The organism is Aequoribacter fuscus, from assembly GCF_009910365.1.
GTDB lineage: Bacteria > Pseudomonadota > Gammaproteobacteria > Pseudomonadales > Halieaceae > Aequoribacter > Aequoribacter fuscus.
Map to the genome: position 1 here is coordinate 2,648,568 of NZ_CP036423.1, position 57,398 is coordinate 2,705,965.

Below are 57,398 nucleotides of genomic sequence, written 5' to 3' on the forward strand. Positions count from 1 at the left end.
TTGGGTTGCGCCCACCATTAAAGGCGCACCACAGTTTGTGGTCGATAAGATCGCAGACAGCATGGCAGAAGTCGACATTCAGGCGAGCAATGTGCCGGGTTACCCTTTTGCGCCCTACCTCGCAGGAAGTAAGATTGTCAGATCTTACCCGTTCGCCCCGCTGCCGGGCGTTGCCGCGATGGTCGCCCTGTACACCCAGAACGATGTCGCCCATATTGGCATACAGCTAGACAAAGCCGCAGTCGAAGACAGCGATCGGTTTGAACGCTGTCTGAAAGCCGCTTTCGAAGAAGTGATCGAGCTGGGTGCTTGACTAGGCAGGCACGTCCATCTGATTCTCGACTTTGATGCCCTGACCAATCATTTCATCGTAAGCGCTCGAGTGAATCATACGGTACTCGGCAACCTGCGCCCGAGACAAAACACGTTTTAGCGCCTCAGCCGAGGGCCTACGGATCGATGTGCCTTTCTCGGTCAAGAGAAACGTTTGACCGTCGATCTCAAGACGCGCGGTATACAGCGATGGCATTAGCGACAGGATCAGCACTTTATCAATGACCGTCGCTTCGTTAATGTCATCCAGCGCGAGTTTAAGCACTTCAGTCATGACCACGATCCCGTTGTTTGGCGCTCGCTTCTGGTAACGTGCGCCACGGTGTACCTTGGCAGCGCTCTCTGTAAGGGCAGCTGGCGACACAGCCTCGGCAGGGTAAGGTTGCGGTAGTGTCGGCTTGATTGGTTTCACTCACGATCTGATTTCTCCTCTAACACTGAGGCCAAGGCACGCTCGACCAAAAATCTCGCTTGATTAATGTACGCATGCACGCAAGCGTGTGTGGCCGCGTCAGACCACCCTTCTACAGCACACTCGCTAGAATAGCGTTCAAAGTTGGACAACGACTCGATCAACTCCGCCAAATGGTGGGTACAACCGCAAGCCAGTAACGAGTCGATTTGCTTGAGCTCAGTGAGCCTTGCAGTATCAAACAGTCTCGGTTTAAGAAGCGCTAGTTCACCGGCATCGCTATTGCCTTGGTCCAGTTCAACAGCCTGACGAAGTCCCGCCATGTGAACACCGAATCGCTCTTGATCTAGGGGCACTTTCAAGCAAGCAACACCGCGCTCTGCCAACTGTTCGATCCAGTGTGGGTTGGCAAACTCGTAAGCCACTAGCGTTAAGGGCGCGCCAATCTGACGCCGCGCCTGCTCGATCAAATCAACCTGGGTCCGGCTGAGTTGACCCACCGACACAATCAGGATACGAGCCGGCAAGGCGCCGAGATCACCTGACGCGACAGCAGACTCAAGTTCCTCACGCATCAAACGCACATCCAAGCCCGACACCATATTAGGATGCTTGTCCAACCAATCGCAAAAGGCGGATCCAAGACACAGGGTTTTAATCCTAATTTTCGTCGTTACACCCTGACCCGCGCCCGCTTGGTCTAGCAGAGCGGCCAAGGTCTTGCGTTCCATATTGGCAATTTCGCCAATACGGTAGCCTCTATCAACGAGGCTGGCGACAATTTGCAAATGCTCAAGATCGGTCTGCGTATACATTCTTCGCCCCGACTGTGACTTGTAGCTCGCGCCTAAACCGTAGCGGCGATCCCATATACGCAAGGTACCTGGCTTTATGCGCGTCAATCGTGCGACCGTGCCAATACCGTACAGTGGCCTCGCCTCTAGCTCGAATGCTCCCATAGATTACTCGCCTGTTTCAGTTTTGTTTCACTAATAGTTATACAAATCGAGTCGTTTAGCAAATCCAAGCGCCGTACATTGCGTAAAATGTACAGGAATAGCTGGTAGGAGAATCCTATGGTGATGTTTGCAGGTGATATCGACGAGAATGTCGATTTCTTTTTTGGAGAAGCGGAGCGTTTCCCTTTGTTAAACGCAGAGCAGGAGCAGACGATTGACCAGCAAAAATGGGACTTTGCTCATCAGGCGCTGCTGCAACTGTTAAAGGACCCCGACGGTAAGGACTTCGTCACCGAAGTGTGCTGCGCGATGTTGGAGCAACCCGCGAACATTGAACAGTTCGCGCAGCGCAATCACTACTTCACACTAAAACGGGACCTGAAGGCGATAGCTAACAGCAAATCTTGGTTAACGCCGACTCAGGCCTTGATACAAGCCGTGCAAACCGGTGCCCCAGAAACAGAGGTTCTGCAGCGCATTGAAGCCAGCCAGTGGCCCGCCACGTTTATGGTTGGCTTAGCGATTGTGGCCGAGCGCGCGTGCGGCCGCAACCGCAAAGATACCCTAGCCGACGCCTTAGCGATATGGAACCCAAGCTGGCAGACCTGGTCATTCGAACGCAAAGAAGCTTTGCGACGAGGACTCATGGGCCCCGTCCAGGGATACCTCGCTGCGCGAGACAAGCTGGTTATGCACAACGTGCGGCTGGTGTACAAACTGGCCCGAGAGAACCAAAACCGCGGCATCGCGGTCCGTGACCTGGTGCAAGAAGGCATTATCGGCTTGGTGCGCGCAGCCGAAAAGTTCGACTACCGACTCGGGTTCAGATTTTCTACCTACGCCTACAATTGGACGAATCAGCACATACAGCGCGTCTGTGAGGGCAATGGGAGTTTGGTCACCTACCCAACCCATGTCACACAAGAAGTAAACGCACTGTATCGGGTTCGCAACGAGTGGATGGATCGACGAGGCGAGGAACCTTCGCTCGCTGAGCTAGCAGAACACAGCGGATTCACCCTAGAGCGAGTTCGCGAGCTGACGCAACTCACCAACCTGACAGTGTCGATCCAAAGTGACGACGACGAAGACACCAACGCATTACCCGAATCGGCTTTGGTGGATGAAGCCGCCAATCCCGCATTGGAACAGGCGCAATCACGCAGCCTAAAGCGTTTACTGGAACAACAGCTCAAGCAATTAGATCGCCGCGAGCAGATGATCGTAACCGCTCGCTGGGGTTTAGACGGCCGACCCTCTCGAACCCTGGCACAGCTGGCCGACCAACTTGAGGTAAGCCGAGAGCTGGTGCGACAACTTGAAAAGTCAGCGTTGCGCAAACTTCAAGTCGACACGGAGCTCAATAAAGCATTCAAAGTATTGTCAGCGTGAACCAAGCTGAGATACGTTGCGTATTACACTGAAAATCGAGGGATATTCCGTGAAAAAATTGTTACTTAGCTTGACGATCTTAGGACTGAGCAGCTCAGCGCTAGCAAGTTGCCCAGATTATATGAACCACGACCTACGCAAACTCCATTCGAAAGAAACGGTGAACCTGTGCGAAACCCATGCAGGCAAGCCCATGTTAATCGTGAACACCGCCAGTCACTGCGGCTTTACGGGACAGTTCGAAGGATTAGAAGCGTTGTACAAGCAGTACAAAGACCGAGGATTTGAGGTCGTAGGCTTCGCGTCCGACAGCTTTAAACAAGAAGACGACAGCGAAGAAAAAGCCGCTGAAGTTTGCTTTGTTAACTACGGGGTGACGTTCACTATGATGGCACCTACGCCAGTGCGTGGCGATGATGTTAACCCCGTGTTCAAGTATCTGAACGAGAAAACGTCCAACCCAAGCTGGAACTTCAACAAATACTTGGTTAATGCCGAGGGTGAAGTTCTGGAGAAGTGGGGCAGCATGACTCGCCCTGACGACAAAGATCTCATCGCAGCGATCGAGGCGGTGCTTTAAAGGGCGTTTCATTGGCAGTTGGTGACATACGCGTGACCAACTGCCAAATCATATATCGCTTATTTAGGCTCGGGAAGATTTGCCATATAGCGCATCACATGAAAAATGACGTTCTGCTCTAAACTTCCACTCAATAAGTGCGCGCCAGGGCCACTGGCATAAATCCCAACATCGTCTCCACCGTGTGTTTCTGAATTTAGCGGCACCAAGGCTTCTTGATGATAACCTGGTGACGTCGTGTCCACCTCGGCATGCAAGTGGCGACCCGCCTTAACCTCGGACGCGTAACGCACGTCGGCGTTGGTTTCATCGCCAAAGTCGGCATACCCTCTTCCGTTGGCATAGCTTAAGGTCGTGTAGGGCGCGCCATCGGTCGCTAAGGCCACCTCTTGCTCACCAATGGGCACAACCTTCCCGAGAATTGGGTTGCCGCGACGAGGATAGCCCGCGATCGTCATCGTGTGGCTGTGATCTGCCGTCACAATAATCAAGGTATCATCGTCAGAAGTGAGCTCTTTTGCTACCGCAACGGCGTCAGAAAGCGCCACCGCGTCGCTCAAAGCACCTGCGGCGCTTCCCGCGTGGTGAGCATGGTCAATTCGCCCCGCCTCTATCATTAAGAAGTAGCCGTTTTGATTATCCAGCAACTCGATCGCTTTGCGCGTCATGTCCGCCAGACTGGGTTCTTGGTTTTGCTTGGCGACTCGATTCGCTTCGTAGCTCATGTGCGACGCACTGAACAACCCTAACGCCGGCAATTGCGACGCAGTAAGCTCAGACAATTCATCTTTAGTACTTACGAAGGATGCTGTTGGACTTAAGGCCTGCCACTCAGTGATTAAGTTACGGCCATCGCCACGCTTACCCGTAAATGGTGACTCTTGTGCATCTTTGGGTAAAAAACTACCTGCACCACCGCCTAAGACCAACTCTGGGCCATCGATCGAAGAGCCCGTTTCTGCCGAAGCCCGCGACGCATAGCTAATTAACTGGGAAGCGATATCTTCACAGCCGTTGTCTTTTGCCTCCTCACTGAGCTCAGCGTCATTCTCCCAATCGCGGTTCACGGTGTTCGCATACAACGCAGCCGGTGTCGCGTGGGTTATTCGCGCCGTCGACACAATACCCGTGTGCTTACCTGCAAGCTCAGCTAAGGTGAGTATCGACCTGAGATTATTGCCTTGCTGTGACGCGCAGTTACCGGTAATAACATCAGGACCCACGCTCAAGACGCCCGCACGGGTTTTTATCCCTGTGACCATCGCTGTCATGGTACCCGCGGAGTCTGGGGTTTGGGCGTCGGTGTTATAGGTGCGAGACAAGCCAACAAAGGGAAACTGGTCGAACGATAAATTATGCTCCTCGCCGCTACCGCCCAAAAGCTGCCCTTCGTAGATTCGTGCTGCGGTGACTGTCGGAATACTCATGCCGTCGCCCACGAATAAAATGACATTTTTCGCGGCACCCGGGGTTTGAACGATCGCTCGTTTCAAGTTCGCCTGCAACTTAGCAGCGCCCGCTTCATACCCAGTAGGTGAGACAGCACTCACACTCTGAACCTGCGCCTGGGCAAGGGGCTTCTGCAACCCAGATTCGCTCGCACAGGCGCTGACCAACAAGCTCGTTCCAACGACACCCAGCCACTGCTTTTTCATGATTTCTCCAAAACCGACTCACTCAAAAGAACGTATCATAACCTATTCGTATAACAAGCGTGTTACGCTTAGCGCATCGATTTGATTAGGAGTTTTTCCGTGCGAGCCTACCTACTTTCCGCCGGCTTACTCATCGCTATTTTTGGCAGCGTTGGGACCTATCTTTACAACAAATTTTCGGCCTTAGCCGAAATGGACTTCAGTCCCGCGCCCGTTACGGTCAACGCTGAACTTGCCCAAGCAGAAACAATTCATCGCAAAATCCTAACGGTTGGCACCATCATCGCGGACCAAGAAAGCGTATTAAAGGCCGAAGTCTCAGGTCGCGTGTCTGATTTGTTTTTCAAAGGTGGCCAAACCGTCGATGACAAACAGATCCTAATGCAGCTCGACGACAGCATCGAACAAGCAGAACTGCGCCGCTACCAAGCGGAGCTGGCTCTTGCCGAGACTTTGTTGAATCGCGACCGCGAATTGGCAAAAGAGAACGCGATATCGCAGACTCAACTCGATACTCGGGCTGCCCAGTTCCAGGCAGCGAGTGCGCGCGTTGAGGAAACGCTTGCGCGTATTCGACAAAAGCGATTGCTGGCGCCGTTTACAGGTTTGGTCGGGGTCCCCATGGTGAATGTCGGCGACTATGTCAACGCTGGTGAGTCCCTGGTGACCATCACCACCATACAGAATCTTGAGGCCGAATTTAATTTGCCCGCAACGCAAGCACGCGATGTCCAAGTAGGCTTGAGAGTGCGCATTGAGACAGCAAACCAAGAGCTTTTAGCGGAGGGGCAAATTTCGGAGGCTGACCCTAGGCTTGACCCAATCGATCGCACCCGACGCTTCAGAGCACAACTCAATAGCACCGACTTGTTCCCCGGCGAGTTCGTCCGTATTGCGGTGCTACTTGAAGAGCAGACCGAGGCTGTTACTGTACCCGAAACAGCCGTTACCTACGCGTTGCGCGGCGATGTTGTGTATGTCGTCGAGCAAGCCGACACCGGGCCCATTGCGTCAATGCGCATGGTAACGACCGGCGAGCACAGGGGGCAGCGGGTTGAAATTCGCTCTGGGATCAATGTAGGCGATCAAGTCATCACAGCCGGACAACACAAGCTGTATTCTGGTGCTAGCGTGACCGTCAGCGAGGACAGCCCACTGTGAGTTTTACTGACGTATTTATCCGCCGCCCGGTACTCGCCGTTGTTATTAGCGCCTTACTGCTGGTTGCGGGCCTACAGTCTTTTAACCGCTTGGAGTTACGCCAGTTCCCCGAGGTTGAAAAATCGCTCATTATTGTGCAGACCGCCTATCCTGGCGCGAGTGCCGATACGGTACAGGCTTATGTCACAGACGCTTTGCAGCGGCGGATAGCTGGCGCGCGTGGAATAGATTATCTCACTGCCAGCAGCGCACCCGGCATGTCGACCATACAAGTGCACGTGCGCTTAAATGAAGACACCAGCATGGTGCAAAATGAAGTCATCGCGAAAATAAGCGAGGCCAAATACGAGCTACCTCGCGAAATCGAAGACCCAGTGGTGACCACCAGCCAGGGCGATGACGCCATGATGTACATTGCTTTCACCAGCGAGCAGTTAAACACCAAACAAATTACAGACTACCTGCACCGTGCGATTCAACCCGAGCTGGCAACGATCGAGGGTGTGGGTCAAGCACAAGTCTTGTCAGGAACAGTATTTGCCATGCGTATTTGGCTGCAACCCGAGAAACTTGCAGCCTATAACATCACAGCTGCCGAGGTAAATCGCGCCTTGCAGCGTAACAATGTTCGCGCAGCACCCGGTGGTGTCGAGAGCGCGTGGACTCGAACCGCTGTTGATGTTGAAACCGATATTGAAGACCCTGAGCTCTTTGGTGAAATCATTGTTCGACAAAACGGTGACCAACGCGTCCGCCTGAAAGATCTAGCTCGTGTAGAGCTTGGTAGCGAGCGCTACAACGTCACCGTGTACTCCGAAGGAAATACCGGGGTATTTCTATCCATCACCAGCGCCCCCGGAGCCAACCCGCTCGCTGTAGCTCAGCGCGTTAAGCAAAAACTCGCTGACCTAGCAGCAGAAATGCCTGCCGATTTAGTTGCCGATGCTGACTCGGATGCCTCGATCTATATCGAAAAAGCCATTGAAGAAGTGGGCATGACCCTCATAGAGGCCACATTCATTGTGATTGGCGTCATCCTGTTGTTTTTGGGTTCTTGGCGCGTGGTCATTATCCCTCTGGTTGCAATTCCTCTGAGCCTAGTAGGCGTTCTCTTTGGCCTCTGGGTCGTCGACTTTTCGGTGAACCTTTTGACCCTACTGGCCATGGTCATCGCCATTGGGTTGGTGGTTGATGATGCGATTGTGGTGGTTGAGAATATTCACCGACACATCGAAGAGGGCAAAACGCCCTATGAAGCCGCTTTGATCGGCGCTCGCGAGGTTGCGCTCCCAGTCGTTGCCATGACCTTAACCTTGGCCGCGGTGTACGCCCCCATTGCTTTTGTGGGCGGCCTCACGGGCACCCTGTTTAGTGAATTTGCTTTAACGCTTGCGGGCGCAGTCGTGGTGTCGGGTTTGATTGCCTTAACGCTGAGCCCGATGATGTGCTCTAAGATTTTGCGCCCCCTAAAAGAACAGGGCAAAGCCGCCGACTGGGTAGACGCACAGTTCCATCGCCTCGATAGGATTTACCGTCGCGGCGTAGACGCCTGTTTAGCCAACCGGGGCGCCGTTTGGCTATTCGCGGGCGTGATTTTTTTAAGCCTACCCATGAGCTTTTTATTAGCTCAGCGCGAGCTTGCACCTGAAGAAGACAACGCCAGTATCTTCGTGTTCGCAAGTCCGCCAGACTACGCCAATATCGATTATGTTAACGCATACACACAGCAAATGATTGATTTGTGGCGCACCATTCCCGAAATCCGTACAGCGTGGCAGGTGAATCAGCAGGATCAAATTTTTGGCGGCTTAGAGCTTAAATTGTGGGATGAGCGCGAACGACATCAGTCAGAGATCATTGCCGAGGCCCAACAAAAGTACTCGACCGTCGCCGGCTTAGAAATTTATACCTTTGCCTGGGCGGCGCTACCCGGCGTTGACTCTGGTTTGCCAGTCAACTTTGTCGTGGCGTCAACCGATGACTACGCACAACTTGAACAGGTCGCTGAGGAATTGCTTGCCAAGGCGCGCGAGTCGGGCAAGTTTATCTTTGTGAACAAATCGCTGCGTCACTCTCGTCCCGAACTTAAGGTACATATCGACCGCGAACAAGCGGCGGCTTTGGGTGTCGAAATGCCTGAAATCGCTGAAACTCTGCAAACGCTTTTGGGCGATGGTGAAGTGAGTCGTTTTGCGATTGAGGGACGGACCTATCGAGTCATTCCTCAAGCAGCCGATGATTTTCGCCTAAGCGGGTCCAATTTGTCGCAGTACTATGTGCGCAGTCTATCCGGCCAAATGATCCCCCTTTCATCTGTGATTTCTGTAAGCACCATCGTTCAACCCAACGTCCGCTCGCAGTATCAGCAGCTCAACAGCATTACGATTCAAGGCATGATGATGCCGCCCAACACGCTCGGCGATGGACTGCAGTTTCTGGAGCAAGAGCTTAAGAACATCGCGCCAAAAGGCTATCGGGCCGGCTACGAAGGCGAATCCCGCCGTTACGTGCAAGAAGGCAATAGCTTTTTATTCTTATTCGGCGCCTCTTTAATACTGATTTATCTCGTTTTATCGGCACAATTTAATAGCTTTAGAGACCCGCTAGTCGTGCTTGTCAGCGTCCCTTTAAGCTTATTTGGCGCGCTATTACCACTGGCCTTGGGCTGGGAAACCTTGAATATTTATACTCAGGTCGGCTTGCTCACACTGGTCGGCTTAATCGCCAAACACGGTATTCTGATCGTGGATTTTGCCAACCGCTTAGAGCAAGAAGGTAAAGATCGCTTCGAAGCGGTGGCAGAGGCTGCCACCATGCGTCTACGCCCAATTTTGATGACAACCTTTGCCACCGTGCTGGGCGTTTTGCCTCTCCTACTCGCCAACGGTGCCGGCGCGGCAAGCCGATTTGCGATGGGACTGATGATAGCCGCGGGCATGTGCGTGGGCACCCTCTTTACCTTATTTGTGCTGCCGACCTTCTACCCGCGTTTAGGTCGGGCACAAAGTAGTCAATAACGCTAATCCAGCACCCGCAAGGCGGCGTATACACACCAAATTCCAGGAGCTTTGGCTGATGGTACACGCTGCCCTTGCAATAAAGAACACAGATCAGTTACCCAGTTTTATTGTCGACGTCACGCGCATTGAAGGCGTTGTGACCTACAAGACACTCGATTCAACGGCCGGGTTTGTTCGCTACCAAAACGATGGTGGAATCGAGTACATCTTCGTGAGGGGGCTGTATCGCCGGCAAGGTATCGCCAAACGACTCCTGCAAGAAGTTGAACAGCTCACAAGCTGCAAGCCTTACCCCCTACCCCCGATATCGCCTTTAGGTGCCAAGTTATTTGGCACCTAGTCCGCCTAAGCGAAAGGATGGCGCAATACGATGGTCTCGACTCGATCCGGACCGGTGGATATCACGTCGATCGGCGCACCTACCGTAGACTCGATCCGCTCGATGTAATGACGAGCGGCGGACGGCAGCTCTTCTAAAGTTTTTACGCCGATGGTAGATTCCGTCCATCCCGGCACCTCTTCGTAGACGGGCACCACGTTTGCGTAATCCTCGGCATCGACGGGCGCAGCCATGGCATTGCCATTGGCATCTTCGTAAGCGACACAAATTCGGATCGTTTCTAAACCATCGAGCACATCGAGCTTGGTTAGGCACAAGCCCGATACCGAGTTGATATTGACGGCTTGGCGCAAGGCCACAGCATCAAACCAACCGCAGCGCCGGGGGCGCCCTGTTGTAGCGCCAAATTCGTGGCCGCGTTCGGCCAAACGCGCGCCCGTGGCATCGAACAGCTCCGTCGGGAACGGACCACCACCGACCCGAGTGGTGTACGCTTTGGTAATTCCCAGCACATAATCCAAGTAAAGGGGACCAAAACCGGATCCCGTTGCCGTGCCACCGGCCGTCGTATTCGAACTGGTCACAAAGGGGTAGGTACCGTGATCGATATCGAGCAGTGAACCCTGCGCACCCTCGAATAATATTTTAGCGCCGGCTGCACGATAGGCTTGCAACGCAGCGGTAACGTCCGTCGTCATAGGCAGCAATTCTTCACCCATGGCCATGGCTTCATCGAAGCAAGACAGCACATCAACTGCCTCGGCTTGGTAATACTGGGTTAACACAAAGTTATGATAATCCAGTACTTCACGCAGACGTTCCTCAAAGCGTTTAGGGCTGTTCAAATCTCCCAAACGCAGGCCGCGACGAGCGACTTTATCCTCGTAGGCAGGACCTATACCACGCCCGGTGGTACCAATTTTGGCGTCTCCGCGTTTTAACTCCCGCGCTTTGTCTAACGACACGTGGTAAGGCAAGATCAGCGGGCATGCAGCCGATAACTTCAAGCGATCTCGCACTGGCACACCGGTCGCTTCCAACTTGCGCATTTCGGTCAACAAAGCATCGGGCGCCAGCACAACACCGTTTCCGATCAAACACTGTACGTGGTCACGCAGAATACCCGATGGAATCAAATGCAGTACGGTTTTCTCACCATTAATGACCAGTGTGTGGCCAGCATTGTGGCCACCCTGAAATCGCACTACGACCTCAGCCTGATCGGTCAACAGATCGACAATTTTTCCCTTACCTTCGTCACCCCATTGAGTGCCAAGTACCACTACGTGTTTGTTCATACGTTTGTTTTACCTATTGGACGCACGGTCCAGACATCATCGATCAACACAATTTCGCGATCGCAGCGCTCATCGTGCTCGTTCAGTAAAGCCCGAATAACAATCTGCCCACTTGCGCGCAAATCGTTTATCAGAGACTCGAGTTTTGTATCCATAATTGCCGGCACACTGATGGCGCCTTGTGAATTTGCTTTGTAACGACCTTGAGCTAATAGCGTCTTTAAATCGACCGCAAACCCCGTGGCGGCGCGCGCGCGCCCATAAATTTGCCCAACCGAATCGTAGCGACCGCCGTTGGCCAGAGCTTGCCCTGCGCCCTTGGCGTACGCAGCAAATACGAGCCCCGTGTGATAATTCAACCCGCGCAATTCCGCCAAATCCACATACCAATCAATGTCGTGAGCCACCGCAGACAAGGCCTTGATGACCGTTTCGATTTGATCAATCGCTTGACTCACAGCGGGCACGCTACTACCGAACGTTTGTCGTGCTCGATCTAGGGTGTCGATATCACCGTGCATGTTCATTAGGGCGGTTAGCCATTCTCGTGTTTGCGCTGGCTTATCCTGCAGGGCGACCGCTAAATCTGGCGCTGACTTTCGCTGCAGCGCATCAAAAATATCCGTATCGTCCTGGTCGATGTCAGCCGCGGCAAAGACCGCTTGGTAGACACCCACGTGACCAATATCTAAGGTCAAGGCACCCACGCCCGACGTTCTCAAGGTTTCGATCAACAATCGAATAATTTCGATATCGGCTTGCTCGCTACTGTCGCCGTAAAGTTCCGCTCCGACCTGAATAGGGCAGCGCGATGCCATGAGAGACTTGGGGCGGGTATGCAAGGTCGTGCCGGCATAACACAAACGCGAGACGCCGCGCTTTAAGTACGAGTGGGCATCAATGCGCGCAACCTGAGGCGTAATATCCGCGCGAATACCCAACGTTCTGCCGGTCAGCTGGTCGGTAAGCTTGAACGTCAACAAATCGAGATCAGCACCCAAACCCGTCAGCAAGGACTCGCTGTATTCGATTAAGGGCGGAAACACGAGCTCGTAGCCCCAGTGTTTGTAAAGATCAAGCAGCTCGCGACGCAGTGCCTCTAAGGCGCTGGCCTGTTCGGGCAACACTTCTTCAACCGCTTGCGGTAACTGCCAGTACTTCACTCAGATTCGATCTCAGTTTGCTTGCATGCCCAACTAAAAAATGGACGTCGTGAACAACAAAAAACCGCGGCAGCGAGAACCCCGTGAGGGCACCACTTACCACGGCTGGTATAGTTTACCAGTTTCTGCGCGGGTTACCACCATTTACAGCCCACAAAAGGGGCGCTGTTACGCCCCTTTAATGGTTAGACTCGCTCTACTGCTGACCCTCTGGATTCTTCAGATATTTGAAGAAGTCGCTGTCAGGCTTGAGCAGCAAAATATCACCGGAACCCTGAAATGAGTCCTGGTAAGCTCGCAGGCTTCGAGTAAAGGAGTAAAACTCCTGATCGCTACCAAAAGCCTCGGCGTAGATACGCGTCGCCTCGGCGTCTCCGGTACCGCGAATGGTTTCCGCATCACGATAAGCTTCGGACAGTATGACCGTCACCTCACGATCAGCTGCCGCGCGAATACCTTCGGCGAGCTCCTGACCCTGTGAACGGTGCTCACGGGCTTCTTTTTCACGCTCAGCATTCATACGGCGGTACACAGAGTCGGAAACATCGGGTGGCAAGTCGATCTTTTTGACCCGCACATCCACAACTTCGACGCCAAGCTCCGCTGCGGCCACTTTGTTGAGATCCAGCGTAATGTTGCGCATCAGCTGGTCGCGTTCACCCGATACCACTTCTTGAATGGTACGAATACCGACCTCGTTCCTGAGACCGTCGTTGATACGCTGGGCCAGCAGACCCATCGCGCGCTGCACTTCGCCGTTAGTCGCGGTATAAAACCGCGCTGTGTCAATCACGCGAAATTTAGCGAACGAATCAACGACCAGAGCCTTTTTCTCTTGCGTTAAAAAACGCTCCGCCTGAGCATCAACCGTCAAGACTCGACCATCGAATTTACGCACGTTGTTTACAAACGGGAATTTGACGTGAAGCCCCGGTTGAATATCGGGGTTAACCACTTCACCAAATCGCAGCAGCACACCTTTTTCCGTTTCTTTAATCACGTACAAGGTGTTGTTGAGTATCATCAAAACGAGCGCAGTAAGTACGCTCCAAACCAACGATTTCGTTGACATCTTAACGGCCTCCTCGGTTAGTAGTCGTGCGGCTGCTTGACGCATCTCGACGGAGCTGCTCCGTCACCGCATCGGTAATTTGTCGGAGCGTACGCGAGTCGACAGCCCCAGAGCCATTCACAGCGCTACTCGCCCCGGTTCGCTCCATCAGTTTATCGAGCGGCAGGTACATCATGTTATTACCGCCCTCTACGTCGACCATCACTTTACTCGACTGGCCATAAACCGAGGTGATAGCGTCCAAGTACAAACGTTCGCGCGTGACCTCGGGTGCCTTGCGATACTCAGCCAATAGCTTGGTGAATCGATTGGCCTCACCTTCTGCATTTGCGACCACCTGCTCTAGGTAAGCGTTAGCCTCTTCGATTTGGCGCTGCGCCTGACCACGCGCTTCTGGGATAATACCGTTAGCGTAGGCTTGCGCTTCGTTTTTCACCCGCTCTTCGTCCTCGCGTGCTTTAATGACATCGTCAAAAGCCGCTTGAACCTGCGAGGGCGGCTGAGCATTGTCGACCGTGACCTTAGATACTTGAATACCGGTTTGGTAGTTGTCCAAGAGATTTTGCACGCGCTGCTGTACCTCGAGCGCGATCGCTGCACGACCTTCGGTCAACACCAAATCCATTTTGTTGTCACCCACCACGTGGCGCAGGGCGCTCTGCGTCGCGTGCTGCAATGAAACCTCAGGATCGCGCACCTTAAGAACGAAATGCTCCGGGTTGTTAATCACGTACTGCACCGACATATTCACATCAACAATGTTTTCGTCTTTGGTCAGCATCACCTCACGAAAGCTTTGCGCACGCACCTTGGTGACGTTCAGCTTTATTACTTCGTCAATGAGCGGTGGGTTCCACTGCAAACCCGGCGTCACTGTACTGTGGTACTCACCAAAGCGCAGCACGACCGCACGCTCCTGCTCGTCGATCTGGTAAAAACCCATAACACCCCAGATAACAAGAGCAGCGGCAGCGACGACACCAAAAAATGCTGATGACGCTCCTTTGCTTGGACCACCTGAGCGACCGCCTGAGCCGCCCCCAAAAATAGCGTTGATTTTGTCTTGGACTTTTTTCAGGGCTTCGTCTAAATCTGGTGGCCCCTGATTGCCGCCACTACCCCATGGATCATTGGGCCGATTGTTACCGCCGCCCGGCTCGTTCCACGCCATAACGTACTCCCGTAGTTAGTTCAGTGTTAGTTTAGCAAACTTTTACGCAAAAACCCGTTTACGCACTTTGAATCAGCTCGACCGATCCCGTTTCTTTGGCAATTAAACGATTCCAGTCTGAGCGCGGTAATCGGACGTTTAGCTGCGAGCACCCACGTTCATCGGTTGCTTCTTGCATGACCGCATTCATTCGATACAGCGATGCGCGCAAACGGCCTTGCTCGGGCTTAAGTGAAATCGTTGCGTTGAGCATATCGTCGCCCAGACGCTCGGCAACTGCCTCAAGCAAAAGGTCCAATCCCGCGCCTGTCTTGGCACTCAACCAGACTCGCTCTGGCACCCCATCCGCGTCGCGTTCTATTCGAGGCTCTTGTTCAAGCAAATCCAACTTATTGTAGACATAAAGCCTTGGAATTTTATCGGCGCCTATTTCAGCCAGTACATCAAGGACTTGATGCAAGTTGTCATCGCGCTGATCACTGGCCGCATCAACCACAATGCAAAGAAGTTCCGCGTTTAAGGTTTCTTCTAATGTCGCGTTAAAGGCATCGACCAACTTGTGGGGCAAGTGCGCAATAAAACCCACAGTATCGGCCAAAATAACCTGACCGATCGCGTCCAGCTCAAGCTGTCGAAGCGTAGGGTCTAACGTTGCGAACAACTGGTCAGCGGCATACACATCGGCATCGGTGAGGTGATTAAACAGCGTGCTTTTGCCGGCGTTGGTGTAACCCACCAGAGACACTGTCGGAATCTCAGCGCGCTTGCGAGAGCGGCGCCCCTGATCACGCTGTCGCTGCACTTTGTCGAGTCGCGCCAGAATGGATTTAATGCGGGCACGCAATAAACGTCGGTCCGTTTCTAACTGGGTCTCACCGGGACCACGCAGACCGATGCCGCCTTTTTGACGCTCTAAGTGAGTCCAACCTCGGACAAGACGAGTACTCATGTGCTGCAGCTGCGCGAGCTCGACCTGAAGCTTGCCTTCGTGCGTTCGTGCGCGCTGCGCAAAAATATCAAGAATAAGTCCGGTGCGGTCCAGCACACGGCATTGCAACACCCGCTCAAGGTTACGTTCCTGAGACGGGGTCAGCGCGTGGTTGAACATCACGATCTCGGCCTCGTGGCGCTCCTTGATTTGGCGAATTTCTTCTAGCTTACCGCTACCCACGAAGGTACCGGCGTGCGGCGTAGCTCGTGAGCCAAATACGAATTCAACAGGATCACCACCCGCAGATAAGACAAGCTCCTCGAATTCCCTTGGGTCTTCGCGGTTAACTTCGCTGTCTAGGTGCAAGTGGACGAGCACAGCGCGCTCGCCCGACTCTGGACGCTCAAAGAACACTGGTTGTCAGCACTCCTGGGGTATTCCCATACGCCTCAGCCAAGACTAATCTTCGGCTTCTTCCTCGCCAGGATTCGCCATGGGCATGCGCACCATGCGACCGGGAACAACGGTAGATATTGCATGCTTATACACCATTTGCGACACAGTGTTTTTAAGCAATACAACGAATTGATCAAACGATTCGATTTGACCCTGCAGCTTAATGCCGTTAACCAGATAAATAGAGACTGGGACGCGCTCTTTTCTTAGCAGGTTCAAGTAAGGGTCTTGTAGCGTATGCCCTTTTGACATATTTTTCTCCTTGGTGAGCCAAAACGGCTCGTCATAAAATGTTCCCACATGGGGATATTAGGCTCTGCCCGAACCAAGTCAAATTACCACTTCGTAATACATACGCAGGTAACTCTGACTTGGTTCGAACGCCATCGCGAGGTTGTGGACCTGTCGCTTAGTTTACTCTATTGGGGCAATTTCAGACAATTCAAGATCAGATCTGATGGTTTTTTTGCACCCATTGTCACTTCAGACTCAAAATGCTCAACCAAGTTCCCGTGCGCATCAGTGTAAATCCAAAAAAGATTGGGCCACTTGCGCAACCAGGTGAGTTGTCGCTTTGCCAGCTGTCGAGTTGCCGCAACACCCCGATCAATACACGCTTGCAAGTCAAATTCACCGCCCAAGTACTGCCACACTTGGCGATAACCGACGGCGCGAATCGCAGGCAAATCGGCGTGCAAATCGCCACGCGCTCGCAAAGCTTTAACTTCTTCAATAAAGCCCTGGTCTAACATCAGCTCAAATCGGCGCTCGATACGCTCATGAAGCACAGCACGATCAAACGGTGCAAGCGCAAACTGACTCACACAATACTGCTGAGTTGGCGCAACGCGCTCTTGGCTTTGCTGCTGCCACTGCGACAAAGGGGTTCCACTTAATCGGTACACTTCTAGAGCACGCGTGATACGGCTGGAATGATTCGGGTGAATATTGGCCGCAGTGATGGGATCGACAGCCTCGAGCTGGGCATGTAAGGCAGGCCATCCCAGCAAGTCCGCCTCCGTTTCGATCGCTGCACGCATATTTGGCTCACTCTCTGGCATGGGCGACAGGCCCTCTAGAAAAGCCTTAAAGTACAGCATGGTGCCACCCACAAGAATGGGAGTACGCCCTCGGGCAATGATATCGGCTACCGCTCTATCCGCGTCTCTGACAAAATCGGCGACATTGTAAGGTTCCGATGGGTCGCGAATATCGATGAGGTGATGCGGATAATCGGGTTTTGCCGAGCCTATATCCAAACCTCGATAGACCAGGGCAGAATCCACACTGATGAGCTCGCCGTTTACAGCCTCGACTAGATCTATCGCCAGATCGGTCTTACCGGACGCGGTCGGGCCCATGAGGCAAATCACCGAAGGCTGGGTCACTAACGACCCCGCAAGAACAGTTTATCGAGCTCGGTCAAGCTTAACTGCGTCCAGGTTGGGCGCCCATGGTTGCACTGCCCGGCACGCTCAGTTGCCTCAATGTCGCGCAGCAAGGCGTTCATCTCTGGTATCGTCAAACTCCGATTAGCTCGCACGGATCCATGGCAGGCCATGGTTGACAGAATCGCCTCGCGCTCGGCAGCAATGCGGTCAGATTGACCGTACTCCGCCAAATCCGACAGCACATCGCGTACCAGTTGCTCCATGTCGGCGGATCGCAGCAAGGTAGGAACCGAGCGAATTAACAAAGACTCTTCACTCGCGGGCTCTAACTGCAAACCCAAACCCACAAACACAGCTTCGTGTTCGCGAGCCAACTCAACCTCTTTTTGGCTAACCGCGATCGCTTGTGGCACCAACAGGGGCTGTGAGCGCACCCCCTCAGAAGCATCGGCTTCTTTAAGACGCTCGTAGGTAATGCGCTCATGAGCAGCGTGCATATCGACCAACACCAAACCCTGAGCGTTCTCCGACAAGATGTAAATACCCTGTAGCTGGGCCAAGGCATAACCGAGTGGCGGGGCCTCCTCCTCAGACGACTGCTCGGGCAAGGGCACTGGGTGCAGGCGCCCGTAACTGCTCATCTGTGACTGCACCGCCAATGGACTTGGCCTATTCGATGAACCAACATCTGGCCGATGCGACATTCCGCCCCAACTCAAGGCGCCTTGACTCACCTCACCCGTGTGGGTATCCAAGTGACCGCCCTCCGCCAGAGGCTGAAAGCGCTCGGAGCTTACCAACTGATCGGCCGGACGCACATCTGCCAAGGCCCGATGCAAGGTCGAAAACAAAAAGTTATGCACTTCTCTGCTGTCTCTAAAGCGCACCTCGTGCTTGGTTGGATGCACATTGACATCCACCAAGGCTGGGTTAATAGTCAAGTACAATACAAAGGCGGGATGGCGGCCGTGATACAGCACGTCGCGGTAAGCCTGTTTAATGGCATGAGCCACCAGCTTGTCGCGAATGACACGGCCGTTCACAAAAAAATACTGCAGATCGGCCTGCGATCGTGAAAAGGTCGGCAAGCCGACCCAGCCACTCAAACCCAAGCCACTGCGCTCACTGTCAATGTGCACTACCTGGTCGATAAAAGCGGGACCGCAAATGGTCGCCACACGCCTTTGCTGCGCCGCGGTGGAGTCAGCGACCGGTAAATTCAACACCACACGACCGTTATGCGACAGACTAAACGCCACATCAAACCGCGCCAGTGCCAATCGTTTGACAACCTCTTCTAGATGGTTAAATTCGGTTTTTTCGGTGCGCAAAAACTTGCGGCGCGCGGGAGTGTTAAAAAATAGGTCCCGCACATCGACCGTGGTCCCTTGCGGATGCGGCGTCGGTCGCACTGCGACCACTTGATCGCGGCCTTCCGACTCAGCCAGCACACCAGCGCTTGCGTCCGACGATGCATTCGTACTCAGTGCCAGCCTCGAAACCGAGGCAATACTGGCCAGCGCCTCGCCACGAAAACCCAGGCTCGATACCGCCTCTAGGTCATCCAACGATACGATTTTAGAGGTCGCGTGGCGAGCCAAGGCTAACGGCAGGTCATCGCTCTCGATACCTTGCCCGTTGTCGCGGACACGAATACGCTTAACACCGCCACCCTCGACCTCAATATCAATGCGCGTCGCCCCCGCATCTAAACTGTTTTCTACCACCTCTTTTACGACCGAGGCCGGTCGCTCAACCACCTCACCGGCCGCTATTTGGTTGGCCAATTGGGGACTTAAACTGTGAATGCGGGCCATAGCTTAACTTCTCGGAATAACGAGCGTTTGGCCAACCAAAATTCGCGACCCGTTAATATTGTTGTGTGAGCGCAATGACTCCACCGACACCTTAAATTTTTGCGCAATACCCGACAGGGTATCACCGCGCGCGATCGTGTAGGTTTGCTGGCCCTGCTCCTTGGACCAGGCCACATACGTGCCAGGCGGTGGCTGAGCGTAAAAGTGGTCACTCACTCCCGCAAATATGGCATTCGCCATTTTACGGCGATAAGCACTGTTGTTTAACCGTCGCGCCTCAGTTGGGTTCGAAATAAACCCCGTTTCGACCAGTATCGATGGAATATCGGGTGACTTAAGTACGGCAAACGCCGCTTGCTCGACGTGGTCTTTATGCAAGCGCGCCACATTACCCATTTCGGCCAGAACGCTGGAACCCATTTGCAAACTGCGATCTAAGGTCGAAGTCATCGATAAGTCGGTCAGCACACTGGCAAGCACATCGTCTTTATCCGACAAGGTCACACCACCGACCAAGTCAGCGGCGTTCTCGCGTTGCGCCAAATAACGCGCCGCAGTACTCGAGGCACCGCGCAAAGACAACGCATAAACCGACGCGCCATTCGCCTGAGGGTTCGTAAATGCATCGGCATGAATCGAAATAAACACATCGGCTTGCGCGTCTCGCGCCAACTTTCGTCGCCCCGACAAGGACACGTAATAATCACCGGTCCGAATCATGACCGGCTGGTAACCTTTGGCATCCTCAAATAATTGACGCAGTTCAGCCGCAATAGCTAAGACAACCTTTTTTTCTTGAATTTTACCGGGGCCAATCGCGCCCGGGTCTTCCCCCCCGTGACCGGCATCGATAGCGACGATAATGTCGCGCTTCTCAGAGTTATCGACCTTTCTCGCAACCACTTTTGGTGGCGCCGCGGGATCGACCAAATCAATAACTAATCGATCTTTTTTGGTATCTGTTGCCTTCAAGGCAAAACTGCGCGGCTTGACTTGGCTTTTTAAATCTAAAACCACACGAATATCACGATCGTTACGAACCGCCGTCCTCACGCCCTTGATTGGCGTGCCGTCAAGCTCGAGGTCAGGTGTCGATCCCCACTCAGCCTTTTTAATGTCGATGACCAGCCGATCCGGATTCTTAAGTTCGAGCAGAGTGTGATCTGCAGGCTCCGACAAATCAAACACCAAGCGCGTATGATCGGGCGCTCGCCACAAACGTAGCTCCTCGATTTTTGCCGACAGCGCGCTCTCCGATAAAAGCAAACACAGCACGACAAGACCAAGACGCCAACGCAGAACCATTACGACAGGCACTCCATGACCGCCCACCCTTTGCTAGAGCATGCTGTGACAGCAATCGTTCGACCTAACATTGCGTGCTCAAGGGTAATGACGATATCGGCCTTGGGCAGCAGATCAGCCGCCCGCTCAGGCCACTCAACCAGGCAAATGCTGTGTTCATTAAAGTAAGTTTCTACTCCCAAGTAATGCAGTTCATCGGGGTCAGCAATACGATACAGATCAAAATGATACACCGGTGGCTGAATGTGCTCGTAAGGCTCAACCAAGGTATAGGTCGGGCTTTTGACCGCGCCCTTGTGCCCTAAAAACTGAATAATGGCGCGGCTCAGCGTCGTTTTACCGGCACCCAGTTCACCGCGTAATTCAATCATGAGGCCGGGCTTCAAGCAGGCAGCCAATGCTTGACCAAAATCTAGCAAGGCTTCTTCGCTCTGAAGTTCTCGAACCAGATTAACCACCCAAGCGCTCCTGTAAATAAGGCATTAACTGAGTCGCTCTCAACCCGCGCAAACCGAATTTAGCGGCAGCCAGATCGGCCGCATCACCATGCAAACAAACACCGAGCTCGGTCGCAAACACCGCATCGGGGATCTGTGCCAGCAACGCACCCAGGACCCCACTTAACACATCGCCCATACCGCCAGACGCCATGCCAGCATTACCGAAGTCACTCAAGCCGACACCTCGGTGAGAACTCACCAGACTACCAGCACCTTTGAGCACGACGACACCATCAATAAGTGCCTGTAACGCGCGGCTCGCAGCCAATCTGTCACTCTGTACCTGCGCAGTTGTCTGCCCCAGCATTCTGGCGGCCTCGCCGGGGTGCGGAGTTACCACCACCGGCGCCGTTCGCGCTGCCAAGCGTCCCAGCCATTGCTTTGTCACCAAAATATTCAGCGCATCAGCATCCACCACTAAGGGTTGATCGCGCTCTAACACCACTTGCAATAACTGCTCGGACCAAGGGCTTTGACCTAGACCCGGCCCAATCACTACGACCGACATCCCAGCAAGCAAGTTATCCAACTCGTGACGGTTCGCGACGGCGTGAACCATGACCTCTGGAGTTCGAGCCAACACGGCCGAGACATGCTCCGCGCGTGTTGCCACAGACACCAAGCCCGCGCCACAACTCAAGGCCGCCTCCGCGGCCATTGCTACAGCGCCACCAAAACCGTAATCCCCCCCAACCACTAACACATGCCCATAAAGACCCTTGTGGGAATTCGCTTGGCGGGGTGCCAAGTTTGCCAGCAACGCAGGAAGATTAAGGCGCTCAGCAACCGGCGAATGCGCCGCAAAGACTGGGTCGGGAACCTCTAAATCCGAGTAGTGCAAAAAGCCGGCGCAATCGGGCCCATTACCGGTAAACAATCCGAATTTCAAAGCAATAAAGGTCACCGTGATATCGGCTTTGACCGCCTCGCCGAGTTCGCGGCCGGTATCGCTACACAAACCCGATGGCACATCCACGGCAACAACAGGCGCCGCGCTCGCATTCATCCAAGCAATCGCGCGCAAAGCGTCGCCCTGCACGTCGCGATTCAAGCCCGTGCCCAAGAGGGCATCGACAATAAGCCAGTCCTGGTCGAACGGTGTATCGGGCAGATCGACAAATTCTATGCCGACTTCAAGGCACAAGGCATAAGCCCTGGCCGCATCGCCTGTGAGCGCCTCGGGCGACCTGCTGAGGCACACCTGCACTTCTCGCCCGCGATTTTTGGCCAGCCATGCCACGAGCAGCCCATCGCCACCGTTGTTCCCACCACCACAAACCACAAACAGGGGAAGGTTCGGCTCAAACGATTCGGATACAAGCTCATACACAACGCGAGCAGCGCGCGACATCAACGTAAAACCGCTGACCCCGCTAGCGATCGCACTGGCATCAATGGCGCGCGTTTGCGCCGCCAAATACAAGGCCGACTCGCGCGCAAAATAACTTGAGGGGGCTTTCGACATGCAAAAAAAAACTTTATCCGTTACTCTGCCAGCATTATAGGCATGCCTTAAGCATAAACCCAATCCCGTGACCGACCTCAATTTACATTCGCTTAGCGAACAACTCCAAACCTGGGCTCACGACTTGGGCTTTGCCGCCATGGGTATTAGCGACATCGACCTCAAGGAACACCCCAATTACCTGCAGCGCTGGCTCGATAAGGGCTATCACGGCACCATGAACTTTATGGCCGCACACGGCGAGAAGCGCTGGCGTCCAGAGTTGCTCGAACCGGGCACTCTGCGCGTCATATCCCTCCGCATGGATTACCTACCCGAGAACACCCATGCTCTTGACGTATTGGAAGAGCCCAATAAAGGCTACATCGCCCGCTACACCTTGGGTCGCGATTATCACAAACTGGTGCGCAAACGCTTAGCGACACTGGCCAAACGCCTGCAGGATGCCGCGGGTGGACACCATCGAGCCTTCGTAGACAGCGCGCCGGTATTGGAGCGTGCGATTGCTGAACAGGCGGGACTGGGTTGGATTGGCAAAAACACCATGCTCATCAACGACAAGGCCGGCTCGTGGTTCTTTCTAGGCGAAATCTACACCGACCTGCCGCTACCGGTATCGGCCCCAAAAACCGAGAAGCACTGCGGGTCGTGCACTGCCTGCTTAGACATTTGCCCAACACAAGCCTTTGTCGGCCCCTTTGAGTTAGACGCTCGTAAATGCATTTCGTATCTAACCATCGAGCACAAAGGCAGTATTGATACCGCGCTTCGCTCGAAAATCGGCAACCGAATTTTTGGCTGCGACGATTGCCAACTGTTTTGCCCATGGAATAAATTCGCCAAACCCACCCAAGAGTCGGACTTTAAGCCACGCCACAGCTTAGACAATATCGATTTGGTCGAGCTATTTTTGTGGGATGAGCACACCTACCTCGATCGCACCGAGGGCTCAGCACTGCGACGCATCGGCTATGAACGCTGGTTGCGCAACATCGCAGTGGCTTTGGGCAATGCCCCTAGCACCATTCCCGTTATTGAGGCACTGAAATTACGTTTGTCGTTTCCCAGCGAGTTAGTGCAGGAGCATGTTGTTTGGGCGCTGGAGCAACATAACGTTGATGTGTAATCGCGAGTCACACAGAGCACTGTAACCGGGCCTAGCCCTACAGGTTCCCTCTCGAGCCTGCGGTCGACTGGCTCGCACACGCCGTTGTCTCGAACACCACAATGCCAGCAACACCCGCATCGCTGTGACGACCATCAGCGAAATATCGCTCCCATTGGCACTCAAAGAAACCTCTAGCGCTCTCCCTCACTTAGTGGGTGCGTGATATTTGATGCTACGTAGAAGTTTCCGTGGTTCCGTGGTTCCGTGGTTCCGTGGTTCCGTGGTTCCGTGGTTCACCTACAGTTGCATAAGCATAGACACAAACAGTATTTCACAGACGCCGTGCCTATTCGTATCCTGCACCGCATCACATCATGTGGGACCTTGCCATGATCTTAAGCCAACAAGAAATCGAGGAAGCCAATCATCGTTTGCGCAACGCAGCGCCAACAGACGTGATTCGCTGGGCCGTTGGCTTGGGCAGCTCCACCATTGCGTCTACCAGCTTTGGCGTTAATGCGGGCGCACTGCTGCATATGATCGCGCAGACCACGCCCAAATTGCCGATCGTGTGGGTCGACTCCGGCTATAACGTCGCCGATACCTATCGAGTGGCTGATACCTTAACGCAACAATTACGCTTGAACCTGCACGTGTACAGCCCAGCGATGACCGCAGAGCGCCGCAATGCGATTCGCGGCGGCATACCGACCCTAGACGAGGCGGAACGCCATGCAGCGTTTACGCGCGAAGTCAAACTCGAGCCTTTCGAGCGAGCACTTGCAGAGCACAAGCCCAAAGTGTGGATTAGCGGAATCCGACGCGAAGAGACCGATCACCGCAAGTCATTGGATATCGTTTCTGTGGATGCGCGAGGCATCCTAAAAATCGCGCCCGTGTTTTATTGGACCGAACAGCAAATACACCACTACATGAGAGAACACGCCATTCCCTCATGCAAACACTATTTTGATCCAACGAAAGTCTTGAACGGCCGCGAGTGCGGACTGCACACCGCCGCTTAGCCTTAGCCCATTATCGCGCCGACAGTGATCCCTAGGGCGATAGTGAACAAGAAAAAGCCCGCGACCATTTTAAACAGCGATTTCATGTCTTTCGCGTCTTGCGTTTGATCGTCTTGGGTCATGTGATTAGCCATAAGATTTCCCTTTTTATTGATTTTAATTCCATGCACATGGCGTAAAATGCCCCATCATTGATTTTACTGCTTTGACCTAAATCAAAGCCGCAGTGAGGAGCCATGTTTACCGCTCAAGATGACCTTAAGCTCGCTCTTCGGGGCCTGCTTGATCAAGAATACGATGTCACCGCCAACAGTGCCAACTTTGGCTCGTTGCTGTATCACAGTCTGCCCGATCTAAACTGGGTCGGTTTTTATTGGTTGCAAGACAACGAGCTTGTCCTGGGTGCCTTTCAAGGCAAACCCGCCTGCGTGCGCATTCCCCTTGGACGCGGCGTCTGTGGAACCGCTGCGGCAACCCAAGAACCCCAAATCGTGGCGGATGTGCACGCATTCCCGGGCCATATTGCCTGCGATGCCGACTCTCGATCTGAGCTCGTGTTACCCGTGATCGTCAACAACAGCTTACTGGGCGTGCTTGATCTAGACAGCCCCATTGCAAACCGCTTTGACAGCCAAACCGTAACATTGGTATCGGATTTATTATCGATTTGGTGTGCGCACCAGTACGCGAATATTTAAGGATTAAACCATGAGTTCTTCAACTTCACCTCAAGCCGTTAAGTCACTTCTTGCAGCAGACGACCAGGTAGGGACTATCGTCCGAGTTCAGGGTTGGCTGCGCAGCAAGCGCGATTCCAAAGCGGGCATCTCCTTTTTAGCGATTCACGATGGCTCGTGCTTCGACACCATCCAGGCCGTCGTACCTGCCGAGCTCGACAACTACGAATCTGAGGTTAAAAAGTTATCCACTGGATGCGCGGTGGACGTCTGCGGCACTTTGGTGCAGTCCGAAGGCAAAGGCCAAGCGCTGGAAATACAGGCAACGCAGGTCATCGTTGTTGGCGACGTAGACGATCCCGAAGGCTACCCCATTGCCAAAAAACGCCACACCTTCGAATACCTGCGCACCCAAGCGCATTTGCGCCCCCGCACCAATACCTTTGGCGCCATCACTCGGGTACGCACCACGCTCGCCAACGCGATTCATCAGTTTTTCTTTGATCATGGGTTTCACTGGATCAACACGCCCATTATTACGGGCAGCGACTGCGAAGGCGCAGGCGAGTTGTTCCGCGTAAGCACCTTGGATATGGTCAACACCCCTAAGAATGCGCAGGGTCAGGTCGACTACAAACAGGACTTTTTCGAGCAAGAAGCCTTTTTAACCGTGTCAGGGCAGCTCGAGGTCGAGTCGTACTGCTTAGCCATGTCCAAAGTCTATACCTTTGGTCCGACGTTCAGAGCCGAGAACTCTAACACCAGCCGCCACCTAGCCGAGTTTTGGATGATCGAACCCGAAGTGGCTTTTGCTAACTTAGCCGACAACGCCGACCTAGCCGAAGCACTGTTAAAGCACGTATTCACTCGCGTGATGAACGAACGCGAAGACGACATGGCCTTCTTTAACCAGCGCATCGACACCACGGTGCTCGAGCGACTGACCAATGTTATCGAGCAACCCTTCGAGCGCATCGATTACACCGACGCCATAAACATATTGGAAAACTGCGGCCAGAAATTCGAGTTCCCCGTCAGCTGGGGCATTGATATGGCGTCCGAGCACGAACGCTATCTAGCGGAAAAACACGTAGGGCGCCCCGTCGTTGTGATGAACTATCCCAAAGATATTAAAGCCTTTTATATGCGTTTGAACGATGACGAAAAAACCGTGGCAGCGATGGATGTCTTAGCACCCGGCATTGGCGAAATCATCGGCGGTAGCCAGCGCGAAGAGCGCCTCGATGTGCTGGACTCGCGCATGGACGAGACGATGCGAGAACACTTGTGGTGGTACCGAGATTTACGCCGCTACGGCACGGTGCCACACGCTGGCTTCGGGTTGGGTTTTGAGCGTTTGCTGAACTACATTACCGGCATGGAGAACGTGCGCGACGCCATCCCCTTCCCTCGAACACCCGGCAACGCGCACTTCTAAGAGCGGCCTAAACCCTGCGGGTCACCAGCGCCCTGATTGGTGACCTCGCTACAACTGACCAACCGCAAAAGCCAGGGCTTGAGCGTTGACCTCTGCGGCGCGTTCAACCGACCTCGCTTCCGAGTAGCACCGCAGTTCGGGCGCATTACCTGACTGGCGAAAATGCACGATCACGTTATCTTCAAAGGTCAGGCGACAACCATCCGTCAAGTCCGTTGCGATCAGCTCACCCAAGCTCAAAGTCTCTGCCAACTCAAACGGTAGTCTTGCCATTAAGTCGATAAAGGCTTGCCCGCGCTCGGGCACCACCCCCTTCACGCGATCGCTCGCCGTAAAAATAGCGGGCAATTGAGCATCCAAGTCGGCAACCGAGCAGGCTTTTTCACGGCACTCGCGCATCACCGCCAGCAGCGGCAACACCGCATCACGCGTTGCCAGAGGCGCCAAGTCCTTGCCATCGATTTTGATGGCAGATGCCGTTAAAAATCCGCCGTTTGCCTCATAACCCACCACCGACTGATAGCCTGATGTAAGCGCTTGCATACCCTCAATCACATAGGGTGATCCAATTTTTGTCCTTTCGACTCGATCAAAAGCACCGCTTTCACTGACCACAGAATTTGAGCTCACCGGTGTTACCACAGCATCCGCACCGAGAGCTTTGGCACACAAAACGCCCAGACGATCACCTCGCAACCACTGCCCCTTCGCGTCACCTATCAAGGGGCGGTCGGCATCACCATCGGTAGAGAATAAGACATCGAAGTCGTATTCACTGGCCCAGACTTTGGCGCGCTCATGATCTTCGCGACTGACCGCCTCGGTATCAATCGGCACAAATTGGTCGGTGCGCCCCAAAGCCAGAACGCTGGCACCCAAACGCTGAAAAAGGTCAGCAAACAAATCGCGTCCGACACTGGAGTGTTGATAGATCGCGACTGTGCGGCCGTCTAAACACCCAGCATAACAATCTACGTAGCGCTGACAGTAAGCGTCGTACGCGGCCGTATTCGCGAGTGGCAACTCAGTGCTCAACCTCGCTGGCAAAGTGACGGGGGCATGATTAATGGCTTGCTCATCCGCTTTGGTGATTTCGCCACTCGCCGTATAAAACTTTATTCCGTTACGATCGAAGGGAATATGCGAGCCCGTGACCACGATGGCAGGAAAGCCCGAAACACCCGCGTAATAAGCGATCGCAGGCGTTGGCAAGGCACCTACGTAATCGACATCGACACCTAAATCTTCAGCCGCTTTCGCGCAGGCGCTAGCAATGCTCGGGCTTGAATCACGCAAGTCATGCCCCAGCACCACAGTGCTCGGTTTATCCACCACAGCCGTCAAAAACGCGTAAGCAAACCCGTAAACCACCTCATCTGTTAAATCGCTGACTAACCCGCGCACACCGCTGGTACCGAACTTAACGTCTTTAGACTGGGTTAACTGTAAAGTTGTTTGTGTCACGCAGAACTCCGCACGAGTTTACATTTGAATGGTATCGCCAATCATTGAGCGCTCGACCACAATGCGCGAGGCACGGCCCAGCAACTCAATGAATAAATAAGCGCGCTCTTCGTCTTTACTCATGTCAAACACCCCAGCCAGACCCGCAAAGGGCCCTTGCAAGATCTCGACTTTATCGCCTTTTTTGTGGGGCCAATCCGATTCGTTTTTAGCGCCTAGGGTTGGGTCCTGCTGCACCTGAAGAAACTCGACGACCTCATCGGGAACAGGGATGATATCTTGACCAAAACGCACCAAGTTAAAGATGCCCACGGTCGACCTTACCGGTGCTAAGTCATCGGTGCCATAGTCGACATCAATAAACAGATATCGGGGGAACAAAGGCGACACGACCAATTGCCACTTACCTCGAACGCGCTTGCGCTGTTGCAGCTTAGGCAAAAACACGCGATAGCCTTGGCGCGAAAGATTAAGCTCAGCGGCATCTTCTTGCTTGGGTTTTGTTTGCACCACTAACCAGGTCACGCGATTAGGCCTTGTCTTAGAAAACGACGCTATTGTACGCGATTTACACGACATCGGACATTTTGAAAATGTCCGTTTTGTAATCTCGTGCACATCACAGCACAAACCGTCGGACAACCTCGATACGAGGGAGAGCGCTAGAGGTTTCTTTGAGTGGCAATGGGAGCGATATTTCGCTGATTGCATTCCCGGTAATGCAGGTGTTGCCAGCACGCTGGTGTTCACAGCAACAGCGCGTGAAAGCCAGTCGACCGCAGGCTCGAGAAGGAACCTGTAGGGCTAGGCCCGGTTACAGTGCTCCGACCAACAGCCCAACAGCAGAGCTACCCCCAAATGGAGGAAGCGCCAACGTCGCACACTCATGGACATGCTGATACTCTGTGCCACTTCCACCGAAAGGACACAGGCGTGAAAGAAAACCCAAACTTCACCAGCGAGCAACGTCAAGCCTTACAGCACGTTGCGCAAGAGCTTCGGCTTGTGCTCGAGCACATGACTACACTCAATGGTACTGCCGACGAACTCGACGCTATCGCCGATCAAGTCAAGGCGCTCAGCGACGCTATGGCGCCCATGACGGGCAACAAAGCGTTAGAGCATTTTGCTTTGGAGTGGGGGGACGATTTAAATTCACCCCTGCCCATGAGCCCCATCACCGGACGGTACCACCCTGTTGCCCCACCCGTTGAATTAAGCATGGTGGGCAACACTCTTGTAGGAACGGTCACCTTGAATAAGGTCTACGAAGGCGGCCCTGGCTGGGTGCACGGCTCTTGGATTGCGGCAATCTACGATCAGTTATTGGCGTTTGCGGGAATATTTAATAAAACCGGCGGCCCGACTGCGAGTTTAACGGTCGACTTCATGAAGCCCACCCCAATTAATACACCGTTGCGCTTCGAAGCCACGATTGATTCTGTGGCCGATAAAAAGATCTACATGAGCGGCCGCTGTTATTGCGAGGGGCAATTAGTGACAAAGTGTGAAGCCTTATTTATTCAACAAAGCTTTCGCTAGTACGGGCGCGCACTCGACGCGCCCATCATAGGTTTAATTAGAAATTTCGCAACTCTCGCGTGAATTGCCAGCGTCAAAATACTCTTGAAAAACTTTCGGGGTGCGACCGCGACCCGTCCAAAGGTATTCTTCCCCATTCACAACCAAACGGTATTTTGGCGCTACTGCACCGCGTGCTTTGGATTTTGCTTTTTTTCCGCCGCGCTTTGGACTGGGACTCAAATCTTCGGGGGTAAGCCCCGACTGCGCCAGTAAGGCTTGAATGCGCTCAATATTCGCCTGTTTTTCTTTTTCGGCTTTTTCCGCTTCTTTCTGTTCAAGCTCGGATTTTACGCTTTGTAATATCCCAATTAATTTATCAACTTCGTGCAGCGCCAAACGTTTTGCTTCGGCTTTTGCTTTGGCTTTAGATTTTACGTAAATATCAAAGGCAGACGCTTTGGCCACGGGATATCTCCATTAACTTATTTATTTAACGGAGTGTAAATAAAAATGAATTTTTGGTAAAGAAATGGTGAGCTTTGATTAAATTAATCAAAGCGTCTTTTCAACACCGACTATTTTATTGAAATAAACTTCGTCGCAGCCTAACCAAAAATAACGCCGTGATAATACCCAGACTATCGGCCAACCAATCGCCCCATTCAGGTGCTCGAGTCTCGGTTAATGCCTGAAAGAACTCGATAAAAGCACCATAAATAAGCAATCCCCCAATGACGTACAGAATATGTTTGGGGTAAGACCAATAACCCAGAGTTGCCAGCACAAAAAATGCCAGTGCATGCATCACTTTATCAGAGAATAACATCACATCTTGGACCATGTTGGATGGTAGTAACGCCAAGGTCAACAGACCGGCCAAGGCCACCCAAAATAGAATGCGTAAATGGCTTAGCGACACGAAGGGGAATACGGGTGTTTTCATGGACCTACCGATTGGGTGGAATAGCGTAAGTACCGACGCCATGTGCCACCATGTCGTCATCGCCTTGGCTGTAAATCGCCACACTGCCCACAGCCTGCGTTTTACCCACCTTGTGTAGATCGCACACAGCCCTTAAATCTCTGTTAGCGGCGGGCTTGCGCAAGAAATTTATGGTGAGATTCGTCGTCACAGCAAGAGGAACAAGACCTATTGTTGCCAGTACCGCCACGTACAGTGCGGTATCGGCAAGCTCCATCATGGTAGGCCCAGAGACAGTCCCACCAGGACGCAAATCTGAATCGCCAACCAAACGAATAAGCTCACAGTGATTGTGCGAGGCACTTACAATACGGCTTTTAAACCCAGGGAATTCCGTATTTAAAAAATCTTGGAGCTGATTTGCAGATAAGGTTGAAGGCAAAATAATTCCTTAATTCACGCAGGCAGTTTTAATATAACTCGGCATCATTGCTTTATTGCTGCCGCCCTCACAAAACTGACGAAAAAATCGATGGTTTTTTTCATTCAAGGCCAAAATCAAACCCAGCCAATCGCCTTTTTTCGCATACTTGTGATAAAAACTTTTTTTCCAATTGCTGTAGCGAATATTAGCGACTTCCATGTCGCGAATAAATACTTGATCATCACGTATTAATACTATGTATCGTAACGCGACAGTGACACCCAACGGCCCTTTTACTTTTGCATTAATATTGGGCGCTTCTTGCGTTAAATGCATTTCAAGATCTTTTATGGTTTTTTGATTAACGTCGTAATCCAGTAAAGCCTCGAACACATAGCGGGTTAGCGTTACCCCAACCGCATTGACTAGCTGTGACCGCAAGGGTTCTTTGAGTGCTTCATTGTGGGTTCCCAGCAATAGTGACAGCAGATCATCCAAAGCCCAAAACGCTAAAAATGGCCCCGCCACATCGCGTTCTATCTGAGTCGCCCAGGCCAAATCTTTGTTTACAGAACTCACCAAAGCCAGCTCGAGCGTTTTGTTCCATAGGCGATTAAACTCGGCTTCGGTGCGACCCACCAGAGCCTCCTCAACATCTATTGAGCTGGAAGCAAATGCGGGTAGCACAAGTAATGCGACGGCAAGCGCAGCTGGCGGCAACAAACGCATCATCAGGTGCTGCGCTAATCAGAGTCGGCGTATTTAAAACGCCATATCGCACCGACACCAAATAAGACATAACTGTCATCGACAAATAAAGGGCTGTCGGTATTTTTCGCAGACCCTAAATCCATGTAGCGTGCGTAGGCCAGAAAAGACCAAGCGCCAACATCGTATTGAATCGTCGAGGACAAACGGTAGCCAACCAAACCGCTTTTCGCTCGATACTGGGGACGCGCTAGGGTCGCAAACGGTTGCGACACACCATAAAGCAACTGATTGTATTCTTGGTCGGCAGTGTAGGCGCCTAAGTCGATCTCAAACTCTGTGCTCTGCGTACGCCACTCGTAGTGCACACGAGGGTCGAATACCCAGCCCACCGGTTCGATACCATTAGACGGATCGAGCTCCAATGCGGCGCGAAGCGGCAGGTGTAACTCGAGGGTGTTATTACCCCACTGGGCTAATTTAAGTTCTAACTCTGGACCCACCTCTAAAATGAGTTCCAAGTCGTTCATACCCTCTCGGAGAATATCGTCGTCATTATTGACGGGCAGCGAGCCACTAACGCTGATATCGAGCTTGGCGCGATCACTTTTAAAGAGCGAGGCCTGAATGCCGTCGCGGTCTATACTCAGCCAATCACCCTCGTACTCTAGGTAGGGCAAGGGCGCGACTAAGGTGTCACTTTGAGGCGAGCCTGGGTAGTGCGGATAGTCGACAGCGGCAATACCTACACCTAACGTGAGGTCACTCCACAGCTCTTTCCAACCTGGGTAGTCAGGTGAATCCGCAGTGGATGCGTCATCGGCCGGGGCATTCGCAGCCAATAGGCCGCCAAATACCACCGCGATAATTGTACGTAAAATCAGCATAACTACCCTCGAATAAATACTGAACAGTGCTTCAGCGATGTTGCATGAACTTACGTTAAAAGACCACCGTCAACGACTATGCATTCGCCGTTCGTATAGCTCGACGCATCCGAGCAAAGGTAGAGTAAGGTCCCAGCCATTTCTTGTGGTTCAGCGTGCCGACCCAGCGGAATTTGCTGAATAGCCATCTGGTAGATGTCATCGTTGGTAAATAAAGCACCGGCAAATTTTGTTTTGGTTAATCCGGGTAACAAGGCATTACAGCGAATACCCAAGGGGCCGCATTCTTTTGCAAAGGTCTTAGTCATATTGACTACCGCCGCTTTAGTGATCGAGTAAATGCCCTGCATAGGACCGGGCTGAATCGCGTTGATCGAGGCGGTATTGACGATGACACCACTACCTTGGTCACGCATAATTTTTCCGGCCTCAACCGACATAAAGAAATAGCCGCGGATGTTCACATCAACCGTTTTTTGAAAGGCCCCGAGATCAGTGTCCAGGACATGGCCAAAATAAGGGTTTGTGGCGGCGTTATTCACGCAGATATCTAGGCGACCAAACTCCGTTTTAATACGCTCAATAAGCTGCTCAATTTGAGCCAGATCGCCAATATTACACGCGATTGCAATCGCCTCGCCGCCAGCGTCACGGATCTCTTGCGCTACGCGCTCGCAATCATCAATCTTTCGGCTCGAGACAATCAGTCTGGCGCCATACTCAGCTAAGCATTTTGCCGCCTCTTCGCCAATACCTCGACTTGCGCCGCTCACCAAAGCGACACGTCCACTTAAATCAAATAGGTTTTTATACATTGTTTATCCTTAATGACTCTGAATCGACTTGGGCAACGCGATAAGCCCAGTGTACGTAATATAACGACGCCACAACCAGTACCGCCCACGCCGCGGGGTAACCATAATGCGTCACGGTAAATCCTACCACCAACGGACCCACCACGCGGCCCCAGGCAGACGCGGACCCGGTCGCGCCCATCATTTGCCCCCGATGCTTAGCATCGGCACGCTTAGACGCCAAAGAGTTTAAAATAGGAAAACAAAAATTAGCGCCCGTCATGGCAATAAAAAAGGCCAAGGGAATAGCGACATGACCACTGGCCACCACAGCCAAACATAAGCCAAAAACCAGCGCTAACAGCGCCGTTCGCATCAAAGGGATTTCGCCAAAACGATCGATCAAACGACCGATCAAGCCACCTTGAATGATCGCCATTATCAGACCTTGGATACCCAACACCATACCCACTTCCTTAGGGGTGTAGCCCAGGCTATCGGCCGTCCAAATCGGCAACAGATAGGTGATGGAGCTAATCACAGCCGAATGCGTTGTAAACTGGCTGACAAAACGCAAATTTTGAGTGCGCCGTAAAAATACGATAGAGCTGCCAAAGCGATACGGTTCTGAGCGCCGACGATGCTCCGCTTGGGCCTGGGCTTGCGCAGACACGGTCTCTTGTAAAAACAAGCCAGCGGCACCTAGGGCCAACAGTGACATCGCAGCGGCGACTAAGCAGGGCAACACAAAACTACCGGTGTCACCGCTTAACAAACCGCCAAGAAACGGGCCGACCACTAAGCCGAGTCCGAAGGCGGCTCCCAACTTTCCCATGGCGCTGGCCCGATTCTCGAGGCTAGTTAAATCAGCCATCATCGCCGCGGCCACCGGTAAGTTGCCGGCCATCAGCCCCGCAAATGCGCGCGCGGCAAAAATCATCCACAAAGCATGAGCAAAGGCCAGAGCAATATACGATACAGCGGCACCTAACAAACATAGCATTAGCGTGCGCTTGCGCCCCCAGCGATCGGAGAGTCGTCCCCAAAATGGCGACATCGCACCTGAGCAGACAGCGTACACAACGATGATTAGGGCAATATCAAATTTAGTCGCACCCAAGGTTGGCGACAAAAAGGGCAAGATCGGGATGACAATACCAAAGCCGATAAGATCAAGTAGCGCAACACAAAAAAGCAAAAAAATCGGCAGTTGTTTGCGGGTACTACTCACCGCGTTTTAGGCCCTGCCAGCGCTCAATCTCGGCGCTATGAATACCAAAAAGATCCAAACAGCGACCAACCGATTGATCCACCATCGCGTCGATCGATTCTATGCCCGCATAAAAGGCTGGTACCGGCGGCGCAATGATTGCGCCCAACTCAGACAAGGTGGTCATTGTGCGCAGATGACCCGTGTGCAAGGGGGTTTCGCGCACCATAAGAACCAAGCGCCGGCGCTCTTTTAACACGACATCCGCTGCGCGCGTGAGCAGCGTGGAGGTTACCCCGGTGGCGATTTCAGACATAGTGCGTATTGAACAAGGCGCGATCAACATACCGTCGGTCACAAACGAGCCCGAAGAAATCGTGGCACCTACGTCACCTACGGCGTACGCGTGGTGAGCGAGAGTTTTGAGCTCGCTCAAGCTCGTCGAGTGCTCTTGCGCCAGAGTCAGCTGCGCTGACTTACTGATAATTAAGTGTGTTTCGACACCCAAACCGGCCAAGATTTGCAAGGCGCGAATGCCATAAACCACTCCGGAGGCTCCACTGATCCCCACAATGATTCGCTTTGGCATACGCGTTCTCCTTAGTTCTGTCTCCGCACTCTAGCACCACTTCGAGCAAATTTCATTGCTAGAAGCTGCTGGAGTTAGCCTTACGTTTGCGCGGCTTACGAGCGCCATCTTGCTCAGCTGCTTTGGGCGATCTTCGCGGTTTCGCGGGCGCTTTCGCGTTATCACGCTTTTTCGGCTTAGCTTTGCCTTTGGGCTTGTTGCCCGCCGGTTTACGCTTTTGAGAACGCTCGGGGCGATCTCCACGCCGATCTGAATACGGCTCACGACTATCGCTATCAAGCACTTCCGGCTGAGCACGTTTTTGCGCGTAACCTAACTCCATAGCGAGTACTGCCGCAATGTCTGATGCGCTCACTTCCAGCTGATCTGCCAAATGAAATACAAATTCCTTGGCCGTATCCAAGCCTTTACGCTTCAGCCCAATCGCTATTTGATCGCGAATTTTTTCCGCTTTAGCATCAGCGACGTCCGAGGCTGTTGGCAAGCGCATGAGCTCGATCGGCTGGCCTGTGGTGCGTTCAATCATACGCAACAGACGCTGCTCCCGATTCGCCGCAAATAAAATAGCCTCGCCCTTGCGGCCAGCGCGACCGGTTCGTCCAATACGGTGCACGTAGGCTTCGGGGTCTTGGGGTATGTCATAGTTGACTACGTGGGTGATGCGATCAACATCTAAGCCCCGAGCCGCCACATCGGTGGCGACCACGATATCCAAGCGGCCTTTCTTAAGCTGGCTGATCACTTGTTCGCGCGCACTCTGCGCCATATCGCCATTTAAGGCCGCGGCGGCAAAACCACGAGCCTGTAGCTTATCGGCCAGTTCGGTCGTCGCGATTTTAGTACGCGCAAAAATAATTAGGCCGTCAAAGTCTTCAACTTCTAAGATACGGGTCAAGCCATCGAGCTTACTCGCGCCCGAAATCATCCATACGCGCTGACGAATTGAGGTCGCGGTTACAGTCTTTTGCGTCACTGTAATATGCTGGGGGTCTTGCAGATAATCGCTGGCAATACGGCGGATAGCCGTTGGCATTGTGGCCGAAAACAAAGCAATCTGACGTTTCTCAGGCAGCTGCGACATGACCCACTCAACGTCGTCAATAAAGCCCATGCGCAACATTTCATCGGCCTCGTCCAGCACCAAATGTGCCAAGTTATCGAGTTTGAGGCTGCCCTTGCGCATGTGGTCCATAACACGCCCCGGGGTACCTACAATAACCTGCGCGCCGCGCTCTAGCTGTTTCAACTGGGTGCGGTAGTCGGTTCCACCATAAATGGGTGCCACTTGAAACCCAGGCAAATGCCGCGCGTAGCTCTGAAAGGCTTCGGCAACCTGAATAGCGAGCTCGCGGGTTGGGGCTAGGACTAAGCATTGCGTTTGCTTTTTACGGCAATCGATCTTAGCCAAAATAGGCAGCGCAAACGCCGCCGTCTTCCCGGTACCCGTTTGCGCCTGACCGATCACATCGCAACCCTCTAGCAGGGGTGGGATTGTTTTAGTCTGGATATCGGAGGGTACTTCGTAGCCTACGTCGTCTAAGGCTTTTTGCAAATAAGCGGGCAAGTTCAAAGAGGCAAAGGTCGCCTTTGCCGGTGTATCGGTCATGGGAGTTCCTAAAAAAGAGGGCGGCCATAGTCAGCCGGTGGCGTAGTATACAGACCACCGGCTAAACTTAACACTAAAACAGGCACTTAGGTGTAGGATTACCTAAAATTGCCCGCGAACGCCAATCTCAAACCCACGACCTGGCTCCGGTGCGATCTCTTTCAAAAAAGAGGTGTGTAACCGAATTTCTTCATCGGTCAGATTATGCACGCTAGCAAAGACTGTCCAGTCGGAAGCCTGTGAAGGCGACCACTCAAGGCCAAGGTCGACGCGGGTGTAGGCCTCGGTCGCCTCCTCGTTGAACGCCACTCGATCCTGCTCGAAGGCGCGCACCACTCGGGCCCAGGTATACAATTCGCCGCCTCGCCAATCCAGCTGGGCCAGCAGGCGATTAGCCGGCATACGAGGCACGTAGCCCTGTGACGCATCCAACTTTCCTCGACTCATATCGCCGTTGATCGACAGCGCTAAATCGCCCCCGCCGAACTCACCCAAGGCCAAGACCGAACTCAACTCTAGTCCAGAAAACGTGGCATCTACCTGAGTATATTGATATACCGAGACCATATCGACCTCAAGCCCCGTATTCAGCAAACCAATGTAGTCGCTAAATTGATTATGGTAGAGCACAACCTCAAGGTAGTTATCTCCCCACGACCGAGACAGCGAGAGGTCGACATTGTTCGACGTTTCGCTATCGAGATCAGACGCCCCAAGCTCGATGGCTTCGGTAGCCGCGTGAACCACCCAATCTACCTCATTCAGAACGCCGGCATTGGAATAGAGCTCCTCGATGGCGGGGGCACGTTCGGCGTGGGAGTAAGCCGCGCTCCACTGCCATCCATGTTCTAAATTCTGCACCCAAGAAGCAGAAAAACTCAGGTTGTTGAATACGCGACTGTTAGCACCACTCTGGGGATCCAGCTCATCTCGATCATAGCGAACGCCCAACTCCAATAGCCCAGCGTCAAAATGCAGGTCCTCTACGAGGAATAGGCCTAGCTGGTCTTTATCGGTTATCGGGATGAAAGCCTCTTCACCCAGAGCACTAAACTCCGATTGCCCGACCTGTAAGCCAAACACACCGTGCCAAATGCCCAGCGTTTTATGCACCGCCTCTAAACGTAGCTGCCTACTTTTGTTACTGTAGGTCGTGCCCACTTCGCCACTAGGCTCAACTTCCGAGTGTTGATAATCTGTGTAGGTACCAAAGAAGCGCAGTTCATCCAAGAGAGGCAAAGGCTCGTGTAAATGCAGAGCCAGATCATAACGCGTCTGCTCTAAGTCTATTCGGATGCCCTGCTCGGGGTTCTCCTCTTCGTGGTCTGCAGCGAGAGGATCTTCCTCGTGCGCATGATGTGCATGCGCTGCGGCAGGGATACCATAATTGCTGTTTTGACGCTGGACTGAGAAACCGGCAAAACCCGCTTCAAAATGACGGCTAAGGCCCAGCGTAACAATATCGGTTTCACCATCGGTGTTGGCTAAACGGCTTGGGGGGCCTGCGTACTCCTCGTCCGCGTGAGGCTCCTCTTCTATGTGTTCCTCATCGTGATGTTCAAGCGGTACCGCCGTGTTTTTCGGCACCGTTAGATCACCCCAGCTCCGAACCACTGCATCTAAATGAAAGGCGTAATCGCCTTGAGAGGCATCCCAGCGCACCACACCGGTGCTTGCCTGACTCGCAGAATCGTAGCGAAACTCCGCCCGAGTCTCGGCTTGGTCCACAAGGCGAGGGGGAATGCGCCCATCGGTCACGTTGACCACGCCACCAATAGCACCGCCACCGTAAAGTAGCGTCGCGGGACCGCGAAGGACCTCGATGCTATCGGCCAAAATAGATTCTACCGCGACAGCATGGTCAGCGCTCAGATTGGAGGCATCGGCACTGATGGTGCCGTTCTGCAACACGGTAACACGAGCACCCTGCTGCCCTCGAATGACGGGTTGTCCGACGCCGGGCCCAAAAGAAGCGCTATTCAAGCCAGGTTGCAGCGCTAAGGTGTCCCCAATGGTGCTGCCCGCAGCGCGCTGTAACGCTTCGCCACTCAATACGGTGACAGGCAAGGCCGTTTCTGAGGTTTTTTTGTGTAGCGGTACGGTGACGAGCACGTGCTCCATTGCAGGTGATTCGCCACCCACAGCGGCTGCACTGACAAAGGCCAGAGCAGCGGAAATTCGCTTTTTCATGATAACTCCTAATAAATACGATAAACGTTAGCTTTTATTAGGGGTTGTGGGGTGGCCCTGTTGCGGGTGGTCGATATCCAGTGTAAAGGGGCAAGAGCAGGCTGTAATCGCCAGCATAAAACACCGACTGCCACTGCGGCTGCGTACTGTGGGATGACGCTGTATCTACCGCGGTGGCAGAGCTATGAAACACCCAGCAGTCGAGCGGTTGTGCGTCAAAGTGTACGTGACCTGACTCAAACGCTTGACCGGTAACAGAGACAAAAGCCGCAACAAGCACTAGCAGGCGAAGCCAGCGAGCGCTTTTACTGTGCAATGTCTTTGCAATCATTGGGGCCATGTCACGATCTAGAACGAGTTCTGAGCTAGGCTAGCCCCTTATTCGGTTTTGAGCAAGCCCGTCTTCAAAAACCTTTTTGAACTAATTGTTATAAACATCCTCTAGAAAATTAGTGATTGCCAATCGTGACTCGGGCTCGTCTAATGTAGGCGCATGACCTCGGTTCTCAAGCCGAAGGTACTGCATGGTCGGGTGTTTTGCTTGCATTTTGGCAACACAATCGTCGGCCAAAATATCGGATAGCGCGCCGTGCACCAACAACATGGGTTTGGACAAGGTCGCGTCGAAAAACTGCCACAGATCAGGCGGCACAGCTGCAGTTTGTGAGGCATCCATAGGCTTAGAAATCGATGCATCGTAATCAAGTTTGGGCTTGCCCTCGACCGATTCGATGTACAAATTGCGGGTGAAGCTGATCCATTCAGCGTCGCCAAAATCGGGGAACGCCGGGCCATTAATGGATTTGACCTGAGCGACCGCAGCGTCCCAAGTTTCGGGGGGCGCCAACTTACCCACATAGCTTTGAATGCGCGCCAGTCCAACAGGATCAACCTCGGGACCAATATCATTAATGACCAACGATTTAATTCGCGTCGGCGCCAGTGTCGTCATAATAAAACTCATCAAGCCGCCCATTGAGGTACCAATAACCGATACCTCGTCGATACCCAAACTGTCGAGCAAGGTAAACATATCCTGGCAGTAAATGGCGGGCTGATAGTTGTCTGAATTGGGGTCATAGTCCGAGCGACCGCGACCACGTTGATCCACAGCAATGACCCGGTAATAGTTCGACAGCATCTCCGCTAACCCAGCAAAGTCTTTTGAATTGCGGGACAAGCCATGCATGCACAGCAGCGTTGGAGCTGAATCGCCGTTAAGGCCCGTGCACGGATAGTCACGAGCGTACAAGCTCAGGCCATCGGTACTGTTATAGTAATAGTCACGATACATAGAAAACCCTCTTTTTTTATGTACTGTAACGCCAGTGGGAAACCAGCTCAAGAATAAGCGGTTGCTTAGTGTTTATGAGCACCAGCAAACAACAGTCCCATGCCACCAACGGCAAACGACGCGATAATGCCCCAAGCTGCTGAAACGGCTGGATTCGAAACCCCCCAGAACAAATTGAGCACCAGATGTAAGATAATGCCGGTAAGCGCACTGGCAAACACAACAACGAGAGGGACATGCCGACGCACCAATACGCCGAATACCACAGGCACCACCGATGCCGCCGCTAATCCGTAAACACCTTTCTGGGCAAACAAACCAATAATGGGTGGCGGATTCCAAGCGAGTGCAAGCCCGACAATACCCACGCCCACGAGCACCCAGCGTGATAACGCCAAAGCATCGATACGATCAGAGACCAAAGGCTTAGCGATATCCGTGACGACCATCGCTGACAGGGACACTAGAATGCCATCCAAGGTGCTCATGCCCGCCGCCAGCAAGGTAATAAAAATAAACGTCAGGACAAGTTCGCCCCACAAGGACCCCGAAAACTGAAACAACAAGTACTCACGAACCACGGTATCTTGCGTTTCAATATCAAGACCCGCAAGGCGAGCGTAAAACCCGATCAGCAACATCAACATGAAGACCGCACCTACACCAACCGTCGTCCCTACAAAGACCTTGATGTCCTTCTCACTGCGCAAATACAGAACTTTGGTCAGGATATGTGGCTGCATCATTAAGGCAAAGGTCACCACAAATCCACTGACAAACACCGAGAAGACATCAAAATACAAATCACTACTTGGATTGAACGCAGCAGCGTAGTCAGTACTGATGCGTGTCAGCGCACCCGTGACATCACCGCCAAAGTGTTGCCATCCAGTGACAACCAAAAACACAGTAACCAGAATCATCATCACGCCCTGCACCGTATTGGTATAAGCGTGTGCATAAGTGCCTCCCATCAGCACATAGGAAAACACAAAAACCAATACGCCGATCAGCGCTACCTTTTGATCCAAACCAAACAACCCAGTAACCAAGTAGCTGCAACCCACCAAAATGAGGACAACGAAGGTAATGGATAACAGATTCAAAAACGCAAAGAACAAGCTAAAACCACGATGGTTATAGCGATAATAAATCCACTGAGGAATGGTAAGAGCTTGATGCGCCTCTCCCACACGCAAGAAGCCGCGAGTTAACACAACAAAAGCACTCAGGATGCCCAATGAACCAGCGACCCCATAGTGTAAAAACGCGCTCAACCCGTGGACGTACACAAACCCTGGGTTGATCACAAAGGTTGCTGTCGATGATATCGAGGCTGCTAATGTGATCCCGATAAGCACGGGATGCATGTCTTTGTTGCCAATCGAGAAGGACGCAACCGACTGTGTGCGCTTCATTCCCACCCATGAGAGTGCGTAGATAGCGACCACGTAAGCGATTACCACACTGTACTTAAAGATTTCTGGCGTCATAGTCATTCTTATCGGGGTATGTGCTTGCATTGTGCAAGGAATACGCTTATTTTTCAACAAGCGTTGAATGGCATTGTGTGATACTGTTCAAGCGGCTCATAAGGACATTGAAGTGACAAACGTTAGCAAACGTGATCGAATTTTAGACGCAGCCGAGGCGCTCTTCGCAGAGCGGGGCTTTGATGGCGTGACACTTCGGCAAATCGCGAGCAGTGCGGGCGTTGACGTTGCGCTTGCGAATTACCACTTCGGCAAAAAGTTGGAACTCTTTAACGCGGTCTTCGAGCGACGCGCAGCTTTGCTTAACCAGTCACGCCTGGACGCGTTACGCAAAGTGCAAGCCGAACAAGCCGACAGCGGACCTAGCGTCGAACAAATTATCGAGGCCTTTTTACGCCCACTGGAATTGACGCAAGAGACGGCAGATCCAGGCTGGCGACATTATCTTGCGTTAATCGCCTACGTGAACAACAGCACCTATTGGGGCAAGAGAATGATGAGCAAGTTGTTTGATGACTTGGTCCAAGAATTCATTGCAGCACTGCGCCAAGCTCTGCCTACCGCGAGCGACCAGGATTTATACTGGTGCTACCACAACTTGTCTGGCGCCCTAACGCTCACGCTCGCGCAAACCGAGCGCATCGACACCCTGTCGGGCGGCTTATGCCAATCCAGTGACTTTCAAGCGGCGTATGATCACATGATCCCCTTCGTCGCGGCCGGCTTTAGAAAGGTGTGCGGCGCAAACGCCTCATAGCGCTAAACTCAGAGAGTGTCGTTTTTTAGCTCGCGCTCAATCCGGCTCTCCTGCTCGAATCGTGCAGATCCCACTAACTTGCGCGTTTTTTGCAAACGCTCGCGACGTCGTTCCTTACGGTAATGATCTAGCCAGTAATTAAAGCGATCTTGCTCTTCTTCGCCCGCGACAAGTGCTTCCACGAACGCGATATCGATTCCTTCGCGAAACGCGATTCTTGGGGGGCGAATCTTGTTGGCCGCATAGAGTGCGACCACTCGAATTTGGTCATCGCGTCCGTAGTGACACTGCCGAGAATAACCAAACGGGGGTGAGGGGGTTCTATTATCCATCGATACGCCAATCAATTCATTCAAGGGTGTAACGATAGCGTATGCGGACATATTTCGCTATGAACTGCCCAGCTGATTAAACATTCACGTGTTATAATTTCGACGTCTCCCTGAGGAACTGCCTATGACCACCCCGACCCACCGTCGAACCAAAATTGTTGCCACTATCGGACCCGGTAGCGACAACCCAGACAGCCTATTCAGACTTATTGAAGCAGGCGTTGATGTCTTTAGATTGAATTTTAGCCACGGCTCGGCGGACCATCACGCCGCAGTCGCGGAAAGGGTCCGCAAACAGGCCGCGATTGCCGGCCGTTACGTCGGTATATTGGCAGATCTACAGGGTCCTAAAATTCGAATCGCAGGCTTCAAGGAAGGCAAGATCGAACTAAGCGCAGGAGACCGGTTTATACTTGACCTGGAGCTCGACAAAGACGCCGGCGACCAGCGCTCAGTCGGCGTGGATTTCCCGGATCTCGCGGAAAGTGTGGGTGCGGGTGATACGCTGCTTCTCGACGATGGACGCGTGCGACTAATCGTGAACCACGTATTCCATAAAACAATCGAGTGCACGGTCGTTGTAGGGGGCATACTGAGCTCCCGCAAAGGCATTAATCGTTTAGGTGGTGGGCTCTCGGCGCCCGCACTGACTGACAAAGATATTTCGGACATTAAAAGCCTCAAAGCGGTCCAACCGGACTTTGTCGCAGTATCGTTTGTCAGCACCGCGGCCGATATCGAGCAAACAAAGGGGTTACTTGAAGAGGCAGGGGTAAGCGCCGGCATTATCGCCAAAATCGAACGGGCTGAAGTTGTCGCCGACACAGATACTCTCGACGCAATCATAGATGCCTCGTTTGGTGTCATGGTAGCACGCGGGGATTTGGGCGTAGAGGTTGGAGACGCCCAACTCATTGGCATTCAGAAGGACCTGATTTCGCGGGCGCGGCGCCAAGACAGAGTCGTGATTACCGCCACGCAGATGATGGAATCTATGATCAACAGTCCGATGCCCACTCGCGCCGAAGTGTTCGATGTAGCGAACGCCGTGCTTGATGGCACCGATGCCGTGATGCTTTCGGCAGAGACGGCCGTTGGTAACTACCCTGTCGAGGTAGTGAAAGCGATGGCCGACTCCGCGCTTGGCGCCGAGCGACACCCGGTAGCGCGATCGTGGAAACACAAAGCCAATCAAAAATTTGACAGTACCCAAGAAACCATTGCTGTCTCGGCTATTTACGCCGCGAGCCACAATGATAACGTCCGGGGAATTGCCTGTCTTACCGAATCGGGCAATACCCCCTTGTTAATGTCGCGCATCTCGTCAGGTTTGCCCATTTTCGCACTCAGTGATAATCATGCGACGTTGCAGCGTCTTGCGCTATGTCGTGGCGTTATTCCGCTCTATTTCGACGCACGAATGTTCGAGCCCGAAATGATCGAGGAGCGTGCTGTGGAGTTTTTGAAAGACGGGCGTTACGTCGTCTCAGGCGATTCCATTATCTTGACCAAAGGCGCCATCATGGGGCAAACGGGATCAACCAACATTTTGAAGATCCTAAATGTGGCTTGATAATCAGAATTAGTGACTTTTTCCCATAATAGAGGCTAAAGAGTCACATACATGAAGCAATAAGGGTGTTAGACTGGTCTCGTCACATTGGGTGACACCGTTAATGTGCGGCTCTGGATTCCAGATAAAGCACGAAAGCAGCAATGTATGAAGCTCCCTACGGAGCGTTTTAACACAGGTAAGTAATATGGCTACAACAACTGGCACCGTCAAATGGTTTAACGAAACTAAAGGCTTTGGCTTCATCGAACGTGAAGGCGGCCCTGACGTGTTCGTACACTTCAGCGCGATCAAAGGCGATGGTTTTAAAACATTGGCAGACGGCCAAAAGGTCGAGTTTGATGTGACCGATGGACAAAAAGGTCCTCAAGCGGAAAATGTGGTGCCATTGTAAGATACACCCCATCATCCAAATGAAAAAGGAGCCACGAGGCTCCTTTTTTTATACCTGTTATTTCCTACCTATTGGCGGCCTCAGCAAAAATCGCTAACCTCTGGGATTTGCCGCGCTGGCAATTAAGGGGCAATAACAGACGCGATGCTTTGCCGGCGCACCAAACAAAAAAGCCCGCGATGCGGGCTTTTTCATATTTCAACGATCAGATCTAGTCTTCGGCCAATTTAGCCTGACGCTCTAGCTCGCTATTCAAGTACTTGATCCATTGCTTAGCGTAGGTTTCAGAGCGTTTGTCTTTCCCTGCTTCCTTGAACGCTTTTCGTGCTTTGTCGTACTGCTTCGTATTGAAGTAGGCCATGCCGAGCGACAACTGGGCGTTGTCCTCGCGACGAACACCGCCACGCTTAAGACCCTTCTCCAAGGCAGCAATTGCCTCTTCAAACTTGTCTCCGTCTAGGTATACGTTACCCAGACGCGCGTACAGCTCGCCATCTTCCGACTTCTCTGCTGCAATTTCCATCGCAGGAATGGCTTTGGCAACTTCCTGAGCCTGGCGATAGGCCGAACCCATGATCTCGTAGTTCTTAGAGGTCGGGTCGATGAGCTTTTCTTTGAGGCCACGATCCATGACTTGAGCGGCCTTATAAGGCACTTCGCCCTGCAAGTACAAGTAGGCCATCGTTACGCGCTCGGGACCCTTGGTCAAAAGATCTTGCGCGTAAGCCGCATCCATCACGGAGAGCTGCTTCCCTTCTTCTTTTTTCTCACCGTACATATGGCTGAGCTGAATCCAGTACTGATCTTTCGGATAGTACGTCACCAGGTTACGCAGCATATCGATGGTATTGTCCACATCGTTACGTTCAAAGTACAAGAAACGCGCCAGGTTGTACCACTGCTCCTTGGGCAACCTGCCTTTGTCTTCTTCCATTTGAATCGCGATTTTTACGTTCGCCAAGGCATTATCGTAGTCTTTCAACTGGTAGTAGCCTTGTGACAACAACACGTGCGCCGTCGCTGATGGCTGGTCGGTGACCGCAAACCACTCGAGAAGCATGTCGACACCGTTCTTCCAGTCTTCCTGCACAAAGTACAGCTGAGCAATGGTGTACTTGGTGTTGGTCTCCATTGCCAAAGGAATGTCCGGCTGAGCAATGACGTTACGGTAGGCCTCAAGCGCTCCAGGAAAGTCTTCGTTGCTGTAGTGGATGAACGCATACAGGTTATAAACGTTAGCTAATTCGTACGAATTGAGCTCTCGCTTGCCCGACGCATCAATCATTGCATCCAACACAGACCTGGCTGTCGCCCAGTCTTTTGCCTCAGCGGCAGTTTGCGCTTCAGCCAGTTTCTCGTAAACCTTATTACGAAGCGCTGGGGTGCGACGTGTTTCACGCTCCTCCTTCTTGGCTTCCTGTGCAAACGCCGTGCTCGCTTGAAAACCGACAGCCTCAGAGGCCTTCTCGATGCCAACTTGCGCCAACATCAGAGGGAGTGACAGCGCTGCTGCCCGCATCCACACGTGTTTATTACTTAAGTTTTGCATATCTCGTATCCCGCTTACTGCTCAAGCTCGTAGGTGAATTTGTTCTGCACACCGGCCACTTCGATAGGCTCGCCGTCGACTACGCGAGGCTTGTACTTGAACTTTTCGGCCGCTTTTAAGCTTGCACGCTCGAAAACACCCTCGGGCTGACAATCCACTGGAATGGGATCGCGAATAGAACCCGATTTGGTCACAACGTACTCAACGATACAGTATCCGGTGATACCGCGCGTTTGAGCGCGACGTGGGTAAATCGGCGCAACTTTTACAATCGGCAAGTACTCACCGTCACCCGATGACATACCCGACGAATTGATCGACACGTCAACTTTTGCCGTCGGCGCGAGGTTAACAACATCGACGTCCATATCCATATCGAACTCTAAAGGCTGCATATCTGGCGGCGGCTCTTCAGGATCTTCGACTTTCTCTGGTTTGACTTCTTTGACGTTCACTTCAATTTCTTTGTTGGGAACGACAATGTCGGCTATTTTTCGTGATTTGACTTCTTCTTGCTCGTATTCACGGTCAATTAGGCTCTGCATCACAAAAAACAGGCCGACTGCGACGGGAACCGCTACCAACGCGGCTATGATAACCCTCACAATACTATTGCCCATCTCGATTACACCTCATCATCCGTAGAAATACAGGGTGGCGCTGTTAGTAGCGAACGCACCTCGTCAATTAACTCCTCAACCGCGTAAGCAGGCGTATCTTGATCCACCTGGATTACTAAATTCGCTTGTGGAGCTTCCTTTTTGGCCGCTTCTGTCACTCGGTTTACGCGGTCTAAAGGTACCTTATTTTTGTTGTAATAGATGTCGCCCTGACCATCCACCGCAAAAATGATCGTACCCCGCTCACAAGCTTCCATTGTTGAAGCTTGTGGCTTAAACAACTCAACACCGGGTTCTTTAACGAACGATGACGTTACGATAAAGAAAATCAACATGATGAATACCACGTCAAGCATCGGGGTTAAGTCGATCTGCCCCTCATCGCTGGCACTGCGACGGCGTGCAGCCTGATCTCTCATGCTCATTTTTTACCTCCACCGCTCGCCCAGTTAACCGAGCCAGCGCCCGCTTCTCGAGCAGCATCAGCGACGTTAACGACCGCGTTTGCCCGAGCACCTTTTTCCACTTTGATGGTAACAGCTTGCTCTGGATCGCTCGCCAGTAAGCGCTGAATGTTAGCTCGAACCGAACGTACATCGACTCGTCGATTTTCCATCCAAATTTGGTTATCGCTACGAATATTCACCAAAATACTCGTCGCATCGCTCGGGTCCGACTTAGAGTTATCGGGACGGTTGACTTCAATCCCAGCCTCCTTGATGAACGAGGCGACAACGATAAAGAAGATCAGCATGATAAACACCACGTCTAGCATAGGTGTTAAATCAATTTCGGCGCCGTCTTCCTCTTTTTGTTTCGCAAGTTTGCGCATTGGTCGAATGTCCTTTCTGTCGTCAAACCATTAATGATCTGACGTCAATTTATCCTCAAGTGATTCCTGCTCGCGCTCTGCAATTCGCTGCAAATAGGTATTTGCAAACAAACCAGATAACGCTGCCACCATCCCCGCCATCGTCGGAATTGTTGAACGCTCAACACCGCCAGCCATTGACTTTGCATCGCCACCGCCGGTCACTGCCATTACGTTGAACACCTCGATCATACCAGTCACGGTACCCAACAGACCCAACAAGGGGCATAAGGCGACCATCGTGGTAATAACAGACATGTTGTTGTTAATCACTTCTCTACTCTGAGATACCAAGCGCGATCGAATCTGCTTCGCATTCCACGATTTCCGCTCGGCTCTACTTTCCCACTTATCGATCAACAGGCGCCGTTCAGCACGCCAAGCGAAAGTGAAAAACCAAAAGCGCTCGAAAATCAGGGTCCACATAACGAACACAAGTATCGCGATCAGCCAGAGTACATCCCCGCCTTTATCCATAAAGGCGAGAATGGTTTCAGTAATGCCTCCAGACATAGTCTAGCTCCTACTTGTGAGACGTCTCGGAGTGCTCGGCAATGATACCGGTCGCTTGTTCGTTCAGCAGGTGTATCACACGCTGCGCACGCCCATTAACCAAGGTGTGCAACAAGACGGTCGGAATTGCGACTAACAGACCAAGAACCGTGGTTACCAAGGCGCTCGAAATACCGCCAGCCATTGCTTTTGGATCGCCTGCACCGAAGATCGTGATCGCTTGGAAGGTGATGATCATACCGGTTACCGTACCAAGTAGACCCATCAGCGGTGCGACAGCGGCGATAATCTTCAGCAAGGTCAGACCTGACTCTAGCTTTGGCGTTTCGCGCATCACGCCTTCGGCCATTTTCAGCTCGAGGGTTTCTGGGTCCATCGTTGGGTTGTCTTCGTGAATCTTTAATACGCGACCCAGTGGGTTGTTGGTATTAGCCGCAGAAGACTTTAACTGCGCACTCACTTTGCTGGAGATCAGTGACAGTGCAATCAAACGGTATACCGCGAGTAACAGTGCAAACACACCCACTGCAGTAATGGCGTAACCCACGTAGCCACCTTGGTGCCAACGCTCTTCCAGCGTCGGTGAATCAATGATTGCGGCTAGGAAGGAACCACCGGTGGGGCCCGTTGGGTCGATACCAAACTGGTACATGCCGCTTGACGCGTTGGCGAGATCAGACGCCCAGCTGGTGTAAGAACCTGCAGGCTGACGAGGCAATTCGCTCAAGTTGCCGTTGTTGTAGGCCAGGTAGTTGCCGTTGGCATCGATGATGTTGAACGCACCGATTCGGATGACGTCACGAGGCGCGCGCTCACCGGATGGTGTTGCAACTTCAGCGGTGAACTTAACGACGTTACCTGTTTCAGTGATCTCGCGAAGCAATTCGTACCACACGCGCTCGATCTCTTCGATGCGAGGCAACTTGTCAGAGCCTGACATCTTCGCGATCAAGTCTTTCAAGAAACCTTCACGGTTGGCGTACTGCGAAGATACGAGTGACACTTCGATGTTCGACGACAAGTCACCAGCGGCCGCGGTCAAGTGGCCAAACAATTCCGTTAACGCACCCAACTTCTCTTTTAATTGCTTCTGCTTAGCGGCAATCAACAGCTCGTTGTCTTCGAATTTGTTTTCGAGCTGAGTACTCAAGCGCTCTTGACGCTCGCGCTCGGCTTCCGCTTCTTTCAGCAAACGCGCCTGATCCGCTTTTGCTTGGGCAAAACGCGCCTCACGCGCCTTGTTTTCTTTTGCATCGGTCGCTTGACCTTGCTTCACGAACTGAAGCAACTGCTCAAGGTTTGCCGCCGCTTCTGCACGCGGATCCACTTGCGGCTCAGCAGGAGCCTCCGCAGCGTCTTGCGCATAGGTCAGACCAGAAACAGCTAACGCGCCGCCCAAAGTTAGGGCCGCAAAAATTTTATTTAACGCTTTCATTAGTTAGCCTCCGGTGCAGCTACAGGCATGTTGAGAAGTTCAATGGTGGCTTGTTTCTTGGCGATACGTACGCCTTTGCGGATTGCAGCAGCGTAGTCACCTGATGGCAGGCTATCCCAAGACTTAGTTTCGGGATTCCACACACCACTTTCTTCACCGTCGGTCGTTTGGTAAACCAAAGACACACGACCAATACGTAGGAAATCGACGTCGCGAGTTACGCCATTGAGTTCGATGGTATCGCTGTACGTCTCCATACCTCGACCGTACTGAAGCTCAATATTGTAGGCTTCTAGTACCTGACGGAATTTCTCCGCAACCGTGATATCAGATCGATCAACGTTATCACGCAAAAACTCAATGCGTGCACGACGCTCGTCTAGGTTGAATGGAACATCCAACTCAACAAACTGCTCTAAACCGTCGATCATACGAATCACAAGCGGCATCATTTGACGCTGAATAACCGTTACGTCATCGATCGACGTATCGATATCGGCGATACGACGCTCTTGGTTATCAATTTGGCGCTGCAAACGTGCATTGTAGACCTTCAGTCCATCTACTTGCTTCATCACCGTTTTGTAGTCTGTTAACAGATCGCGGGCTTCTTCAGCCAAACGATCAATTTTCGCTTGAGACTGTTTAGCAGCAGCAGTTTTCTCTTCGCCAACTTTAATGATGGCGTCTAATGTGTTGGCTTGCGATGCGACCGAGCAAAAAGCCCCGGTAGCAACAACGGTAGCCATCAACACAGATTTTAGTCGATGCGTAGTCATGAGGGTTGCGTATCCTATAGTCCAACGTTTGTGATTTTAGAATCTGATAAAAAAGGGGCCTAACAAGCTCGCGTTAAACCCCACCGATAACGGTAATCCGTGCGCCGATTTAAACGTACAAAATGGTAATTTTCAATGAAATCTCTTGCACAAACTTAAGTGATTTTGCGTTTGAGTAGATCGGTTACACATTTAGCGCAGATCTCAACGGAAGGTAACACCGCGCACATCGCGACTAAGCGTCGCGCTACACACCGATCCGCTCATATGTGACAAAATGACAGGCGTATTGGTCTTTTTCGGACTGTCCAGGATGCTCGGCTTGCACCGATACCCACTCACTCCAATCGATGCAGTCCAGGACAGTGTCGCCCTCGGGCTCTGCGTCGATGTGCGTCACGATCAGACGGTCCGTAAAAGGCAGTGCTGACGCGTATATCTGCGATCCTCCGGCGATAATAATCTCATTCTGATCGGCATTGCAGAACGTTTGTGCCACGGATAGCGCCTGCTCAATACTCGCGCACAAAATCACCCCCTCAGGCAGATCAGGCTGACCCGAAGAAACGACGATGCTAGTGCGATTCGGCAATAGCCCCGGCAAGGACTCGAACGTACGCCGCCCCATAATCATTGGCTTGCCCAAAGTAACACGTTTGAAAAAAGCGAGATCGGTAGGCACATGCCAAGGCAGGTCGCCGTTAAGGCCGATCACGCCATTTTTAGCGACCGCAAACACGGCAGAAACCAAAGGTTTACTCATATCGCCACCGCGCCAGCAATGTGCGCGTGGGGCTCGTAACCCACAAGTTCAAAATCGTCAAAGCAGTAGTCGTAAATCGACTCCGGCTTGCGCTTAATTCGCAAGGTTGGGAGCGCTCGAGGCTCGCGCTCAAGTTGAGTCTCGACCTGCTCAAAATGGTTGCTGTAGATGTGCGAATCACCGGTGCTTATGATGACCTCACCAGGCTCTAATTCGCACTGCTGACACAACATATGCGTCAACAAGGCCAAACTTGCCAAGTTGTAAGGCAAACCCAAGAATGAGTCACTAGAACGAATGTAAAGCTGCGCCGACAAACGACCATTCGCGACATAAAACTGATACAGGAGATGGCAGGGCGGCAACGCCATTTTGCCCTGCCTCACATTCTCTTGTGGACTGAGCGTTTCATCGGGCAAATACTCGACGTTCCATCCATGAAATAGAATCCGACGCGAATCCGGCTTGTGCTTCAAACAATCAATGACGTAGTCGATTTGGTTAATCGCGCCACCGTCGGCAGTTGGCCATGACCGCCATTGCGCGCCATAAATCGGACCCAAATCGCCCTCTTCAGTTGCCCACTCATCCCAAATCGAAACACCATTTTCCCGCAACCAAGCGGTATTCGTATCTCCTCTCAAAAACCAAATGAGCTCGTTAGCGATGCTTTTGAAATGCAACTTTTTGGTCGTCAACAGTGGAAAGCCTTCGCTCAAGTCATGACGAAATTGACGCGCAAACACCGAGCGCGTGCCGGTGCCCGTTCGATCTGACTTATCGACGCCGTGCGCCATGATATCGCGCAACAAATCTAGGTAAACCTTCATATTCCCTTCCTAACCGTGTTTTTTTGGCGACGCCTTGTGCGAGTACGCCCACCACAATAAATACAAGCCCAAGAGTATCATGGGGATGCATAAAATTTGACCGCGCGTCATCCAACCAAACGCCTGAAACCCCAAATGCGCATCCGGCTCACGAAAGAATTCAGCGAGAAAGCGCAAGCAACCGTAACCCAAAGAGAACAGCCCAGCTGCCGCCCACCGAGGTCGCCGCTGTCGCGTAAACCAATAGACCAACGCGAATAGCGTTACCCCCTCCAAGCCGAATTGATAGAGCTGTGACGGATGCCTGGGCAACTGCATAGGGTCATTAGGAAAAACCATAGCCCAAGGCACAGTCGCGGCGCGCCCCCATAACTCTTGCCCGATAAAATTCCCCAATCGACCCAGAGCCAAGCCAATGGGCGCAAGTGGCGCGACAAAATCGAGCAGATCCCCCAAGGCAACCTTTCGGGTCGTTGACAGGTAATACACCGCGGCGATCACACCCAGTAAGCCGCCATGAAAAGACATACCCCCTTCCCAAACCCGCAACGCCCAGGCTGGATCAGACAGCAGGCGATCGGTCCCATAAAACAAAATATAGCCAAGCCGCCCACCCAAGACGATACCGATCGCAGCGTAAAAAATTAAGTCGTCGACCCACTCCTCGCGCCATACCGAGCCCGCTTTGCGGCACTCTCTGCGCGCCAACCACCAAGCAAACGCCAAGCCCGCCAAATAGGTCAGACCATACCAATGGATTTTAAGAGGCCCAAGCTCTAGCGCAACGGGATCAATGGCGGGGTAAGCCAGCATAGTGAAAGCCCTGTAAAAAGCACGTAGGGTAGCACCCTTACGTTTAGAATTAATGTAACCTTGCAATTTTTAGCAGGATAAACCGCCATGTGCCTGATTGCTATCGGCTGGCAAGCACATCCGACGATGCCGCTGGTCATTGTTGCTAATCGCGATGAGTTTTACCAGCGCGAGTCGCAAAGCATGACCTTTTGGGAGGATCAACCAAACATCCTCGCCGGCAGAGATTTACAGGCGGGCGGCACTTGGCTTGGCGTCAACGCACAGGGCCGCTTCGCCGCCTTAACCAATGTTCGCGAGACGCTTCCACCAGCGACCGAAACATCTCGCGGAAGCCTCGTTGGGCTGTGGCTTAGCAATCAATCCTCAAGCATGGAGCTCGTTGGTCAACTGGCCGACACGGCCGCGACGTACAGTGGCTACAACCTCATATTTGGCGACACCTCACAGCTGCTTTGGGCGAGCAATCGCGGCCAAAATGGCTTCGAGTACAGCTATTTAGCGAGCGGCATTTACGGCCTGAGCAACGCGTCGCTGAATACGCCATGGCCGAAACTTCGACTGGCCAAGCAACGTTTAGCCCTGCAACTTAAACTCTCCCACCCCTCGATCGCCGAGCTGGCGTGGGTTACGGCAGATACCTGCACGCAGGACGACTTAAGTCACTTAGGCGACACTGACATGGAAGAAAGCTGGCTTAGAGCACTGAGCGCACAATGGATTGCGACCCCCGATTATGGGACTCGAGCACAAACCGTCATTACGCGTGAAAACACTGGGCAAATGACATGCCACGAACGCACCGTCAGCGCTCGCGGCGACACCACTAGCGAGCAAACCTTTCAGTTTAGGATATAGAGCCTACAGCCTCATCAAGGCTCACCGGCACAAACTGCTGCATGCCACGTTCGGACAAGAAGGCGCCCAAAGCGCCCTGAATTTGCTCTGAGTGATCCATGACTACGACCTCTTCAAGCAAATTACGCGCATCATCGAGCAAGACCGAGCGAAGCGCTTTTTTGACTTTAGGCAAGCTTATCGAGTTCATCGACAAGGTGTCGTAACCCATCGCCGCCAGTAATACCGACGCGCCCGGATCACCTGCAAGCTCCCCGCAAATACTAACTGGCTTGCCCTCAGCCTTGCCGCTTTCAGCCACAATCCTCAAAGCCTGTATCACCGCGGGATGGTACGCATGATAAAGATCAGCCACCCGTGCATTGTTGCGATCAACGGCCAAGAGATACTGAGTCAAATCATTTGAACCTACGCTTAAGAAGTCGACCTTCCTAGCTAAAGCGCGCGCCTGATACACCGCCGCTGGAACCTCAACCATAACACCAACAGGGGGACGCTCGCCCACTTCGTGACCCTCCTGCAGCAGCTCCTGATAACAGCGCTCGACCAAATCAAGCGCTTCTTGAAGCTCGGACATATTACTCACCATCGGCAGCATAATGCGTAAGTTACCCAAACCCACATTTGCCTTCATCATGGCTCGGACCTGCGCCAAAAATATCTCGGGATGATCGAGCGTGACTCGCAGACCACGCCAGCCCAAAAAGGGGTTAGCCTCTTCGATTGGAAAATAGGGTAAGGCCTTATCACCCCCAATATCCAACGTGCGCATGGTGACCGCTTTAGGGGCAAAAGCTTCTAACTGCTGCCGATACAGTTGGCGCTGCTCTTCCTCGCTGGGAAAGCGCTCTTGCATTAGAAATGGCACCTCTGTTCGGTACAGACCGACGCCTTCGGCGCCTCGATCTAACGAAATTGCCACATCGGCCATCAACCCAGTGTTCACGAATAAAGGAATTCGGTGTCCATCTGCCGTCTCGCAATCTACGTCTCGCAAAGATTCCAAATCTTTGCTCAAAGCCGCCTCTTGCTCGACCAACTCTTCAAAACGCTCGAGCAACATCGTCGACGGATTCAAATGCACAACACCGTTATACCCATCGATAATAACGGTCTTACCCTCAAGCCGGGTGTAGGGTAAATCAACAGCACCCATGAGAGTCGGAATGCCCATAGCGCGGGCTAAAATAGCAACGTGAGAATTGCCTGAGCCTCGCACCGATATTAATCCCACCAAGTTTTCTCGAGGCACCTCACCGAGCATTGACGCGGTCAACTCCTCGCCCACCAGGACCACTCGATCCGAATAATCTCGCTTATCGTGCGCATCGACCTGAAGGTAACTTAAGACCCGAGTGCCAAGATCTTTAACATCAACGGCACGCTCTCGTAGGTAACTGTGCTCCATTTGCTCGAAGTGCCGTATATGCTCGATCATCACCTGACTTAAGGCACCTTGGGCCCAATTGCCGGCCTTGATCAACGCGGCCACTTCGGCACCGATGGTGGAATCATCAAGAATACTTAAATACACATCGAACAACGCACGATCTTCAGCGTTCAGCTGATCGGCCAAATTCGCAGCAACCGCACGCACATCATTACGAACCGCCTCGAGTGCTTGCTTGAAGGCACGCAATTCGGCGCGCCGGTCATTCGCTTGTTTCTTGGGCACCGCATACAAATCAGCGACAGGCGACACAACAGCGACCTGTCCCACCGCAACACCCGGAGAACCTCCAATACCCGTAACACGGGTTGAGCCCTGCGGACTCGCATTGGTATCAGTGTATTCTTCTTGGATCGAGCCGGTAACCTGAGCATGCGCAATCACGCCCGCCAGCTGTGCCGACATGGTGACCAAAAAGGCCTCATCGCTCTCGTCAAATCGACGCCGCTGTGCCTGCTGAACAACCAGCACACCCAACACGATCTTGTGGTGGATAATCGGCACCCCCAAAAAGGCGTGAAAGGGCTCTTCGCCAATACCTGATAGCAACTGGAAATGCGGGTGCTCTGACGCGTTGTCCAAGTTCACGGGCTCTTCACGGGTCGCAACCAAACCAACCAAGCCCTCGTTATGGGCCAAGCTCAACAAACCAATCTGGTTTTTGTTAAGACCTTCGGTCGCTCTAAACACCAAGCGATTTGTTGCTGGGTCACGTAAATACACTGAGCACACCTGTGTCCCCATGGCGTCTCGCACCCGGGTCACGATGATTTTCAGCGCCTCCTCTAACGATTCAGCCGCATTTACGCGTTGCACAATGTTGCGCAACATTTCCAGCATCATACCTGTTTAATCCTGCCGCAATGTCACATTCACCGGCGCACAGTCTGCCAGCTCCTGCATGGCCAAGCGATACACCTCACGCTTGAAGTGGATCACTTGATCAATCGGGTGCCAATAATCGACCCACTCCCAATGATCAAATTCTGGTGTACCGTGTCCATCCAATTGGATAGCGTCGTCAGTCGCCAGTAACCGCAACAAAAACCACTTCTGTTTTTGGCCGACACACTTTCGCCCCGGACCTTTACGCCAGTACTGCCGCGGCAAGTGATACCGAAGCCAGCGCTCTGTTTGGCCTAAGATTTCGACGTGGTGCGCCTGTAACCCAACCTCTTCTTGCAACTCTCGATACAAGGCCTGCTCGGGGCTCTCTCCCGAATCAATCCCACCTTGCGGAAATTGCCAACCGTTTTTACCGCCGATACGACGGGCCCAAAACACTTTGCCGAGGTCGTTACAGATGATAATGCCGACGTTCGGCCGAAAACCATCTTCGTCAATCACGACTCGCCTCTTTTCTATAAATTTCATGTTAACCTTGCCACTATAGCACGGAGTCAGGCTTTCGCGACTGCCTGATCGATATTCTCAACAAAAGGCTCACTATGGCACTGGCGATTTTTGATCTCGATAACACACTCTTGGGCACCGACTCTGACCACCAATGGGGCGAGTACCTATGCGATCAAGGCCTTGTGTCTGCCGATGAATTTCGGGCCCGCAACGACCAGTTTTATGAAGATTACAAATTGGCAAGGTTAGATATCAACGCCTACCTTCGCTTCGTGCTCACAACCATCAAGGGCCTAAGTACCCGCGAAGTCGACGACTTGCACAGCGTATTTTTCCAGAGCCACATCGCGCCCTTTATGTTGACCAAAGCGCAGGACTGCGTGAACCAACATAACGCTAATGGTGACACCTGCCTCGTGATTACGGCGACCAGCCGCTTCATCACCGAGCCCATTGTGAGGGCGTTTGGTATTGAGCACATCATTGCGTCAGAGGCACAGATTATCGACGGACACTACACCGGCGAGCCTTCGGGCACCCCAAGTTTCGCAGGTGGTAAAGTCACGCGGCTTGCCGAGTGGCTAAACACCAAACCGGAACTTAAATCACAGGAGCACTATTTTTACAGCGATTCTCGCAACGATTTACCGTTGCTTGAAGAAGTCAGCCACCCTGTCGCTGTGGATCCCGACGATACCTTGCGGCACATTGCGAGCGAGCGAGGGTGGCCT

General features: G+C 52.7%; 59 protein-coding genes (2 of these 59 cut by a window edge). 16 read left to right on the forward strand and 43 right to left on the reverse strand.

Annotated elements, in window-relative coordinates:
* Positions 1–313, forward strand: the end of a protein-coding gene (locus EYZ66_RS12000) for a wax ester/triacylglycerol synthase domain-containing protein (RefSeq protein ID WP_009575724.1). The gene continues 1,079 nt to the left of window position 1, outside the view; only the last 313 of its 1,392 coding nucleotides appear in the window; its start codon lies off the left edge, out of view; it ends in the stop codon at positions 311–313.
* Here EYZ66_RS12000 and EYZ66_RS12005 read toward each other — a convergent pair whose 3' ends face one another.
* Positions 314–745, reverse strand: a complete 432-nt coding sequence (locus EYZ66_RS12005; RefSeq protein ID WP_040816586.1) for a DUF6482 family protein — start codon at positions 743–745, stop codon at positions 314–316.
* Positions 742–1,704: a MerR family transcriptional regulator gene (locus EYZ66_RS12010; RefSeq protein ID WP_009575727.1), complete on the reverse strand. Its 963-nt coding sequence runs from the start codon at positions 1,702–1,704 to the stop codon at positions 742–744. The genes EYZ66_RS12005 and EYZ66_RS12010 overlap by 4 nt, the downstream gene beginning before the upstream one ends.
* A 117-nt stretch (positions 1,705–1,821) precedes the next feature.
* On the opposite strand from EYZ66_RS12010, the gene EYZ66_RS12015 reads away from it, so the two are divergent.
* Positions 1,822–3,096, forward strand: a complete 1,275-nt coding sequence (locus tag EYZ66_RS12015) for a sigma-70 family RNA polymerase sigma factor (protein WP_160195685.1) — start codon at positions 1,822–1,824, stop codon at positions 3,094–3,096.
* Between the two features lie 49 nt (positions 3,097–3,145).
* Entirely contained in the window at positions 3,146–3,676 is a 531-nt protein-coding gene (locus EYZ66_RS12020; protein WP_009575729.1) for a glutathione peroxidase, read from the forward strand.
* A 59-nt stretch (positions 3,677–3,735) separates the two neighbouring features.
* Here the strand turns inward: EYZ66_RS12020 and EYZ66_RS12025 are convergent, their stop codons facing one another.
* Positions 3,736–5,331 (reverse strand): alkaline phosphatase, encoded by a 1,596-nt coding sequence (locus EYZ66_RS12025; RefSeq protein WP_009575730.1) that lies wholly within the window; start codon positions 5,329–5,331, stop codon positions 3,736–3,738.
* A gap of 99 nt (positions 5,332–5,430) precedes the next feature.
* On the opposite strand from EYZ66_RS12025, the gene EYZ66_RS12030 reads away from it, so the two are divergent.
* Genes EYZ66_RS12030 through EYZ66_RS12040 form a run of 3 tightly spaced genes read left to right on the forward strand, consistent with a single transcriptional unit; the run spans position 5,431 to position 9,852 of the window.
* Positions 5,431–6,492: an efflux RND transporter periplasmic adaptor subunit gene (locus EYZ66_RS12030; protein ID WP_009575731.1), complete on the forward strand. Its 1,062-nt coding sequence runs from the start codon at positions 5,431–5,433 to the stop codon at positions 6,490–6,492.
* The gene (locus EYZ66_RS12035) at positions 6,489–9,509 is read left to right on the forward strand and encodes an efflux RND transporter permease subunit (protein ID WP_160195686.1); all 3,021 of its coding nucleotides are present in this window, start codon (positions 6,489–6,491) and stop codon (positions 9,507–9,509) included. The genes EYZ66_RS12030 and EYZ66_RS12035 overlap by 4 nt, the downstream gene beginning before the upstream one ends.
* Positions 9,510–9,567: 58 nt before the next feature.
* Positions 9,568–9,852 (forward strand): GNAT family N-acetyltransferase, encoded by a 285-nt coding sequence (locus tag EYZ66_RS12040; RefSeq protein WP_009575734.1) that lies wholly within the window; start codon positions 9,568–9,570, stop codon positions 9,850–9,852.
* Between the two features lie 5 nt (positions 9,853–9,857).
* On the opposite strand, the gene EYZ66_RS12045 is transcribed toward EYZ66_RS12040, so the two are convergent.
* The 11 genes from EYZ66_RS12045 to EYZ66_RS12095 all read right to left on the reverse strand — a co-directional run bounded on the left by EYZ66_RS12045 (position 9,858) and on the right by EYZ66_RS12095 (position 22,421).
* Complete coding sequence (locus EYZ66_RS12045) at positions 9,858–11,150, reverse strand: adenylosuccinate synthase (RefSeq protein ID WP_009575735.1); 1,293 nt, start codon at positions 11,148–11,150, stop codon at positions 9,858–9,860.
* Positions 11,147–12,313, reverse strand: coding sequence for an ATP phosphoribosyltransferase regulatory subunit (locus tag EYZ66_RS12050; protein WP_009575736.1), 1,167 nt, complete (start codon positions 12,311–12,313; stop codon positions 11,147–11,149). The genes EYZ66_RS12045 and EYZ66_RS12050 overlap by 4 nt, the downstream gene beginning before the upstream one ends.
* A gap of 196 nt (positions 12,314–12,509) precedes the next feature.
* On the reverse strand, positions 12,510–13,385 hold the full coding sequence (gene hflC, locus EYZ66_RS12055) for a protease modulator HflC (RefSeq protein WP_009575737.1): 876 nt from the start codon (positions 13,383–13,385) through the stop codon (positions 12,510–12,512).
* A 1-nt stretch (position 13,386) separates the two neighbouring features.
* Positions 13,387–14,556 carry an FtsH protease activity modulator HflK gene (gene hflK / locus EYZ66_RS12060; protein ID WP_009575738.1) on the reverse strand — a complete coding sequence of 390 codons (1,170 nt, stop codon included), beginning with the start codon at positions 14,554–14,556 and terminating at the stop codon, positions 13,387–13,389.
* A 58-nt stretch (positions 14,557–14,614) separates the two neighbouring features.
* Complete coding sequence (gene hflX, locus EYZ66_RS12065) at positions 14,615–15,901, reverse strand: ribosome rescue GTPase HflX (RefSeq protein WP_009575739.1); 1,287 nt, start codon at positions 15,899–15,901, stop codon at positions 14,615–14,617.
* Between the two features lie 45 nt (positions 15,902–15,946).
* Entirely contained in the window at positions 15,947–16,195 is a 249-nt protein-coding gene (gene hfq, locus EYZ66_RS12070) for an RNA chaperone Hfq (protein WP_009575740.1), read from the reverse strand.
* Positions 16,196–16,362: 167 nt separating this feature from the next.
* The gene (miaA, locus tag EYZ66_RS12075; protein ID WP_009575741.1) at positions 16,363–17,304 is read right to left on the reverse strand and encodes a tRNA (adenosine(37)-N6)-dimethylallyltransferase MiaA; all 942 of its coding nucleotides are present in this window, start codon (positions 17,302–17,304) and stop codon (positions 16,363–16,365) included.
* A 26-nt stretch (positions 17,305–17,330) separates the two neighbouring features.
* Positions 17,331–19,151, reverse strand: coding sequence for a DNA mismatch repair endonuclease MutL (gene mutL / locus EYZ66_RS12080; protein WP_009575742.1), 1,821 nt, complete (start codon positions 19,149–19,151; stop codon positions 17,331–17,333).
* 3 nt (positions 19,152–19,154) lie between these two features.
* On the reverse strand, positions 19,155–20,456 hold the full coding sequence (locus tag EYZ66_RS12085; protein WP_009575743.1) for an N-acetylmuramoyl-L-alanine amidase: 1,302 nt from the start codon (positions 20,454–20,456) through the stop codon (positions 19,155–19,157).
* Positions 20,456–20,914 (reverse strand): tRNA (adenosine(37)-N6)-threonylcarbamoyltransferase complex ATPase subunit type 1 TsaE, encoded by a 459-nt coding sequence (gene tsaE, locus EYZ66_RS12090; RefSeq protein ID WP_009575744.1) that lies wholly within the window; start codon positions 20,912–20,914, stop codon positions 20,456–20,458. Before tsaE ends, EYZ66_RS12085 begins: the two co-directional genes overlap by 1 nt.
* On the reverse strand, positions 20,907–22,421 hold the full coding sequence (locus EYZ66_RS12095; RefSeq protein WP_009575745.1) for a bifunctional ADP-dependent NAD(P)H-hydrate dehydratase/NAD(P)H-hydrate epimerase: 1,515 nt from the start codon (positions 22,419–22,421) through the stop codon (positions 20,907–20,909). Before EYZ66_RS12095 ends, tsaE begins: the two co-directional genes overlap by 8 nt.
* Positions 22,422–22,488: 67 nt before the next feature.
* On the opposite strand from EYZ66_RS12095, the gene queG reads away from it, so the two are divergent.
* Together queG and EYZ66_RS12105 are read left to right on the forward strand one after the other, a co-directional pair.
* Positions 22,489–23,547 (forward strand): tRNA epoxyqueuosine(34) reductase QueG, encoded by a 1,059-nt coding sequence (gene queG, locus EYZ66_RS12100; protein WP_160195687.1) that lies wholly within the window; start codon positions 22,489–22,491, stop codon positions 23,545–23,547.
* A 371-nt stretch (positions 23,548–23,918) separates the two neighbouring features.
* Positions 23,919–24,554: a phosphoadenosine phosphosulfate reductase domain-containing protein gene (locus tag EYZ66_RS12105; RefSeq protein ID WP_160195688.1), complete on the forward strand. Its 636-nt coding sequence runs from the start codon at positions 23,919–23,921 to the stop codon at positions 24,552–24,554.
* Between the two features lie 2 nt (positions 24,555–24,556).
* On the opposite strand, the gene EYZ66_RS14370 is transcribed toward EYZ66_RS12105, so the two are convergent.
* Positions 24,557–24,688: a hypothetical protein gene (locus EYZ66_RS14370; RefSeq protein WP_009577376.1), complete on the reverse strand. Its 132-nt coding sequence runs from the start codon at positions 24,686–24,688 to the stop codon at positions 24,557–24,559.
* A 102-nt stretch (positions 24,689–24,790) separates the two neighbouring features.
* On the opposite strand from EYZ66_RS14370, the gene EYZ66_RS12110 reads away from it, so the two are divergent.
* Entirely contained in the window at positions 24,791–25,252 is a 462-nt protein-coding gene (locus EYZ66_RS12110) for a GAF domain-containing protein (RefSeq protein ID WP_009577377.1), read from the forward strand.
* Between the two features lie 10 nt (positions 25,253–25,262).
* Entirely contained in the window at positions 25,263–26,669 is a 1,407-nt protein-coding gene (gene asnS / locus EYZ66_RS12115; protein WP_009577378.1) for an asparagine--tRNA ligase, read from the forward strand.
* Positions 26,670–26,717: 48 nt separating this feature from the next.
* Here the strand turns inward: asnS and EYZ66_RS12120 are convergent, their stop codons facing one another.
* Positions 26,718–28,133: a phosphohexomutase domain-containing protein gene (locus EYZ66_RS12120; protein WP_009577379.1), complete on the reverse strand. Its 1,416-nt coding sequence runs from the start codon at positions 28,131–28,133 to the stop codon at positions 26,718–26,720.
* An 18-nt stretch (positions 28,134–28,151) separates the two neighbouring features.
* The gene (locus EYZ66_RS12125; RefSeq protein ID WP_009577380.1) at positions 28,152–28,658 is read right to left on the reverse strand and encodes a transcription termination/antitermination NusG family protein; all 507 of its coding nucleotides are present in this window, start codon (positions 28,656–28,658) and stop codon (positions 28,152–28,154) included.
* 408 nt (positions 28,659–29,066) lie between these two features.
* Between EYZ66_RS12125 and EYZ66_RS12130 the strand changes: the two genes are divergently transcribed.
* Positions 29,067–29,675 carry a PaaI family thioesterase gene (locus tag EYZ66_RS12130; protein WP_009575970.1) on the forward strand — a complete coding sequence of 203 codons (609 nt, stop codon included), beginning with the start codon at positions 29,067–29,069 and terminating at the stop codon, positions 29,673–29,675.
* 33 nt (positions 29,676–29,708) lie between these two features.
* Here the strand turns inward: EYZ66_RS12130 and EYZ66_RS12135 are convergent, their stop codons facing one another.
* From EYZ66_RS12135 to EYZ66_RS12195, 13 genes are all read right to left on the reverse strand, one after another.
* Positions 29,709–30,122 carry an H-NS histone family protein gene (locus tag EYZ66_RS12135; RefSeq protein WP_009575971.1) on the reverse strand — a complete coding sequence of 138 codons (414 nt, stop codon included), beginning with the start codon at positions 30,120–30,122 and terminating at the stop codon, positions 29,709–29,711.
* A gap of 115 nt (positions 30,123–30,237) precedes the next feature.
* Positions 30,238–30,600 (reverse strand): VanZ family protein, encoded by a 363-nt coding sequence (locus EYZ66_RS12140; protein ID WP_009575972.1) that lies wholly within the window; start codon positions 30,598–30,600, stop codon positions 30,238–30,240.
* A 4-nt stretch (positions 30,601–30,604) separates the two neighbouring features.
* Positions 30,605–31,021, reverse strand: coding sequence for a PaaI family thioesterase (locus EYZ66_RS12145; RefSeq protein ID WP_009575973.1), 417 nt, complete (start codon positions 31,019–31,021; stop codon positions 30,605–30,607).
* Between the two features lie 9 nt (positions 31,022–31,030).
* Entirely contained in the window at positions 31,031–31,735 is a 705-nt protein-coding gene (locus EYZ66_RS12150; protein ID WP_009575974.1) for an ABC transporter substrate-binding protein, read from the reverse strand.
* 11 nt (positions 31,736–31,746) lie between these two features.
* On the reverse strand, positions 31,747–32,598 hold the full coding sequence (locus EYZ66_RS12155; RefSeq protein ID WP_009575975.1) for a MipA/OmpV family protein: 852 nt from the start codon (positions 32,596–32,598) through the stop codon (positions 31,747–31,749).
* Positions 32,599–32,648: 50 nt separating this feature from the next.
* Positions 32,649–33,413, reverse strand: a complete 765-nt coding sequence (locus EYZ66_RS12160; protein ID WP_009575976.1) for an SDR family oxidoreductase — start codon at positions 33,411–33,413, stop codon at positions 32,649–32,651.
* A complete protein-coding gene (locus tag EYZ66_RS12165) occupies positions 33,406–34,623 on the reverse strand; it encodes an MFS transporter (RefSeq protein ID WP_160195689.1) in 1,218 nt (405 codons plus the stop codon). The genes EYZ66_RS12160 and EYZ66_RS12165 overlap by 8 nt, the downstream gene beginning before the upstream one ends.
* Positions 34,616–35,191, reverse strand: a complete 576-nt coding sequence (locus EYZ66_RS12170; protein WP_009575978.1) for a UbiX family flavin prenyltransferase — start codon at positions 35,189–35,191, stop codon at positions 34,616–34,618. Before EYZ66_RS12170 ends, EYZ66_RS12165 begins: the two co-directional genes overlap by 8 nt.
* A 58-nt stretch (positions 35,192–35,249) precedes the next feature.
* Positions 35,250–36,797, reverse strand: a complete 1,548-nt coding sequence (locus EYZ66_RS12175) for a DEAD/DEAH box helicase (RefSeq protein ID WP_009575979.1) — start codon at positions 36,795–36,797, stop codon at positions 35,250–35,252.
* Between the two features lie 102 nt (positions 36,798–36,899).
* Complete coding sequence (locus EYZ66_RS12180; protein ID WP_160195690.1) at positions 36,900–38,987, reverse strand: TonB-dependent receptor; 2,088 nt, start codon at positions 38,985–38,987, stop codon at positions 36,900–36,902.
* A 37-nt stretch (positions 38,988–39,024) separates the two neighbouring features.
* Positions 39,025–39,327 (reverse strand): hypothetical protein, encoded by a 303-nt coding sequence (locus EYZ66_RS12185; RefSeq protein ID WP_040816754.1) that lies wholly within the window; start codon positions 39,325–39,327, stop codon positions 39,025–39,027.
* Positions 39,328–39,408: 81 nt separating this feature from the next.
* Positions 39,409–40,281 (reverse strand): alpha/beta fold hydrolase, encoded by an 873-nt coding sequence (locus EYZ66_RS12190; protein ID WP_040816755.1) that lies wholly within the window; start codon positions 40,279–40,281, stop codon positions 39,409–39,411.
* A gap of 65 nt (positions 40,282–40,346) precedes the next feature.
* Entirely contained in the window at positions 40,347–41,774 is a 1,428-nt protein-coding gene (locus EYZ66_RS12195) for a sodium:solute symporter family transporter (RefSeq protein ID WP_040816756.1), read from the reverse strand.
* 112 nt (positions 41,775–41,886) lie between these two features.
* Here EYZ66_RS12195 and EYZ66_RS12200 point away from each other — a divergent pair, with 112 nt between their 5' ends.
* A complete protein-coding gene (locus EYZ66_RS12200; RefSeq protein ID WP_235714734.1) occupies positions 41,887–42,531 on the forward strand; it encodes a TetR/AcrR family transcriptional regulator in 645 nt (214 codons plus the stop codon).
* 8 nt (positions 42,532–42,539) lie between these two features.
* Here EYZ66_RS12200 and EYZ66_RS12205 read toward each other — a convergent pair whose 3' ends face one another.
* A complete protein-coding gene (locus EYZ66_RS12205) occupies positions 42,540–42,914 on the reverse strand; it encodes a hypothetical protein (protein WP_139042580.1) in 375 nt (124 codons plus the stop codon).
* 73 nt (positions 42,915–42,987) lie between these two features.
* On the opposite strand from EYZ66_RS12205, the gene pyk reads away from it, so the two are divergent.
* Together pyk and EYZ66_RS12215 are read left to right on the forward strand one after the other, a co-directional pair.
* On the forward strand, positions 42,988–44,436 hold the full coding sequence (pyk, locus tag EYZ66_RS12210) for a pyruvate kinase (RefSeq protein WP_009575986.1): 1,449 nt from the start codon (positions 42,988–42,990) through the stop codon (positions 44,434–44,436).
* A gap of 187 nt (positions 44,437–44,623) precedes the next feature.
* Positions 44,624–44,830 (forward strand): cold-shock protein, encoded by a 207-nt coding sequence (locus EYZ66_RS12215; RefSeq protein ID WP_009575987.1) that lies wholly within the window; start codon positions 44,624–44,626, stop codon positions 44,828–44,830.
* Positions 44,831–45,041: 211 nt separating this feature from the next.
* Here EYZ66_RS12215 and EYZ66_RS12220 read toward each other — a convergent pair whose 3' ends face one another.
* The 10 genes from EYZ66_RS12220 to lgt form a co-directional block, all read right to left on the reverse strand.
* Positions 45,042–46,379, reverse strand: a complete 1,338-nt coding sequence (locus tag EYZ66_RS12220) for a tetratricopeptide repeat protein (protein ID WP_009575989.1) — start codon at positions 46,377–46,379, stop codon at positions 45,042–45,044.
* 14 nt (positions 46,380–46,393) lie between these two features.
* Positions 46,394–46,999 carry an energy transducer TonB gene (locus EYZ66_RS12225; protein WP_009575990.1) on the reverse strand — a complete coding sequence of 202 codons (606 nt, stop codon included), beginning with the start codon at positions 46,997–46,999 and terminating at the stop codon, positions 46,394–46,396.
* A gap of 5 nt (positions 47,000–47,004) precedes the next feature.
* On the reverse strand, positions 47,005–47,424 hold the full coding sequence (locus EYZ66_RS12230) for an ExbD/TolR family protein (RefSeq protein WP_009575991.1): 420 nt from the start codon (positions 47,422–47,424) through the stop codon (positions 47,005–47,007).
* On the reverse strand, positions 47,421–47,831 hold the full coding sequence (locus EYZ66_RS12235; protein ID WP_040816758.1) for an ExbD/TolR family protein: 411 nt from the start codon (positions 47,829–47,831) through the stop codon (positions 47,421–47,423). The genes EYZ66_RS12230 and EYZ66_RS12235 overlap by 4 nt, the downstream gene beginning before the upstream one ends.
* A gap of 30 nt (positions 47,832–47,861) precedes the next feature.
* Entirely contained in the window at positions 47,862–48,383 is a 522-nt protein-coding gene (locus EYZ66_RS12240) for a MotA/TolQ/ExbB proton channel family protein (RefSeq protein ID WP_009575992.1), read from the reverse strand.
* Positions 48,384–48,393: 10 nt separating this feature from the next.
* Positions 48,394–49,818 carry a MotA/TolQ/ExbB proton channel family protein gene (locus tag EYZ66_RS12245; protein ID WP_009575993.1) on the reverse strand — a complete coding sequence of 475 codons (1,425 nt, stop codon included), beginning with the start codon at positions 49,816–49,818 and terminating at the stop codon, positions 48,394–48,396.
* Positions 49,818–50,597 (reverse strand): DUF3450 domain-containing protein, encoded by a 780-nt coding sequence (locus tag EYZ66_RS12250; RefSeq protein ID WP_009575994.1) that lies wholly within the window; start codon positions 50,595–50,597, stop codon positions 49,818–49,820. Before EYZ66_RS12250 ends, EYZ66_RS12245 begins: the two co-directional genes overlap by 1 nt.
* A 247-nt stretch (positions 50,598–50,844) precedes the next feature.
* Entirely contained in the window at positions 50,845–51,360 is a 516-nt protein-coding gene (locus EYZ66_RS12255) for a dihydrofolate reductase (protein WP_009575995.1), read from the reverse strand.
* Positions 51,357–52,190, reverse strand: coding sequence for a thymidylate synthase (locus tag EYZ66_RS12260; protein ID WP_009575996.1), 834 nt, complete (start codon positions 52,188–52,190; stop codon positions 51,357–51,359). The genes EYZ66_RS12255 and EYZ66_RS12260 overlap by 4 nt, the downstream gene beginning before the upstream one ends.
* 9 nt (positions 52,191–52,199) lie before the next feature.
* Positions 52,200–53,003 (reverse strand): prolipoprotein diacylglyceryl transferase, encoded by an 804-nt coding sequence (gene lgt / locus EYZ66_RS12265; RefSeq protein WP_009575997.1) that lies wholly within the window; start codon positions 53,001–53,003, stop codon positions 52,200–52,202.
* 87 nt (positions 53,004–53,090) lie between these two features.
* On the opposite strand from lgt, the gene EYZ66_RS12270 reads away from it, so the two are divergent.
* Positions 53,091–53,861: an NRDE family protein gene (locus EYZ66_RS12270; RefSeq protein WP_009575998.1), complete on the forward strand. Its 771-nt coding sequence runs from the start codon at positions 53,091–53,093 to the stop codon at positions 53,859–53,861.
* On the opposite strand, the gene ptsP is transcribed toward EYZ66_RS12270, so the two are convergent.
* Both ptsP and EYZ66_RS12280 read right to left on the reverse strand, forming a co-directional pair.
* Positions 53,851–56,151, reverse strand: a complete 2,301-nt coding sequence (gene ptsP / locus EYZ66_RS12275; RefSeq protein WP_040816765.1) for a phosphoenolpyruvate--protein phosphotransferase — start codon at positions 56,149–56,151, stop codon at positions 53,851–53,853. The genes EYZ66_RS12270 and ptsP overlap by 11 nt on opposite strands.
* Before the next feature lie 9 nt (positions 56,152–56,160).
* Complete coding sequence (locus tag EYZ66_RS12280; protein ID WP_009576000.1) at positions 56,161–56,658, reverse strand: RNA pyrophosphohydrolase; 498 nt, start codon at positions 56,656–56,658, stop codon at positions 56,161–56,163.
* A gap of 101 nt (positions 56,659–56,759) precedes the next feature.
* On the opposite strand from EYZ66_RS12280, the gene EYZ66_RS12285 reads away from it, so the two are divergent.
* Positions 56,760–57,398, forward strand: the 5' portion of a protein-coding gene (locus EYZ66_RS12285) for a histidinol-phosphatase (protein WP_009576001.1). Its footprint extends 21 nt past the window's final position; the window shows 639 of its 660 coding nt (coding positions 1–639); the start codon lies at positions 56,760–56,762; its stop codon lies beyond the right edge, outside the window.

What these genes read in the sequence shown, in the direction of transcription:
- EYZ66_RS12010 (WP_009575727.1), bottom strand. Translation starts at nt 1,704, where the DNA reads ATGGGAGCATTCGAGCTAGAGGCGAGGCCACTGTACGGTATTGGCACG.
- EYZ66_RS12015 (WP_160195685.1), top strand. Translation starts at nt 1,822, where the DNA reads ATGGTGATGTTTGCAGGTGATATCGACGAGAATGTCGATTTCTTTTTT.
- EYZ66_RS12025 (WP_009575730.1), bottom strand. Translation starts at nt 5,331, where the DNA reads ATGAAAAAGCAGTGGCTGGGTGTCGTTGGAACGAGCTTGTTGGTCAGC.
- EYZ66_RS12040 (WP_009575734.1), top strand. Translation starts at nt 9,568, where the DNA reads ATGGTACACGCTGCCCTTGCAATAAAGAACACAGATCAGTTACCCAGT.
- EYZ66_RS12045 (WP_009575735.1), bottom strand. Translation starts at nt 11,150, where the DNA reads ATGAACAAACACGTAGTGGTACTTGGCACTCAATGGGGTGACGAAGGT.
- hflC (WP_009575737.1), bottom strand. Translation starts at nt 13,385, where the DNA reads ATGTCAACGAAATCGTTGGTTTGGAGCGTACTTACTGCGCTCGTTTTG.
- hflK (WP_009575738.1), bottom strand. Translation starts at nt 14,556, where the DNA reads ATGGCGTGGAACGAGCCGGGCGGCGGTAACAATCGGCCCAATGATCCA.
- hfq (WP_009575740.1), bottom strand. Translation starts at nt 16,195, where the DNA reads ATGTCAAAAGGGCATACGCTACAAGACCCTTACTTGAACCTGCTAAGA.
- miaA (WP_009575741.1), bottom strand. Translation starts at nt 17,304, where the DNA reads ATGGGCCCGACCGCGTCCGGTAAGACCGATCTGGCGATAGATCTAGTC.
- mutL (WP_009575742.1), bottom strand. Translation starts at nt 19,151, where the DNA reads ATGGCCCGCATTCACAGTTTAAGTCCCCAATTGGCCAACCAAATAGCG.
- EYZ66_RS12085 (WP_009575743.1), bottom strand. Translation starts at nt 20,456, where the DNA reads ATGGTTCTGCGTTGGCGTCTTGGTCTTGTCGTGCTGTGTTTGCTTTTA.
- EYZ66_RS12095 (WP_009575745.1), bottom strand. Translation starts at nt 22,421, where the DNA reads ATGTCGAAAGCCCCCTCAAGTTATTTTGCGCGCGAGTCGGCCTTGTAT.
- EYZ66_RS12105 (WP_160195688.1), top strand. Translation starts at nt 23,919, where the DNA reads ATGATCTTAAGCCAACAAGAAATCGAGGAAGCCAATCATCGTTTGCGC.
- EYZ66_RS14370 (WP_009577376.1), bottom strand. Translation starts at nt 24,688, where the DNA reads ATGGCTAATCACATGACCCAAGACGATCAAACGCAAGACGCGAAAGAC.
- EYZ66_RS12110 (WP_009577377.1), top strand. Translation starts at nt 24,791, where the DNA reads ATGTTTACCGCTCAAGATGACCTTAAGCTCGCTCTTCGGGGCCTGCTT.
- asnS (WP_009577378.1), top strand. Translation starts at nt 25,263, where the DNA reads ATGAGTTCTTCAACTTCACCTCAAGCCGTTAAGTCACTTCTTGCAGCA.
- EYZ66_RS12140 (WP_009575972.1), bottom strand. Translation starts at nt 30,600, where the DNA reads ATGAAAACACCCGTATTCCCCTTCGTGTCGCTAAGCCATTTACGCATT.
- EYZ66_RS12150 (WP_009575974.1), bottom strand. Translation starts at nt 31,735, where the DNA reads ATGATGCGTTTGTTGCCGCCAGCTGCGCTTGCCGTCGCATTACTTGTG.
- EYZ66_RS12155 (WP_009575975.1), bottom strand. Translation starts at nt 32,598, where the DNA reads ATGCTGATTTTACGTACAATTATCGCGGTGGTATTTGGCGGCCTATTG.
- EYZ66_RS12160 (WP_009575976.1), bottom strand. Translation starts at nt 33,413, where the DNA reads ATGTATAAAAACCTATTTGATTTAAGTGGACGTGTCGCTTTGGTGAGC.
- EYZ66_RS12170 (WP_009575978.1), bottom strand. Translation starts at nt 35,191, where the DNA reads ATGCCAAAGCGAATCATTGTGGGGATCAGTGGAGCCTCCGGAGTGGTT.
- EYZ66_RS12175 (WP_009575979.1), bottom strand. Translation starts at nt 36,797, where the DNA reads ATGACCGATACACCGGCAAAGGCGACCTTTGCCTCTTTGAACTTGCCC.
- EYZ66_RS12180 (WP_160195690.1), bottom strand. Translation starts at nt 38,987, where the DNA reads ATGAAAAAGCGAATTTCCGCTGCTCTGGCCTTTGTCAGTGCAGCCGCT.
- EYZ66_RS12185 (WP_040816754.1), bottom strand. Translation starts at nt 39,327, where the DNA reads ATGGCCCCAATGATTGCAAAGACATTGCACAGTAAAAGCGCTCGCTGG.
- EYZ66_RS12190 (WP_040816755.1), bottom strand. Translation starts at nt 40,281, where the DNA reads ATGTATCGTGACTATTACTATAACAGTACCGATGGCCTGAGCTTGTAC.
- EYZ66_RS12195 (WP_040816756.1), bottom strand. Translation starts at nt 41,774, where the DNA reads ATGACGCCAGAAATCTTTAAGTACAGTGTGGTAATCGCTTACGTGGTC.
- EYZ66_RS12205 (WP_139042580.1), bottom strand. Translation starts at nt 42,914, where the DNA reads ATGTCCGCATACGCTATCGTTACACCCTTGAATGAATTGATTGGCGTA.
- pyk (WP_009575986.1), top strand. Translation starts at nt 42,988, where the DNA reads ATGACCACCCCGACCCACCGTCGAACCAAAATTGTTGCCACTATCGGA.
- EYZ66_RS12215 (WP_009575987.1), top strand. Translation starts at nt 44,624, where the DNA reads ATGGCTACAACAACTGGCACCGTCAAATGGTTTAACGAAACTAAAGGC.
- EYZ66_RS12220 (WP_009575989.1), bottom strand. Translation starts at nt 46,379, where the DNA reads ATGCAAAACTTAAGTAATAAACACGTGTGGATGCGGGCAGCAGCGCTG.
- EYZ66_RS12225 (WP_009575990.1), bottom strand. Translation starts at nt 46,999, where the DNA reads ATGGGCAATAGTATTGTGAGGGTTATCATAGCCGCGTTGGTAGCGGTT.
- EYZ66_RS12230 (WP_009575991.1), bottom strand. Translation starts at nt 47,424, where the DNA reads ATGAGCATGAGAGATCAGGCTGCACGCCGTCGCAGTGCCAGCGATGAG.
- EYZ66_RS12235 (WP_040816758.1), bottom strand. Translation starts at nt 47,831, where the DNA reads ATGCGCAAACTTGCGAAACAAAAAGAGGAAGACGGCGCCGAAATTGAT.
- EYZ66_RS12240 (WP_009575992.1), bottom strand. Translation starts at nt 48,383, where the DNA reads ATGTCTGGAGGCATTACTGAAACCATTCTCGCCTTTATGGATAAAGGC.
- EYZ66_RS12245 (WP_009575993.1), bottom strand. Translation starts at nt 49,818, where the DNA reads ATGAAAGCGTTAAATAAAATTTTTGCGGCCCTAACTTTGGGCGGCGCG.
- EYZ66_RS12250 (WP_009575994.1), bottom strand. Translation starts at nt 50,597, where the DNA reads ATGACTACGCATCGACTAAAATCTGTGTTGATGGCTACCGTTGTTGCT.
- EYZ66_RS12255 (WP_009575995.1), bottom strand. Translation starts at nt 51,360, where the DNA reads ATGAGTAAACCTTTGGTTTCTGCCGTGTTTGCGGTCGCTAAAAATGGC.
- EYZ66_RS12260 (WP_009575996.1), bottom strand. Translation starts at nt 52,190, where the DNA reads ATGAAGGTTTACCTAGATTTGTTGCGCGATATCATGGCGCACGGCGTC.
- lgt (WP_009575997.1), bottom strand. Translation starts at nt 53,003, where the DNA reads ATGCTGGCTTACCCCGCCATTGATCCCGTTGCGCTAGAGCTTGGGCCT.
- EYZ66_RS12270 (WP_009575998.1), top strand. Translation starts at nt 53,091, where the DNA reads ATGTGCCTGATTGCTATCGGCTGGCAAGCACATCCGACGATGCCGCTG.
- ptsP (WP_040816765.1), bottom strand. Translation starts at nt 56,151, where the DNA reads ATGCTGGAAATGTTGCGCAACATTGTGCAACGCGTAAATGCGGCTGAA.